General features: G+C 58.2%; 36 protein-coding genes and 1 pseudogene (1 of these 37 running past the window's edge). 28 read left to right on the top strand and 9 right to left on the bottom strand.

The genetic code is table 11. From position 1 onward, the window contains the following. The 12 genes and pseudogenes from gspD to VBE63_RS00130 all read left to right on the top strand — a co-directional run. Positions 1-2,014 carry the 3' portion of a type II secretion system secretin GspD gene (gspD, locus tag VBE63_RS00180; RefSeq protein WP_323680969.1) on the top strand. 164 nt of this gene lie to the left of the window's left edge, so only the last 2,014 of its 2,178 coding nucleotides appear in the window; the start codon falls outside the window, past its left edge; it ends in the stop codon at positions 2,012-2,014. Further along, complete coding sequence (locus VBE63_RS00175; RefSeq protein ID WP_323680968.1) at positions 1,998-2,981, top strand: KpsF/GutQ family sugar-phosphate isomerase; 984 nt, start codon at positions 1,998-2,000, stop codon at positions 2,979-2,981. The genes gspD and VBE63_RS00175 overlap by 17 nt, the downstream gene beginning before the upstream one ends. A gap of 5 nt (positions 2,982-2,986) precedes the next feature. Next, positions 2,987-7,486, top strand: a complete 4,500-nt coding sequence (locus VBE63_RS00170) for a glycosyltransferase (protein WP_323680967.1) — start codon at positions 2,987-2,989, stop codon at positions 7,484-7,486. A gap of 253 nt (positions 7,487-7,739) precedes the next feature. Beyond that, positions 7,740-8,258 (top strand): hypothetical protein, encoded by a 519-nt coding sequence (locus VBE63_RS00165; RefSeq protein WP_323680966.1) that lies wholly within the window; start codon positions 7,740-7,742, stop codon positions 8,256-8,258. 182 nt (positions 8,259-8,440) lie between these two features. Further along, the gene (locus VBE63_RS00160) at positions 8,441-10,021 is read left to right on the top strand and encodes a hypothetical protein (protein ID WP_323680965.1); all 1,581 of its coding nucleotides are present in this window, start codon (positions 8,441-8,443) and stop codon (positions 10,019-10,021) included. A 141-nt stretch (positions 10,022-10,162) separates the two neighbouring features. Further along, on the top strand, positions 10,163-11,152 hold the full coding sequence (locus VBE63_RS00155) for a hypothetical protein (protein ID WP_323680964.1): 990 nt from the start codon (positions 10,163-10,165) through the stop codon (positions 11,150-11,152). Beyond that, positions 11,131-12,084: a peptidylprolyl isomerase gene (locus VBE63_RS00150; protein ID WP_323680963.1), complete on the top strand. Its 954-nt coding sequence runs from the start codon at positions 11,131-11,133 to the stop codon at positions 12,082-12,084. The genes VBE63_RS00155 and VBE63_RS00150 overlap by 22 nt, the downstream gene beginning before the upstream one ends. A 7-nt stretch (positions 12,085-12,091) precedes the next feature. After that, positions 12,092-12,784 carry a hypothetical protein gene (locus tag VBE63_RS00145; RefSeq protein WP_323680962.1) on the top strand — a complete coding sequence of 231 codons (693 nt, stop codon included), beginning with the start codon at positions 12,092-12,094 and terminating at the stop codon, positions 12,782-12,784. Positions 12,785-12,799: 15 nt separating this feature from the next. Then, positions 12,800-13,450: a sulfotransferase family 2 domain-containing protein gene (locus VBE63_RS00140; protein ID WP_323680961.1), complete on the top strand. Its 651-nt coding sequence runs from the start codon at positions 12,800-12,802 to the stop codon at positions 13,448-13,450. 812 nt (positions 13,451-14,262) lie between these two features. After that, complete coding sequence (locus VBE63_RS00135; RefSeq protein WP_323680960.1) at positions 14,263-15,360, top strand: acyltransferase; 1,098 nt, start codon at positions 14,263-14,265, stop codon at positions 15,358-15,360. Positions 15,361-15,506: 146 nt separating this feature from the next. Next, positions 15,507-15,878, top strand: a pseudogene (locus tag VBE63_RS31290) (FG-GAP repeat domain-containing protein); the annotation flags it as partial. 57 nt (positions 15,879-15,935) lie between these two features. Further along, on the top strand, positions 15,936-17,441 hold the full coding sequence (locus tag VBE63_RS00130) for a CRTAC1 family protein (RefSeq protein ID WP_323680959.1): 1,506 nt from the start codon (positions 15,936-15,938) through the stop codon (positions 17,439-17,441). A gap of 51 nt (positions 17,442-17,492) precedes the next feature. Here VBE63_RS00130 and VBE63_RS00125 read toward each other — a convergent pair whose 3' ends face one another. Continuing rightward, positions 17,493-18,458 (bottom strand): class I SAM-dependent methyltransferase, encoded by a 966-nt coding sequence (locus VBE63_RS00125; protein ID WP_323680958.1) that lies wholly within the window; start codon positions 18,456-18,458, stop codon positions 17,493-17,495. Further along, complete coding sequence (locus tag VBE63_RS00120) at positions 18,448-19,662, bottom strand: GT99 family glycosyltransferase N-terminal domain-containing protein (protein ID WP_323680957.1); 1,215 nt, start codon at positions 19,660-19,662, stop codon at positions 18,448-18,450. Before VBE63_RS00120 ends, VBE63_RS00125 begins: the two co-directional genes overlap by 11 nt. A gap of 36 nt (positions 19,663-19,698) precedes the next feature. On the opposite strand from VBE63_RS00120, the gene VBE63_RS00115 reads away from it, so the two are divergent. The 4 genes from VBE63_RS00115 (at position 19,699) to VBE63_RS00100 (ending at position 23,921) form a co-directional block, all read left to right on the top strand. After that, positions 19,699-20,538: an ABC transporter permease gene (locus VBE63_RS00115; protein ID WP_323680956.1), complete on the top strand. Its 840-nt coding sequence runs from the start codon at positions 19,699-19,701 to the stop codon at positions 20,536-20,538. A 75-nt stretch (positions 20,539-20,613) separates the two neighbouring features. Further along, positions 20,614-21,387 carry an ABC transporter ATP-binding protein gene (locus tag VBE63_RS00110; RefSeq protein ID WP_323680955.1) on the top strand — a complete coding sequence of 258 codons (774 nt, stop codon included), beginning with the start codon at positions 20,614-20,616 and terminating at the stop codon, positions 21,385-21,387. A gap of 18 nt (positions 21,388-21,405) precedes the next feature. After that, complete coding sequence (wecB, locus tag VBE63_RS00105) at positions 21,406-22,533, top strand: non-hydrolyzing UDP-N-acetylglucosamine 2-epimerase (protein ID WP_323680954.1); 1,128 nt, start codon at positions 21,406-21,408, stop codon at positions 22,531-22,533. A 65-nt stretch (positions 22,534-22,598) separates the two neighbouring features. After that, positions 22,599-23,921: a glycosyltransferase gene (locus VBE63_RS00100; protein WP_323680953.1), complete on the top strand. Its 1,323-nt coding sequence runs from the start codon at positions 22,599-22,601 to the stop codon at positions 23,919-23,921. A gap of 56 nt (positions 23,922-23,977) precedes the next feature. Here VBE63_RS00100 and VBE63_RS00095 read toward each other — a convergent pair whose 3' ends face one another. From VBE63_RS00095 to VBE63_RS00075, 5 genes are all read right to left on the bottom strand, one after another. Then, positions 23,978-25,417, bottom strand: coding sequence for a hypothetical protein (locus VBE63_RS00095; RefSeq protein WP_323680952.1), 1,440 nt, complete (start codon positions 25,415-25,417; stop codon positions 23,978-23,980). A gap of 196 nt (positions 25,418-25,613) precedes the next feature. Next, the gene (locus tag VBE63_RS00090) at positions 25,614-29,447 is read right to left on the bottom strand and encodes a glycosyltransferase (RefSeq protein WP_323680951.1); all 3,834 of its coding nucleotides are present in this window, start codon (positions 29,445-29,447) and stop codon (positions 25,614-25,616) included. Positions 29,448-29,526: 79 nt separating this feature from the next. After that, the gene (locus VBE63_RS00085) at positions 29,527-31,836 is read right to left on the bottom strand and encodes a class I SAM-dependent methyltransferase (RefSeq protein WP_323680950.1); all 2,310 of its coding nucleotides are present in this window, start codon (positions 31,834-31,836) and stop codon (positions 29,527-29,529) included. Between the two features lie 4 nt (positions 31,837-31,840). After that, on the bottom strand, positions 31,841-33,244 hold the full coding sequence (locus tag VBE63_RS00080; protein ID WP_323680949.1) for an ABC transporter ATP-binding protein: 1,404 nt from the start codon (positions 33,242-33,244) through the stop codon (positions 31,841-31,843). Further along, the gene (locus VBE63_RS00075) at positions 33,234-34,115 is read right to left on the bottom strand and encodes an ABC transporter permease (RefSeq protein WP_323680948.1); all 882 of its coding nucleotides are present in this window, start codon (positions 34,113-34,115) and stop codon (positions 33,234-33,236) included. The genes VBE63_RS00080 and VBE63_RS00075 overlap by 11 nt, the downstream gene beginning before the upstream one ends. Before the next feature lie 131 nt (positions 34,116-34,246). Between VBE63_RS00075 and VBE63_RS00070 the strand changes: the two genes are divergently transcribed. Genes VBE63_RS00070 through VBE63_RS00060 form a run of 3 tightly spaced genes read left to right on the top strand, consistent with a single transcriptional unit; the run spans position 34,247 to position 38,357 of the window. Next, positions 34,247-36,406, top strand: coding sequence for a glycosyltransferase (locus VBE63_RS00070; protein ID WP_323680947.1), 2,160 nt, complete (start codon positions 34,247-34,249; stop codon positions 36,404-36,406). Then, complete coding sequence (locus VBE63_RS00065; RefSeq protein WP_323680946.1) at positions 36,403-37,317, top strand: glycosyltransferase family 2 protein; 915 nt, start codon at positions 36,403-36,405, stop codon at positions 37,315-37,317. The genes VBE63_RS00070 and VBE63_RS00065 overlap by 4 nt, the downstream gene beginning before the upstream one ends. Further along, positions 37,314-38,357 carry an NAD-dependent epimerase/dehydratase family protein gene (locus VBE63_RS00060; RefSeq protein WP_323680945.1) on the top strand — a complete coding sequence of 348 codons (1,044 nt, stop codon included), beginning with the start codon at positions 37,314-37,316 and terminating at the stop codon, positions 38,355-38,357. Before VBE63_RS00065 ends, VBE63_RS00060 begins: the two co-directional genes overlap by 4 nt. A 28-nt stretch (positions 38,358-38,385) precedes the next feature. Here VBE63_RS00060 and VBE63_RS00055 read toward each other — a convergent pair whose 3' ends face one another. Both VBE63_RS00055 and VBE63_RS00050 read right to left on the bottom strand, forming a co-directional pair. Then, on the bottom strand, positions 38,386-39,366 hold the full coding sequence (locus VBE63_RS00055) for a GDP-mannose 4,6-dehydratase (protein WP_323681031.1): 981 nt from the start codon (positions 39,364-39,366) through the stop codon (positions 38,386-38,388). Between the two features lie 22 nt (positions 39,367-39,388). Next, entirely contained in the window at positions 39,389-40,444 is a 1,056-nt protein-coding gene (locus VBE63_RS00050) for an acyltransferase (RefSeq protein WP_323680944.1), read from the bottom strand. Positions 40,445-40,521: 77 nt separating this feature from the next. Here VBE63_RS00050 and VBE63_RS00045 point away from each other — a divergent pair, with 77 nt between their 5' ends. The 9 genes from VBE63_RS00045 to VBE63_RS00005 all read left to right on the top strand — a co-directional run bounded on the left by VBE63_RS00045 (position 40,522) and on the right by VBE63_RS00005 (position 57,618). Next, the gene (locus tag VBE63_RS00045; protein WP_323680943.1) at positions 40,522-41,316 is read left to right on the top strand and encodes an ABC transporter permease; all 795 of its coding nucleotides are present in this window, start codon (positions 40,522-40,524) and stop codon (positions 41,314-41,316) included. Next, positions 41,313-42,524, top strand: a complete 1,212-nt coding sequence (locus tag VBE63_RS00040) for an ABC transporter ATP-binding protein (RefSeq protein WP_323680942.1) — start codon at positions 41,313-41,315, stop codon at positions 42,522-42,524. Before VBE63_RS00045 ends, VBE63_RS00040 begins: the two co-directional genes overlap by 4 nt. A gap of 83 nt (positions 42,525-42,607) precedes the next feature. After that, a complete protein-coding gene (locus VBE63_RS00035) occupies positions 42,608-44,560 on the top strand; it encodes a class I SAM-dependent methyltransferase (protein WP_323680941.1) in 1,953 nt (650 codons plus the stop codon). Then, positions 44,557-47,022 carry a glycosyltransferase gene (locus VBE63_RS00030; protein WP_323680940.1) on the top strand — a complete coding sequence of 822 codons (2,466 nt, stop codon included), beginning with the start codon at positions 44,557-44,559 and terminating at the stop codon, positions 47,020-47,022. The genes VBE63_RS00035 and VBE63_RS00030 overlap by 4 nt, the downstream gene beginning before the upstream one ends. A gap of 184 nt (positions 47,023-47,206) precedes the next feature. Continuing rightward, entirely contained in the window at positions 47,207-52,357 is a 5,151-nt protein-coding gene (locus tag VBE63_RS00025; RefSeq protein WP_323680939.1) for a DUF4214 domain-containing protein, read from the top strand. A gap of 189 nt (positions 52,358-52,546) precedes the next feature. Further along, entirely contained in the window at positions 52,547-55,516 is a 2,970-nt protein-coding gene (locus VBE63_RS00020; RefSeq protein ID WP_323680938.1) for a hypothetical protein, read from the top strand. Positions 55,517-55,632: 116 nt separating this feature from the next. Next, the gene (locus VBE63_RS00015) at positions 55,633-56,460 is read left to right on the top strand and encodes a SapC family protein (RefSeq protein ID WP_323680937.1); all 828 of its coding nucleotides are present in this window, start codon (positions 55,633-55,635) and stop codon (positions 56,458-56,460) included. Between the two features lie 49 nt (positions 56,461-56,509). Continuing rightward, the gene (locus tag VBE63_RS00010; RefSeq protein WP_323680936.1) at positions 56,510-56,695 is read left to right on the top strand and encodes a hypothetical protein; all 186 of its coding nucleotides are present in this window, start codon (positions 56,510-56,512) and stop codon (positions 56,693-56,695) included. Between the two features lie 122 nt (positions 56,696-56,817). After that, positions 56,818-57,618: a hypothetical protein gene (locus VBE63_RS00005; protein ID WP_323680935.1), complete on the top strand. Its 801-nt coding sequence runs from the start codon at positions 56,818-56,820 to the stop codon at positions 57,616-57,618. Positions 57,619-57,671 lie beyond the last annotated feature (53 nt).

Below are 57,671 nucleotides of genomic sequence, written 5' to 3'. Positions count from 1 at the left end.
CCGTGCAACCGAAGACCGCGGCCCGGTTCGCGTCGGCGGCGGTATTGCGCTCGGCGACGAGGCGCCAGCCCGCCTTCAAGACGCCATTCAGGCAGGGACAGGGACCTTCGTGAGGCCGGTCGCAGCGCCCCGCACGCCCGGTCAGGAGATCGATGGACCGGATGTCTCCCTGAACTTCGATAACACCGACATCCGAGAGGTCGTCAAGATCATCCTCGGCGATGTGCTCGAGGTCAGCTACAGCCTAGACCCCGCCGTGCAAGGGACGGCCTCCTTGACCACGGCTCGACCGCTCAGCCGCGATTTGCTGCTGCCGACACTCGAGACGCTGCTGCGGATGAACAACGCCGCCCTCGTCGATCGGAATGGTCGTTTTGAAGTGGTGCCGGTCAATAACGCGGTCCGTGGGCGCGTCGTCCCGCAGCTCGGCAGCTCCTCGCGCGCGCTGCCCGAAGGCTATAGCGTTCAGGTGGTCCCGCTGCAATTCGTTGGCGCGGCGGAAATGACCAACATCCTTGAGCCACTGGCGCCTGAAGGCAGCATCGTGCGCATCGATACATTGAGAAACCTGATCGTGCTGGCGGGTAGTGGGCCAGACATGTCGAGCATGCTCGACACCATCCAGATGTTCGATGTCGATTGGATGGCCGGCCTCTCGGTCGGCTTCTTCACTCTGGAATACGCGAAGGTGAACGATGTCGTCACCCAGCTTGAAACCCTGCTGGCGGACGAGTCCGTGAACTCGGCGCAGGGGCTGTTTCGCTTTCTGCCCATTGACAGCGCGAATGCACTGATCGTCGTCTCGCCCCAGCAGCAGTATCTGGCGCGCATCGAAGACTGGATCGCCCGACTGGACCTGGCGGAAGCCTCAGGGACCTCTGCCCAGCGACTCTATGTGTACCGGGTGCGTTATGGCAATGCGGAGAATCTCGCCGATATTCTGACCACCCTCTTCTCAGAGGGGTCGGGGGGCTCCAGCAGCCAGCGCAGCATCGGCGGTATTGCGCCGGGACGGGATCAAGCGTCGATTGGCGGCGATGGCGGCAGCGGCGGCACAGGGGCGGCGTCGCGCAGCGCGCGAGCAAGCGCGAGCTCGAGCACAGTGACCCTCTCTTCCGATGTGAACATTGTTGCCGACGTGGTGAACAACTCACTGCTGGTGCGCTCCAGCCCACGCGACTACAAAAAGATTCTCGATGCCCTGAAACAGCTGGATATCGTCCCGCTACAAGTCCTGGTCGAAGCCACGATCGTCGAGATTCAGCTCACCGGGAGCCTCAAGTATGGCGTGCAATGGCGGTTCAAAGGCCCTGCCGTTGAAGGCTATCAGAGCCGCTCATCCCTGACGCAGGGACAGACAGAGTTTCCAGTGCCGGCCTTTCCTGGATTCAACTGGTCCGTGGTGCTGAAGCCAAGCACCATCAAGGCCACCTTATCGGCATTGGCCGAGGATAACCTGGTCAATGTGCTTTCCTCGCCATCCGTGATGGTGATGGACAACCAAGAAGCGAGGATGCAGGTGGGCGACGAGGTGCCGATCCCGACCGTGCAGCAACAGGGCACCGCGGTCACCGACCGCATCGTCAACCAGATCGAATACAAAAAGACCGGCGTCTTGCTGTCGGTCACCCCGCGTGTCACCCCTGGCGGTCTCGTTCAGCTCGAGATCGAACAAGAGGTCAGCTCCGTCATCCGTGACGATGCCTCCGTCGCCACCAACAATGCGCCATCGTTCCGCACCCGCAATATCACCAGCAACGTCGCCGTTCGCTCCGGTCAGGCCGTGGTGCTCGGGGGCTTGATCCAAGACGAGAGCTCCGGCGGCAAGTCTGGCATTCCCGGCTTTTACCGCGCGCCGATCTTTGGTGCATTGTTCGGTCAAACTAGCCGCGACTCAAGGCGCACCGAGCTCGTCGTGATCCTCACTCCCCGCGTCATCACTTCCGATGCCGATATCGACTCGGTGACCAAAGATTTCCGCCGCAAGGTCCGCAATCTTGATCCGCGACTCTAAGCCTTTGCCGCCCGAGGCGAATACGGCGGTATGCAGCGATCACGCGGCGGTTGCGCGCGAGGTCTTCCGCATCGAGGCCGAGGCTATCGCCGCGCTTGAGGCGAATCTCGATGGCCGTTTCAACAAGGCCGTTGAGGCTATGCTGGCCACAGCTGGCCGCGTCATCGTCTGTGGCATGGGCAAATCCGGCATCATCGGCAAGAAGATCGCCTCCACCCTGGCCAGCACCGGCACCCCCTCGTTCTTCATGCACCCTGGCGAGGCCTTTCATGGTGATCTCGGCATGGTGACCGCTGAGGATCTCTTCGTCGCCATCTCCAATTCAGGAGAAACCGAGGAACTGGTCAAGCTGCTGCCATTCTTGCGCGAGAACGACAACACTGTCATTGCGCTCACAGGCAATCCAGATTCGACACTGGCCAAGCACAGCAACCTGCATCTGCTAGTTCGCGTCGAGCGCGAAGCCTGCCCACTGCAACTCGCGCCAACCGCGTCCACGACGGCAACCTTGGCGATGGGTGATGCCCTTGCCGTCGCCTTGATGAAGGCGCGGGATTTCCAGGCACATCATTTTGCCCGTTTCCATCCTGGTGGTAGTCTTGGCCGCCGGTTATTGCAACGCGTGCGGGATGAGATGCGCTGTGACAATCTGCCCTTTATCAGCCCGGAGGCAAGTGCGGATCAGGTGCTCGCCACAGTTACCGACAGCGGCCTTGGTGTCGCACTGGTGAGCCAAAAGGATGGCCAAGTCGTTGGCGTCGTCACCGACGGCGACCTACGCCGTGCGGTTCAGAAGCACCGTCAGGCTTTCTTCAGCCGCACTGCTGCGGACCTGATGACGATCAATCCCGTCACCATAAGAGTCGATAGCAACATGCACATGGCTATCGAGTTGATGGCTGAGCATCAGATAACACTGCTTGTCGTTGTTGACGGTGAGCGAGTGGTCGGTGTCGTACAAAAATAAGGCTTATGGAACCGATCGTTGATGTCATCATCCCGGTCTACCGGGGGGCTGAGGAAACCCGCGCCTGCATCGAATCAGTGTTGCGCTGCCCACAACGCACGCCGCATCAGGTCATCGTCATCGATGATGCATCCCCGGACGCCGAGCTGCGAGAATATCTTGACACCCTAGTCGATGATTCCCGCATCGAACTGATTCGCCAGCCTGAGAATCAGGGCTTCGTGGCCACCGCCAACCTCGGCATCTGGCTTCACCCTGAACGTGATGTGGTCTTGCTGAACAGCGACACCGAGGTCGCCAATGATTGGCTCGATCGATTGCATGCCTGCGCCACCACCGACTACCGCATCGCCACCGTCACGCCTTTCTCCAACAATGCGACCCTTTGCAGCTATCCGCGCATTGGCGAGGAAAATGCGCTGCCGTCTGATCTAGACACCGCAGCCTTGGACGACCTGTTCCGTCGCCATAATGCCGGCGACATCGTCGATTTGCCCACTGGCGTCGGTTTCTGTCTCTACATGACTCGCGCTGGCATCGAAGGGCTCGGGGGCTTCGATGAGGACAGCTTCGGCGCCGGTTACGGCGAAGAAGTTGACTACTGCATGCGCGGGCGCATCGCTGGATGGCGCAATTTGCTCTGCGCCGAAGTCTTTGTCCGGCATCATGGCGGCGTGTCGTTCCAAGAAACCAGTGCCGCCCGGCGAGAAGTGGCACAGCGCTTCATCGATAAACGTTTTCCGGACTATCCCCAGCTCGTCACCAATTTCTTTAACCGCGACCCGCCCCGCCCCTTCCGCCGCGCCGTGGATCTGGCTCGGCTCTGTGGTTCTGTCCGCCCGCGGCTGCTGTTCATCAGCCATAACTGGGGCGGAGGTGTCGATCACCATATTCAACAGCTTGCCACAGCGCTGGCCGATCAGGCTGAGGTCCTGTTACTGCAGCCGCAGCGCGGGGATATGGCGGTACTGCGCTGGCTGCGCAGCGGCGAAGAACTGGCCATGTATTTGCCGCTGCGGCCCGACACCGCCGATCCCTGGTTGGAACTGTTGTCTGGGCTCGGGCTAAGCCATCTACACTATCATCACGTCCAAGGCTTCCCGCCCTGGATACTCGAGCTTGCCGATGTGCTTGGGCTGCCCTACGACGTGACCCTGCACGACTATCTGCCAGTCTGTCCTCAACTGCACTTCGTCCAGGCCTCGGGTGCTTATTGCGGCGAGCCGACCAACCCGGCGGTTTGTCAGCGCTGCCTCGCCGAACGTCCGCACCACTGGGGTCTCGATATCGGCGAATGGCGCCATCGGTTTCTCGATTGGCTCGCCAACGCCACTCGAGTGATTGCGCCATCCGCCGATGTCAGCGCTCGCATTAGCCGTTACCGGTCTGATCTAGCACTGGTCACTTGGCCGCATCCCGAGATCGACGACACAGGCTCCTATGCGCTAGTGCAGCGTAGCCTGAAGCGCCGCAAGGTACTGCTGCTCGGCAGCCTATCCGATGCCAAAGGCCTTGGCCTGGTCTCCTCAGCTGCGATCGAGGCCGCGCGGCAAGGCATGCTGTTGGATTTACGTGTCATTGGCTCGATACGCCGCAGGGTTCCCCTCTGGCCTGAAGCCAATCTGAGCGTTCATGGCGAATATGCCGAGGCGGACCTGCCCGCGATCCTTGAGCGCGAACGCCCGGATGCCTTCCTGTTCGCCTCCGTGATTCCGGAAACCTTCTCTTACACGCTGTCGCTGGCCATGCGCACCGGCCTGCCTATCCTGGCGCTTGATATCGGCGCCATCGGCGAGCGATTGCGCGACTATCCCGCAGCAAAGCTGTTGCCATCGACGATCGATGGGTTGGCAATGGCCGAAGAACTGGATCGCGTGCCGTGCGCCTATGCGCCCAGGATTGCCGATAAGCCGGCAATGGCCTCCAGCCCAGGCATGCCGGCGACCGAGTATATCCGTCGCTATCTAGCACCGATTTCGTCGATTGGAGCAGTGGGGCCAATCAAGCCAGCCGCAAGCCAGTTCTATCCGCAGCGCGGTAAAGCCGCCGAGGCTTCGCCGCCGGGGCCGCTACTTTATGAGCATGGCGTGATCTGTGGTATAGCTGAAGCGCGCGCGCAACTAGAGCGGCATCTAATCGAGTCAGAGCGGTGTCTGGTCGAGCAAGAGCGTTACCGAGGATATGTCCATGATCTCCAACAACAGCTGAAAGCACGCGACACCGAGGTCACTGAGCTGAAACACGGTCTAAGCAATTTTGACCGTGCTCATCGGCGCCATGTGCAGCACCTCGAGACCAAGGTGAAAGCGCTACAAGCACGCAACGATGAATTGCAGCAGAGCACCTTCTGGCGCATAACGGGTCCGCTGCGCTGGGCCGTGCAGCGTAGCCGTACCACGACCTCAACAGTCCGCTCGTTGCACAAACGACTGCCCCGTGGGCTGGCGCTGGCGCGCCGAGTGCTCGCGGAACAGGGTTGGCGCGGACTGGCTGCCGAGATTCGCCGCCGCCAACGTCAGCGAGTCCGCTTCGATGTACAGCTCAATGTTGATTATCAGGTGGATGACGATATCCGCCCGCTGCTGCTGCCTGTGGTCGACGACCCCGAGGTCAGCATCATCATCCCAACCTATGCTCAGCACGAGCTCGCCTACACCTGCCTGAAGAGCCTGGCCGAGCACCTGCCTGGGTTCGGCATCGAGGTGCTGCTGATCGACGACCATGCCCCGGAGCCGGCTGCCGATGCTTTGGCTTCGATCGAAGGCCTGACCCTGATCCGCAATCCCGAAAATCTCGGTTTCTTGCGCAGCTGCAACCGGGCCGCCGAGCAGGCAAGGGGTCGCTATCTATTGCTCCTGAATAACGACACCTTGCTGCTCGAAGGCTGTCTCGACGCCCTGCTCCGCACCTTCGCCGAACACGAGCAGGTCGGCGCCGTCGGCGCACGGCTGATCTATCCCGATGGCCATCTGCAAGAGGCCGGGGGGATCGTCTGGAAGGATGGCTCGGCCTGGAACTGGGGGCGTGGCGAGCATCCCGAAGATCCGCGTTTCAACTACGTACGCGAGGTCGACTATTGCTCTGCAGCCTGCCTCATGGTGCCAACGGCCTTGTTTCGGGAGCTTGGCGGCTTCGACGAACGCTACGCGCCCGCCTATTACGAGGACACCGATCTTTGCCTGGCACTGCGCGATCGCGGCTACTCCGTGCTTTATCAGCCGGCGGCGACCGTCGTTCACTTCGAGGGTGCTTCGCACGGTACCGATGAATCCGCTGGCCTCAAGGCTTATCAGGTCCGCAACCGTGACCTTTTCCGCCAAAAATGGGCCATCCGACTGCAGCACCATCTGGACAACGGCGTTTGCCCGGAACGCGAGCGCGACCGTGTCGATGGGCCCCGTGTGCTCTGGATCGAGGCCTGCATGCTGACGCCGGATCAAGATTCCGGCTCGCTACGAACCTGGAGGCTGCTGCAGTTAATCCGAGCGCTCGGCTGCAAGGTCACCTTCATGGCGGATAACCTGCAAGCTACAGCACCCTATGCCGATCAGCTCCGCCAAGCCGGTATTGAGGTCCAGTCAGCGCCCCACACCAGCTCTGTCAGCCAGTATCTGGACACTGAAGGTGCGCATCAGGATGTGATTGTCCTCTGTCGGCACTACATCGCCATCCGGTATATTGATCAGGTGCGCCGGGTGGCGCCGCAGGCACGCTTGATCTTCGATACCATCGATCTCCACTATCTGCGTTTGCGGCGCCAAGCCGAGCTGGATCAGAATCCGAGTACGCGCGCCGCTGCGGATTTGGCCTATCGCGAGGAATTGAGCATCGCTGAGCGCAGCGACATGACCTTGGTCGTCAGTGGTATCGAAGCAGGTGAGCTCGCCCGCGAGCTGCCGGGCGTCCGCGTCGAGATCCTGAGTAATGTGCATGATCCGCTCGATGAAGTGGCCCCGGCTGCGGGAAGGCAACATATTCTGTTCGTCGGCGGGTTTCAGCATCCGCCTAACATCGACGCCGTGGAGTTCTACGCTCGGGAGATTTGGCCAGTCTTCCGCGAAGACCATCCTAATGTGCGGACCTACATTGTCGGCAGCCGAATGCCTATGGAACTGCGCCGTCTCGGGGAAGCCGCCGGTCTGGATATGCTCGGTTATGTTGCAGATTTGCAACCGCTGCTCGCTGGTTGCCGTCTGTCAGTGACGCCCCTACGCTATGGCGCGGGAGTCAAGGGCAAGGTCAACCAGAGCCTAGCCGCCGGGCTGCCTCTGGTTGCCACGGCGATAGCCATCGAGGGCATGGCCCTTGAGCATGAGCGGGATGTTCTAGTGGCCGAGGAGCCGGCAAAGTTGGTGGCTGCAATGTCTCGCCTGTACGCTGATGATAGGCTGTGGCATCGACTGTCCGAGAACGGCCGCCAGCGCATTCGCGAACAATTTTCCTCTGAGGTCGCCAGGGCCGGACTCCGGCGAATCTTACAAACCGAAGCGTTGGAATCAAAGTGATGCAGTATTTATGCAACAGGCGTTAGCACTCAACAAATGCGCTCTAAGCGTTTGCAAAGCCAGTGATCTAGGGCTTAAAACAAGCCGATCCAGATGATGGCGACAGGGTTGCCATCTCGGAATCGTCGCAAAAAAAATAAAGTTGCAGAACAGGAACAGCCTTGCTAGATTCTGTCCATATCGTCGAAGCGACTCCTAACAGGGCGATGACGCCCAACGGGCATTGCTCTACCGCCGAACTCAACTAGCTCTCATGAGTATTCGCTTCAAGCAATCTTCTATCATCCTGCTCCTAGCCGCGTTATTGTTCTTGGCGATCCTGTCGAACCGTTCGTGGGTTGACAAGGGTGATCCCGTGCCGGCCGCCATGGCGGACTCTGATGAAGCAGCGCCACCAGCCGGGCAGGGCGCCGAATCCGATCCCATCCAGGCGGATGACCGGTTATCCGAGCAGCACTTGTCCGATCGTGTCGAGGCGCGCTGGGCAGCCCTCGCCGAGGGGGACTTTGCCAAAGCCTACGAGTACGAGACCCCAGGCTACCGTGACACAGTGACCCCTCAACAATATCCATCCCAATTCGGTCGTGCCGTTCGATGGATCGGCGCCGAAGTCCTGCACTTGGATGTGTCGGAGACTGGAGACCGGGCGGAAGTCAAAGTGTTGCTAGAGTACGAGGCTCGCACGCCCGTTGGCGACACCTACACCAACCGCCGGCCCCTGAACGAGCGATGGATCGCATCCGAAGGAGACTGGTGGTATGTACGTGACTGATATCGCTTTAACGCGATCGATTGGTGGGCCTGGCTACGGTTCGGCTGTACGCCATCACAGCCTTAGAGTATATTTGGGGCACGCTTGGTCGCGTGTGTCGATCTGCTTTCCGTTCCGGCCAGACGACGCATCACCGGCTTTAGTTCCCCACGTTTCCTAAACCCTCACAAGGGAGATCTGAAATGAAGTTTAACTTTGCACGACAGAAAACAGCAGTCGCCGTTGCGGCCGCCCTGTCAGTAGGCGCAGCAGCGCCGGTGTTTGCGGTCAGTCACTCAGACACAGGCCTCGGTGAGGTTGCCCTCGTACCCTACTACACGGTGCGCGATAGCTACGACACTAACATCAGCGTCGTCAACACTTCTAATCGTTACGTCGTCGCCTTCAAGATTCGCTTCCGCGAGGGGTCGAACAGTCGTGACGCGCGTGACTTCAACGTCTTCCTGTCGCCGAATGATGTCTGGACAGCCACAGTTTCTATGGGTGAAGACGGGGTCCCATTCATCCAAACTGCAGATACGAGTTGCACGGCACCTTGGATCGCAAATAACCGGGATCAGGGTTTTGTTGTCGTCGGGCAAACTGCGGATGGTCGCGATATCAAGCAGCTCGATATGACGAATATCGCGTATGCAGGGGGGTCAGTATTTCCACCAGATAGCGGTTCGTCTTCAATAGAGCGTGCTCAAGAAGGCCACATTGAGATCATCGAAATGGGGGTCGCCTCGCCTAACCCAAACGATAGCGAACTCGGCAGTCTTGCTGTTCACGGCCCCACGCACAACTGCGCCTATTTGGCTGGAGTCTATGATCCTGTTAGGAATCCAATCACTGTAATGGGTTCAGGTCCAATGCAGTGCAATGATACTGGTGTGCCGATTGGCTCAACTGCATCTGGAGATCTAGCCTTCCAAGCGGAATTCTGCGAGCCTCTGAATGTCCTTAAGGTATCCGCTAGTCTGATCAAGGTTGATGAAGGAGTTGCCGGAGGGATGCCGGTCACGATGCTATCTAATTTCTTTAATCCTGCTGGCATCGAGGATCCGAACAACCCAGACATGCAGGATCTCATGAATGAGCCAATGTCTGTGAACCCTAATCTGAGAGCCGCATTCCCGGCAATTTCAGTGCAGGTAGCTAATGGTTTGCCGGTATTGGCAGACTTTACTATGGGTAGCCCTCGAGATGGCGCGAATGCGGTCAGCAGTCTCTTTTCTGCGACTGATGTCATCAATGAGTATGCGGTTGGTGGTGCGGCGGATGCACAGACTGCCTGGGTTGTGACCTTCCCAACCAAGCATGTTTATGTTGATCTAGGTGAAGATCCGTCCGCGCCAATAGCCCCATTCCAAGCACCTTACAGTAGTGGCGTTTCCTGCGTGACGGTTAATTTTGACTATTACGATCGGGAAGAACAGTCGCCCTCAGTTGCGCCAGGGCAGGTTCTACCTTCACCTCCGCCAGTGACGCCTATCCCGACAAATTCGATCTGTGATGAGGCTCAGGTGATCAACTTCGGCTCAAGAGATATTTTTGGATCTCAGCACAACTATGTTGTTGATCGCGAGGATGGATTCGACTCTGGCTGGATGCGCCTTGGGTTCCCTGGTGCTGGACAGATCACGGATGTAAACGGCTTGATCTTCAGAGGGCTACCTACGATCGGCTTCTCGCTCAAGACATTGGATAACGGAACTATCGGTAACGCATTGCGCACCTATGGTATGACCGCTGAACACGCATATCAGCGGACTATTGAATGAGGGTAAGGAGGGTCTAAATGCCTGTGTTCGGTAGCGAATCTTACCGCTAAGAACGCTGTCTAAAGTCTCCAAGGAAGGAGACAACAAAATTGAGAGCTTTTTACTCCTATGCCTTATGTTTTTTCATAATACATTTTTAGATTGCATATCTTAACATTTATGAACGTAGCAAGTGCGCATCCAGCTTATTCTCTTTGTCTCGCCTTAGGCATGGTTATTCTGGCAACAGCAGAAACTGCTAATGCTCAGCAGGCAGAGTTGCGGGATAATAGAGGTTTGGTCGCAACATGTAATTTTTCTTCTTTTACAGCATCTACAAATTTAACAAGCGTCGTTATTAGATGCAGCGATAGTGCAATAATTCATAGAAGCGATAACGGCGATAACGGCGATAACGGCGATAACGGCGATAACGGCGATAACGGCGATAACGGCGATAACGGCGATAACGGCAGCGGGACTGGCTGTGATAGATTTTTCGGTGGGGCCGGCTGTTTTGGTCAGACTTGGGATGGCGACTGGTATACTCTTGATGAAGAAATGTCATCAAGTATACATGAGACTCTGTTCATCCCGTCTAGAGAAAACTATACGACAGTAATTGTATCGCCACCAGGAAATGATAATGAAAGCCATTGGGGATGTGGCCCTGAACAAATGCCGGCAGTAGACATTAAATCGCAATGCGATTGGTCTAAGTCACTTTTTGGAAATGTAACTTATATGTCACGACTCCGTACCTCGGATGGTAGGCCTGTTAGATCTAATATAAGAATAAGCACCATAGAAATGCTAGATGAGCTTGGATCCTATATCTTTGGTATCTCTGACCGTCCAGACGATGCGCTAGATATCAATATGGCTCCAAGGGATCCCTACTGTTACAATCTTACACCTTCATCGGGTGCGTCTTTTTCTGGGCCATTTAACTTTCCTGGATTCGAATCCCTACCTAGGTGCCGGTACTTAAATACGGCTGCCGCCGCAGGAAGCTATTCTCAGCTATATCTTAAGTTTAAGGCTGTTGGAACAGGTACGAATCCTCAAGGTAATCCGGTCAATGCGGATGATTGTGGAAACACGATAAAATGTCGGATGTATATAAATGCATGGGGTTCAAGATCTCAGTGATGCTTAAGCGAGCATCGACAGCGCTTGCCCTCCTGGTTTTGCTTACAATGTTCCGAGCCGCAGATAGTTCGGAGCAGAGCAGAGTTTTGATTAAAAGTAACAAAATCAGTGTTTCTATTACTCAGGAAGATATCGACCTCGAACTGCAGACCCTCAACCAAGTGCAGCGCACTCGCACGCTCGCAAGCGCTTCTGCTATCACTAATCTAATCAATGAGTTGTACCGCCGCAGGGTACTTGCAGATTTGGCCAAGCACGAAAACCTTGACCAAACCGATACAGTCCGTCTCAAGCTTCAGCGCGCGAATGATTCCGTGCTTTCGGATGCAGCAATTGATTTTCATCGACGTGGGCTAATTGCTTCGATGCCGGATTTCAATAAACAGGCTAGAGAGCACTATCAAGCTGATCCAGAGAGATTCCTTAAACCAGCAAGCGTACAGGTTCGGCATATACTTTTCGAAAGCAAAACACCGGAAACCGTCGAAGCAGCCCTCAACAAAGCAGCTAAACTACAAGAAGAGCTTGAGGCAGGACACGGCTTCGCGGATGCTGCGAAAGAGCATTCTGATGATCCTGTTAGCGCTCGTGAAGGTGGATTACTTGATCCTTTTTCCATAGGTCAAATGGTCCCGGCATTTGAACAAACAGCCTTTGCTCTTGAGACTCCAGGGGAAATTAGCGAGCCTGTGGTGACCCAATACGGTGTCCACTTGATTCAATTGGTCAAGAAGATTCCAGCGCACCAAAAGTCATTTGATGAAGTCAAGCCGGGGCTAATCTCTTCCTTACAACAGGAATGGCTAAAGCAATCCATGCAACGCTGGCTCGATGAGGTCTCAGGGCCAGACTCCGCGACTGTCGATATCGAAGCACTCGAGAGTACCTTGCAGCAATTGACTGGAGAGAACGCTAGTCCGGCTCAGCATTGAGCAGCTGATGATTGCATTTCTGCACATGCTGAAAGCTGGCGGGACGACATTGAGACGTCTGCTTGAAGATGTTTATCAAGAAGGCTTGGTCACGGATTATGATGATATTCCGATGTCCAACCGCCCTCAGCATGTTCTACAGCGACGCCGACGTTACCAGACTCTTCATTCTCAGGGATTGAATCCCAGTCCTCAAATCGTGTTTGGGCATTTCGTACTATCTAAGTATCGAGGGCTAGAACAGTGTTTGCAGTTTGCAACCATGTTTCGCGATCCCGTTCCGCGTGTGGTTTCTCATTATTTTCATTATCTTAGAAATATCGGTCTTGAACGAAACGAGATCTTGCCCGTAGGCATCACGTTGGAAGAATTCGCGCGGCTGCCTAAATATCGTGATATGTACCTTTTTTTACTCGGCGGACTAGGGATCGATGAGTTAGATTACGTCGGCATTACCGAGGAATTCGAAGCGAGCGTAGCATTGTATTTTAAGATCTTTCCGCACGAATTAGCAGAAGAGGTTGTCAAAAGGGCTACTGACTTGCGCCTTAATCAAGCCAGTGAATATGTTGATGCAACAGACTATCTGCACGAGCAAGGTTTATTCAATAATATACACCGGTCGCAACGCTTGAACGAGAAGATGTATTCTAGGGCCAAAGCTCGTTTCAATACATTATGTCGAAAACATGGCGTTTGATATCACAGGGCATTTATGATTATCAATCATAGCCTCAAATTTATCTTTCTCCATGTACCAAAAACAGCAGGAACCTCAGTCACATCCTGGCTCAGTGAACACACTGGCTGGAACGATATTGAGCTAGGCGGAACTCATTATGGCGAACAGATTCAAGCCATTTATGGGCAACGGTTTAAGCTGCACAAGCACTCCCCTGCCAACCAAGTCAAATCAATTGTCGGTTCGGACATATGGAATAGCTACTACAAATTTGCTATTGTCCGGCATCCGCTCGACCGTTTAGTATCGGCCTTTCACTTCTATCAGGCATGGGAGCATCCTAGTGTTGCTCCAGCAAAGGAGTGTAAGAACATCAATGAGTTTCTGAACTCCGCCTATTTTGACAAAGACCGCCGTAACTGTACCCGTTCGACGGGTTCCCAGGCCAAGTTCCTCGAAAGCCCGCAAAATGAGCCCTTAGATAAGATTTGTCGCTTTGAAATGCTCGAGGATGATATAGCTGAGGTTGCTGACTTTCTAAGAATCAATTTGCCGCAATTGCCGCATAAAAATAAAACTGCTCATGATACCTTTCAAGCATACTTCACCCCGGAGATGCGTGCACTTGCTGAAGGGATCTATTTTTCTGATTTCCTCGCATTTGGCTATCAGCTATCAGCTTGAGGGCTAACGTTCATTTGTTTGAGCCAATACTCAGAAACGTCAAGGCGCAACGCCCCTCAATATCCGATCACCAACAATGCCGCCTCGCAAGACCTGCGCCAATGGTTCATTGCCCGGAGTATCATGATGGGAACGCGCAAGGAGTCTTTGTCACGCACCTATCCATTGCTTGCCAGCGTGATCGAAATCTGTCGCTGACGTAGGCATCTCCCTTGGCCCTCTCTGGCCGCCGTCATGACTGAACGACGCGCCGGCCGGCCCCGGCATTGCTGGGCTCCTATGGCGGGTGTCTGAAGGACCACTACTCATCTAGCATGGCTTGCGAGGACTGCACGCACGTTATCAAGCTCGATTTCGAATACGCGCCTGGTGTTGTGGGGATCTTGTTCACTTAAATACCTGCCAAAAATAAACCCTGTAGGCTGACCTCGAATGGCGCCGAGCCCGGCTTGTGCAAAAAACTGCGCAGCTTCTGTCAAGCAACTTGGCAATTGAAAAGACGCGATCGAATAAGCCGAGGAGTCGACCTCGTCTGATTATGTAGCTAGGGTTTTGAAACAACAAAGAGTCCTCTTGGCACTAAAATTAAAGGAATACTTATAGCTTTTTCGCATTGTTCTCTGTGTAGTGTAAACAATGATCACATTGGCGCAATCTGGTATTTTGTCATCATTATAATACTTCGCTGCCAGTTCAAAATACTTAAACCTTTCGCTATCCTATGAGTTGAGCCACTACCGAGAGAGAGATGGAGTGATGAATGCTTCTCTCGCCTTATCGTTTCGGCAGTGGCGCCGTTTTGGAGCGTCGCCATGATCGAAGGTCAGCGAAACAGCGGACTGGATTTGTTTCGATTTGCTGCAATCGGCTTGGTGCTGATGTCGCATAGTCGCCACATATTCGAATGGTACGATATTCCTGGTTGGAATTGGTGGTGGCTTTCAGTAGGAGGGTATCTTGGCGTCGAGATTTTCTTTGTACTTAGCGGGTTCTTGATTGGCCGAATACTCTTTCGTGATGTTTTTTTCACTTTAAAGCCCGCGTGGAACAGTCTCTGGAGATTCTTCATTAGGCGTTGGTTCAGAACCTTGCCAATGTACTATCTCGTCCTCTTGGTGACTTTTTTCATTAGCATCTGGCAGGGCGGAGCGCAACATGCATCCTGGTTGCACTTGTTTTTCTTACAAAACTTTAATCGGGAAGCTCTGACCTTTTTCCCCGTCTCCTGGAGTCTTAGTGTAGAAGAGTGGTTTTATCTTCTAATTCCCTTGTCTATTTGGTGCATATTGCAAACAGGCGCCAGTCTCGGCTTGCGTAAACCCCCTTGGGGTTGGTTGATTCCAGCTATGATTATTCTAACTGTGTTGGTTCGAGCTTACACGGTCAGCATCTTTCCTGATCTAACCTGGGGCGACGTACGGAAAACCATTTTTCTGCGCTTCGATTCACTTCTGCTGGGGGTTTTCGGCGCTTACGTCAACCTCTATCATTCTCGCATATTTCTTGCTATAGCAGAATTAAAATTTCTCCTGCCGTCCTTGTTCGGCATAAGTGGTCTTATCGCGTATTACTACATCCTGGGTCAGAGTGGTCTCGATAGCAGCTTTTTTGCTAAGGCATTCATGTTCAATTTAACGTCATGCTTTTTGCTACCCCCTCTTGCCTATTGCACCCTGCGATGTGAGTTTCGCTCGTTGGGTGTGACTTATGGAAGCGTGCTTTCTTACGGAATATACCTTATCCATTTTCAATTCCTGCGGCACTTTATCCAATTATCAAACGAACACCACAAAATTTTAGTTTCTATCGGGTTATGGTTAGTTTTTCTCTCCATAACTGTTTTCGTATCTTTTCTTTTGTACCGGTTCTATGAATACCCGGTTATGCGAATCAGAGACAGATTTTCTTGACTGCAGGCTTTGTGCCGTTCAAATCAAGCTTAACTCATTTGGCTACGGTCAGAAGATGCGCAAGTCAAATGTAAAAGCACTATGCAGACAACTTTTGCTCTTATGGCTATCGACGATCTTAACACGTCAGTCGCCAAGGGTTCTGAATGACCATGACTCTGTTTCCTCCTTATCAAAAAACCTGGCTTCTTGCATCTGTCTTATTGATCGGCATTACGCTCGCTCTCCTCACTAATCATCCTCCCAAGCAAGATTCAAGTAGCACCTCCGTTTGGTTCCAAGAGGTCAGCGCAGAAAGGTATATTCCGGTTTATTACGGCCAAAGCTATGGCGCAGCCTGGGGCGATGCGAATGGCGATGGGCGCCCCGATCTCTGGGCGAGCGGCCATAGCCCTCAACGCCTGTTAATCAACTTGGGGGATGGGCAACTCGTCGATCATACAGAAGCGCAGGTCTCTCCTATCCGTTATTCGGATCGACATGCTGCCGCCTGGGCCGATTTCGACAATGATGGCGATGAAGATCTTATCCAGGTCTCCGGTGCCGGTCGAGGCGAAGCCGAGGATCCCAACGCGTTGTATCTGAATGACGACGGCATGCTGAGAGATAGTGCAGCTCAGTTTGGTGTCGACGCTGGGCGTATGCGCACGCGCTCACCCTTGTGGCTCGATCTGGACGCCGACGGTTGGTTGGACCTGATCATCACTGCGGCTGCCCGACCGGACACACCGCCGTCATTATTCCGTTGGGATCCAGCGCAAGCGCAGTATCTCCAACAGCCTTTGGCATTCCTGCGCGCTTCGGAAGTTGCCAATCTGAGCCAGTTGGGGCAGCCAGGCATCCAGCATCTGATTACCGGCCCCCCGCATGCGCTTTTCGTTCACGAGGTGCGCGAGGGTGAACTGGTCGATGTTGGTGCCGAATTGGCTCTGACCGACCTTCCTGGTCATTCGGTCGCTGACCTGCTGATTGCCGATCTCGATAATGATCTTGCCCTTGATCTGGTCTATGTGCGTGGGTTTATTGCGCCGAGCGTTGCGCAACCCGAACCAGATCAACTCTCTGCCCGTTTACAGGCCGATATGGGCCGCAATGCCTTGCTTCGTTTTCACGGCCCGACCCAGCTCAGTGTTCAACCCTATCCACTCGGTCGCTACTGGTGGGGACAGGGCCAAGTCTTTATTGGTGAGGCCGGCGCATCGCCGCCTAAGATGCCTGCTCAGTTGTCCGCGCAAGACCCCGCAGTCGCAGGCCTGGCCACCGGCGAGGCCGGTCTGTTCTTAGGCTATGACAGCGCTACCAACGAATGGCGCGTAGAGCTGCGAGCAACGCGCTGGAACTCAGTCAACCTAGAGCTTCAAGGCGACGCGCCGATTCAGGATCTGAAGGTCGAGGGCTTCGACCCCAAGCTGCGTGCCCTGCCGCAATTCGTGCAGTGGAATAGCAGCGATGGATTCGAGCCGGCGCGCGCCCTAAACATCGAAGGCGATAACTGCCTCGCCGGCGCGAGCGGCGATTTCGATAATGATATGGATATCGACCTGTATCTGGTCTGCAGCGACTATCTAGGGAATCGCACCAATATTCTGCTCGAAAATCTCGGCAATCGCCGCTTTCGGCACATCCTCGCAGCCGGAGGCGCGGCTGGTAGCGACATCGGTCTGGGTGAATCCGTTGCGGTCGCTGATTATGATCTCGACGGCTTCCTCGATCTGTTCGTGCGCAACGGCCATGAGCTTCCACCTTTTGCGAATGGGCCGGACCAGCTGTTTCGCAATCTAGGCAACGCCAACCATTGGGTGCAGATGGACCTCGTTGGTATACAGTCGAATCGCAACGGCATCGGCGCCCGGGTGGTCGTCACCGCCGGTGGCGTCAGCCAGGTTCGCATCGTGGATAACGGCAGCCATGGGCGAGTGCAAGACTTTCGCCGCCTGCACGTCGGCCTGGGGCCACATCAGCGCATCGAGAATGTGCGCATCGAATGGCCATCCGGCACCGTGACCGAACATCGAAACCTGCACGCCGACCGCGTTTGGCAGTTTGTCGAAAACGGCGCGGCAAGCGCGTTGTCGTTCTAAATCGGTCGGAGGTCTGCGCGTGCTGATTTCGTGCGCGCGCTCGTGCGCGTGCTACTTACGCGCCACGAACAAGAGCTGCTCCGGCCCCAAATAGCCGTATTCACGCGACCAGAGCGCGACCACATAGGCGTCGCGAAAACCGACCGCGCGGCAGGTGTCGAGTAGATCCCAGCCGAAATGATAGAAGCACAGGCAGCCGGCATCGCTCAAAGGATCGCCATGGTATTCCGGCGTTAACAGGTGCTTGATCTCGCCCTTGGTATCGACACGGGCCCTGATCGTGGTCTCGGCATGAGCAGAGATAAACGGCGCGGAAAACAACAGCACGCCATCGGCCCGCAGCACCCGATGCAATTCAGCGAGAGCCTGCCGATAATCCGGCACATGTTCGAGCACATCGAATGACAGGATGTATTGGAAGCTGTCAGCCGCGAATGAGAGCGCGGTCAGGGTCTCGTTGCGGACAGCGTCCTTGCGCTGTGTTCCGAATGGAATCGTTTTGCCGAGATATTCACTACCGCTGACATTGGCATACAGCTTGGCCAACCACCGATACAGCGGCGTCACCTGCTCGGTGATGTAGATCGGATCATCCGATCGCGGGCGACAATGCTGGCGAAAGACATGGATGGCGGCACGCATCCGGTTATTGAGTCCACAGGGACAAACGAGACGTTCACGCCAGTTCGGTTGTCCGCTCGCCCTCGCGTTCGGCGTGCCCTGGTAATCGACCCGCAAGTCGACAAACTGTTCGCAGGGATCGCAATAGCCATGAACATGAAAACAGTCGCCAGCCTGCTTAAGGGCCTCGGTCACACGCTGACGTTCGGCGATCATATCGGCATTCCGGGACCGATACAGCGCGTAGCTTGCTTGATCGCGAAACTCCAATAAGGTTGGCTCTGGCGGACGGTGAGGCGCGGTCGTGCGGGATCGGTTCTTGATCCCACCCGCCAGGCGCGGCATCCACCGGCGGAAGCGCCCAAAGGTCCTGGCGATAGCAGCTTTACTCTTCATCGGTTGGGTATGCACTGCGCAGCGACGGGTGGAGACTGCTCCATGTGGATGTTGGCAAGACAGTCATGGTTTGCAAATGGCGCGCGCGAATCGCCGCTTCCGATGGTCGCCTCAGTCGCCAACGCAGATACTCGGCATCGAACAGCAGGTCATAGGGTACGAAATAATTCAGCAATAAGAATTCCAGCTCGGCCAAGGTCGCCAGGCGCGCATCGTCAAGGCCGTGGCCGGCGAGGTGGCGGGCTGGCGAATCGCCAAGGATGCTCACCGGCCGTTCCATCAGCATCGCCTCGACAGCAACGCTGGAGTTCAGCGTTAGCAGCCGCTCACAGCGATTGACGAAGGCCGCCGAATCCGGTGAATCATCGAGGCGAAAATCACCGCTTGGAGACAGATGCGCGCCCGGATGAGGGCGAATCAAAAGGTCTTCGCGTTCATACTCCTCCCGCGCATACTGGATCAACAGCCACATATCGAAGCCGTTACCATAGGCCAAGACGTTGGAGTCGTCCTCGACCTGCAGCGGGATGCCCAGCCGTGCATCGACAGCCTCCGGTATGTGGTCTGGAAGCGGATAAAGCCGCAAGGCGGCACGCAGCGACGGGATATCAGCAAAGGCATTCGCCAAGGGCGCACTCGCCTGCCAGCGCGCGGCCGCCTCGGTGTGACCGTTGACGCCGATGAAATCCAAGTAGCCAAGCGGTCGGTACCAGGGTGTGCGCAAGGGGCCGAGCTCGCCATGCAACAACGGCAGGCCAAGGCGTGTGGCCGCCTCACTCAGGCTGGCATAATTGCACCAGGTCAGCAGTGCCTCGCAAGGCGCATGACGGCTCAGCCTCTCGACCTGCTCGCAGATCAGCTCCACGAGTTCATCATCGACCTCGGTGATCAGATGACGCCAGACCAGGGTGTCGGAAAGTAACCGGGCCTTGAGTCGCTGATAGAGCTGATCTGGGATCAGGCCCCTGGCGAAGCCATCGGCTTCGGCATGGGTTGGAACACGAAACCCAAGCTCGGGATTCACCGGCGCATGGCAGTCGAAGCGGCCCATGCGCCGATAGCGCTCGGGATCGACGAAATAGTCATCGCTGGCGATGAAGGCCACCTGATCCGCGCCGAGATCGCCCATCTGCTTGAAGGCCACCCAGAGAAAAGGCGCACGCAGCCCGCGCAGCGGAAACGGATAGAGGAAGGAAATGAACATGGCTAGAATACGGGGTTGGCATCCGCGGGAGCATTCGTGAAGACACAACAGCATTGGCTTGTCGCCCAGTTCCGACAAGGCTTCAGCGCGCACAATCGCGAGCGCGCCGTTCGGGATCTGCGAGAGGGCTTCCGCCAAGTCGAGCTTTGGGGCCTGCTCGGCCTCCATGATATTCGCCAGCGCTACCGTCGTTCCAAGATCGGCCCGTTCTGGATCACGCTCTCGATGGGGATCTTCATCGGTGCGCTGGGGCTTGTCTATGGCAAGCTGTTCGGCCGCGCGCTCGATTCCTATCTGACCTACCTGGCCGCTGGTTTCCTGGTCTGGAGCTTCATGTCCTCGACCATCCTCGATGGCACGCGAGTCTTTTTGCGCTCGGGTGGCATGATCAAGCAGCTCACGGCGCCGTTATCAGTGTATCTGTTGCGGATGGTCTGGGAAAATCTGATCATCTTCTTCCACAATATCTGGATCTTCATCGGCCTCGCTATCTGGTTCGGGATCGGATTCGGCTGGGTAACGCTACTGGCCGTACCGGGCTTGCTGCTACTGCTCATCAACGGGCTCTGGGTCGGTCTGTTGCTCGGTGTGCTGAGCGCGCGTTTTCGCGACATCCCGCTGATGCTGCAAAGCAGCATGCAGCTGATCTTCTTCCTGACCCCAATCATCTGGGAGCCGGGTATGCTACCAGGGCGCCCGCTGCTACTCTCTGGCAATCCGTTCTATCATTTTCTCGAGCTGGTGCGCGCGCCGCTCCTCGGCCAACTGCCGAGTTTGGAAAACCTGCTCGTCGCGTTGGCGGTGACCCTGGTCGGCTGGGCGGTGGCCTTCGCCTTTTTCGTGGTCTACCGTTGGCGCATCCCCTACTGGGTCTAGTGGGGTAACAGGTGTTTATGAGCCAATGTGCAGTGACGAAGGCAACCCGAGTCGCCGTTATCGAGAGGTCAGACAGTGGCATTCATTGAACTGAGCGACGTCACGGTGCTATTCCCGATTTATGATGCCGCGGGCGGCTCCTTGAAGAGCGCCCTCTTCGGTAGCGCTGCCGGCAGCAGAACCGGTGGCGAGGTTGTCGCTGAAGGTCGCAGGCGTGCGGTCACGGGTATTCGCGCCCTAGACCAGGTGAATCTGCGCCTTGAGCACGGCGACCGCCTAGCTTTGATCGGCCACAATGGCGCCGGCAAGAGCACCTTGCTGCGCGTGCTGGCTGGGATCTACGAGCCGGTTACCGGTTCCGTGCAGATCGAGGGTACGCCGGTGCCCATGTTCAATATTACCCTCGGCATGGATATCGACAGTACCGGTTACGAGAACATCGTCCTGCGCGGACTGTATCTCGGTCTGACGCGTCGCGAGATCGACACCAAGGTTGACGAGATTGCCGACTTTTCTGGCCTAGGTTCATTTCTTGACCTTCCAATGCGCACCTACTCGACCGGTATGCGCATGCGCCTTGCTTTCTCGGTCTGTACCGCGATCCGCCCAGACATCCTGCTTGTCGACGAAGGTCTGGGTACCGGCGATGCCGCCTTCATCGAAAAGGCGGAGGCGCGTATCAGCCGCTTCTCAGAGGAGGCCTCGATCCTCGTGCTTGCGGCCCATAATCCGCCACTGCTGCGCAAGATGTGCAACCGCGCGGTATTGCTTCAGCATGGTCATGTCATCGATCAGGGCTCGGTCGAAGGCATGCTGAAGGCCTATCGCGCGCTGCAGACTGCGGCCTGAGGTGGACCTGACATGGACATGATGAAGTCTCAGAAGGTAAAGATCCTCGCCGCGGTAGGCACTCGGCCGGAGGCGATCAAGATGGCGCCGGTGATCCAGGGGCTTCAGCAACAGCCCTGGGCTGAATGCCGAGTCTTGGCCACCGCCCAGCACCGAGAGATGCTCGATCAGGTGCTTGCGCTGTTCGCGATCCAGCCCGATGCGGATCTGGACATCATGCAGGCGAACCAGGATCTTGTCAGCCTGACAGCCCGCTTGCTTCCGGCGATCGCGGCGACACTCGATGCCGAGACGCCCGATCTGGTGCTGGCGCAAGGCGACACGACGACGGTCTTGACCATGGCATTGGCGGCCTTCTACAAACGCATCCCCTTTGGTCATGTCGAGGCCGGTTTGCGTACTGGCGATCTTGCCTATCCGTTTCCAGAGGAGATGAACCGTGTGCTGTCAGGCCACCTCGCCCGCTGGCATTTTGCGCCGACGGATTCCGCAAGACGCAACCTATTGCGCGAGGGAATCTCGGACAACGCGGTGCATGTGACCGGCAACACCGTCATTGATGCCCTGCTTGGCGTGGTGGATCAGGCGCCTGAGCCGCCGGTTGAACTTGGGCCAGAGGATCGACTGATCTTAGTCACTGCCCATCGGCGCGAGAATTTTGGTGAGCCGTTTCGAGCAATCTGTGGCGCCTTGCGAAGGATCGCCGACGCTTATCCGGATGTGCAAATCCTCTATCCAGTGCATCCCAATCCGAATGTTCGCGAGGTGGCCGAGATGCTGCTGCGAGGACATCGGCGCATCACCCTCTGCGAGCCCTTGGGCTATTTGCCGTTCGTCGGCGCCATGCGCCGGGCACATTTTATCTTGACGGATTCCGGTGGTGTACAGGAAGAAGCCCCTGCACTTGGCAAACCGGTGCTGGTCCTGCGCCATGAGACCGAGCGCCCGGAGGCCATCGATGCGGGTGTGGTTCGACTGGTCGGGCCGGTACAGGATCGGATCATTGAGGCATCCTGCAAGCTCCTCGATGATCCCGCAGCCTATGCGGCGATGGCGCGCGGCCTGTCACCTTATGGCGATGGTCATGCCGCCTCGCGTATCATTCAGGTTCTAGGCGCGCACTTCGGAGTACAAGTAGCGCTCTAGCCCTTTGAAATGGCCCCATCGGTTGGCCGCAAAGCCATCATGGTCCAGTTGTTCCGCGCTGCTCGATGGTGGAAAGATTTGATTCGCTGAACCGATTGGCTGAACCGCGCAGTGCACGCTTGATCCATTACCTGCAACGACTCTACCGAAGGCTTCCGCTCAAGGCGAAGACGCGGGCCATGATCCGGTCGCGAGCGCGTCTGATGCGTCGCTTGATGATCCCTTGGTGGCGGCCAGGTCAGGCCCAGTGCATGGCCTCGACCCCCCCTGTTGCTGCGCTCCCAGGTCATCCCGATCGCATCTTCTTTGCGGTGATCGACTGGCATTTTCGCATGCAGCGCCCACAGCATCTGGCACTCCAGTCAGCAGCTTTAGGCTATCGCGCCTTTTACGTTTCCAATGAGTTCTTAGATGATGTTACCCCGGGCTTCTGCGTTGAACGCCTGGACACCTCAGGACGATTGTTCCAGATTCGTCTCAAGGTACGGGGGGCTGATGCGATCTATTTTGGTTGCCCTTCCGCGCCGGCGCGTGAGCAGTTGCGGCAAGGCCTCGAACAGTTGCGCGACTGGGCAGACATGGCTGCAGCGGTGTCCATTATTCAGCATCCCTTTTGGACCGATATTGTGCGTTATGGCGGGAATGAGCCGGTCGTCTACGATTGCATGGATTACCATGAGGGGTTTGAAACCTTTGCTGACGAACTCCGTTGGGCGGAGCGGCGGCTGATGCAAAAGGCCGATCTGACGATCGTCACCTCCTCTTGGCTTGAAACATTCGTCAGCCAGCACGCTCGCCAGGTCGCACTGATCCGCAACGGGGTCGATGATGGGCAGTTCGCAATGCCACCGCGCGAGCACTTCATGGATGCGCAAGGCCGTCGCGTCATTGGCTATTACGGTGCGCTAGGCGCCTGGTTCGACGCGGACTTGGTCCGCGCCGTCGCACACCGCTTCAGTGATTGTCTGGTGATCCTCGTCGGCGGCGATCAGGCACAGATTGGTCGTGCCTTGCGCGGCTGCCAAAATGTCAAGCTGACGGGCGAGGTGCCCTATACCGATCTGCCTTATTACCTCTACGGATTTGATGTCTGCCTATTACCCTTTCGGATGATGCCGCTGACCCTGGCGACAAATCCGGTGAAGATGTACGAGTATCTTGCTTCGGGTAAGCCGGTGGTCTCGGTGGATCTTCCGGAAGCCCGCGCCTGTGCCGAACAACTAGGGGTGGCAGCGGATACCCAGGCCTTTTGTGACTTGATCGCAAAAGCGCTCGCGAGCGGCACTGAGGGTGCTGCCGCTCGGCGCAAGTTCGCATCCCAGCAGACTTGGGCAAATCGTGCGTTAGCGTTTAATCAGGCCATCGATCGCTTAGGCGCCATCGCATGAAAGGCGATGGCGAAGGGAGCGAGCGGCGACCAGCCAGGCAGACGACCACTGGCAGCCTACTGAGCGTAAGGGTTAGGCCGGCTGATGAAATCCTGATAGGCGTCAGAGCCAGCGGTACTAGGTGGCTGCTGGGTTGAAGTGAGGGTAAAGTTGTATTGTGAGGTCAGGGCGTTAGCCGGTACCTCGATGGTGCCGCCATAGGTGACGCACCGACATCCGACGGTACACTGGGGAGCGTCGCCGCCGCCGGAACCGTCAAGGCACAGGGGATAGGATGGCGCTCCGGTCTCTGGGTTGGTCGTCGGTCTGCCCGGATTCAGGATATCGATATCGCACTGATAGCCGCTGTCACAGCCGCACTGACCGCCATCGGGGATACCATTATTATCCAAGTCAATCTGGTACCCGGTACAAGGTGCCGTCAACAGCCGTTTGTGCGACACGCGCAGATAATAGTTACCGCCTTGATTGAGCCCCATCACATACATGTCTGGAGTTCCGGTATCGCTGTTGAAAGCCATCAAGGGTGGCGTATAGATGCCAGCGGATGTCATAAAGGCTGAGGTCTCGTCGTAGACCTCAAACAGCCAGTTGCCTTGAGTGCATTGTTCCCGATTGCAGACCGAGAGCGTGATGATCTCATTGCCCGCTGTCGGATAGAGATACCAGTCAACGTCAACCCCCTGCGAGTATTCGAAGCCATCGCCATCTGGATCGCGGACCTCAGTGCCAGGCTGGAAGCTTAGGTTGATCAGACCATACATGGTGACGCCGGTAACCAGGCGGTTCCATTCCGCCGGGGTATTGTTGGGCTCGACCTCGGTATCGAAGAAGCCAACGATGAAATTCTGGGTGTCCAAGGGCGAGTCTTGGAGGATGGCAGCCAGGTTGTAGGGATCTTGATTGAGCGTACTGGGCTTGAGACTAATGTAGTAGGTTCCAACCAGACCGAGCGTTGTGCGATAGGTGATATCGCCGGAGGCTGAAATGCTCGCTGAGACGGAGCCGGTATCGAATTGCGCGATCACATTGCCTGCTGCATCGCGTATCGAGACCTTCCATCCGGCGACCGTCCCGCCCGGTACCGAGAAGTTTAAGATCAGGGTTTGATTCGGCTGATCCGTGACGACATAAAACCAGTCTTCGTCGTCGATACCATAGCTTTGGCCCCAAAAGCGGGTATCCAGCACCAGCCGATCAGCGCTCACCATGTTGTCATTAGGCTCGGTTTCGCCGTACTGCGGTGCGGTCAAGCAGGCGCCGAGTGTGATTCCACAGCCGCCGGGGTCCCTTTGACAACTGCCGATGGCATCAGCCACACCGCTGTCATAGCCGAGGTTGTAGCCCTCCGCGAGGCCTTGCGAGCGCCCATCATCAAAGGTTGGATCACTCGGGCCACTAGGAGGCATCGGACTCAGGGAGGACTGCGCATTGGCTAACGCCGACCAGAGTCCCAGACCAAGACAGGAGGCGCGCAGGACGAAAGGATGGGACATGGGCTGTCACTCCGATGCTAAACCTGAACAAGCGTAGCGCGTTGGCGTGGAGGTGACCGAGACCTCAGGATACCAGTATGCAACCGCTCAGTGCATTGTCGATTGGCGAGCAAGCGCCAAGTTTGAGCTAGCGCAGCTAGCCTTTTAATGATCCGAGGAAATTCTAGACTGCGAGCGGCAGCTTTGTTGAGACTTGCTAGGTCACAGGTGGGACGCTGGACTCGGTGGAGTCTGGGGATCGCAGCCGTTCAGGCCAAGACTGTGATGGCGTCGCCTCGGGATTGCCGCTGGAATCTTGTCCTGAAAGCCTCTGCTCGATCAGTTCAAGGTAGGCCTGATAGGTCTTTCGCTTGTCGAACGCTTTGAGCAGATCCTCAGGCAAGTTGGGTGGCTGAGGGTGCTGGTAGGTCCGCAGGAGCGCATCGGCGAGATCCTTGATGAAGGTGCGCGTATTGCTGAGCTCCCAGATTCGCCCCTGGTAATCGAAAATGTCGACAGCGGGCTCGATGACATCGAATCCGGGGCGCCCATCGAAATGATGCGCAAAGCCGACCCTTGCCGTCACAATGGGAAGATTTGCGCAAATCGCCTCTAGCAAGGTGAGGGGGCCACCTTCAAAGAACGCGGCGATGATCAGGGCGTCTGCCATGGCGTAGTAGTCGCTCGCCGAGGGTGCGCTTCCGGCATAGCGCACGCGGTCTTCGAGTCCCTTCTTTTGAATCAGCGCGCGTATGGCCTGCAGCAGTTCGGGCTCGTAGCTAGGCCCCAGAATCACCAGCTTTGCCTTTGGCATCATTGATGCTTGGATAGCAAAGGCCTCGACTGCGGCAATGTGGTTCTTTTGGTGATTGATGGCGCCGACACTGAGAAAAACGAAGTCGTCGGCCTTGATGCCCAGGTTGCCGCGGAGCCGTTCACGGGATGGAGGCTGTGCATCCCCAAGAAAAGGCGCGATGTCAATGCCGTTGGGGATGACGCTGCACTTCTCCGGCGGTAGCCCGAGTCGCTCGACGCAGTACCGTCTTGCAACGTCAGAGACAGCGATGAAGCGACAGGTCGAGGATGCCGAGTCGACAAGGGCTGACCGCTCGGCCTCAGACAACCAGATATAGAGATTATGGATGACCTGGATGACGGGAATGCCTCGGTTTGCACAGTTGGCCGCTCCAAACACCGAATAGTGGGTCAAGGCCAGCCGCGGCGCGAGCTGAGCAAGCAGGCGCTCATAACAGCTCAAGTCCTGCGGCAGTCTGACAACTGGGATGCCCAATGCTTGCGCGCGCTCGACACCGGCGCCAACGGTTCCCAGGACCAGCAAAACGACCTGATAGTCGTGTTCGGTCAGCACCTGGCAGAGGTCGAGGACGACGTTCTCCAAACCACCTGATTCAAAATTCTCCACCTGCATCAGGACATCGCAGGCGGGTGGTAGCGGTGGCAGCTCAGTGAGCTCAGTTGGGCTCAGAGTAGGCGTCTGCCGTGCGGGGTTCTTCGGGGCAAGACGTTCTCGCAGCCGTCGCAGCATTCGTCCGCGTTGACTCTGGACTGGGAAGGCTCGGCGTAGCCAATCACTGCCATAGGTCTTCAGTCGTGCTGGCATTTGAATGGAGCCAGAGCGGGTCAAGCGCGCGCTAATGACCTGTGCCCCCCTGTCTCTAGCCTGCTTGAGGCGTTCGTAGACGGCCTGATTATCCCGCGCCATCGCATCGCGCTCCTGCTCGCTCGGGATCAGGCCAGCGACGAAATCCTGTAGCCGAACGAAGCGCATACCCAGGGCCTTGAAGTCACCAATGTTTTCGCTATCTAGGATCGGCACGATGCCTTTTCCCAGGTACTCGACGACTTTTGTCGGGCAAGCGACATGATTGACCACATGATCCTCGCGCAGCAAAAAGCCGAAGTGGCACTGCTCGTAGATCTGCAGCAGTTCCGCGTGGGGTTTGCGGTCGACCTCAACGCGGTCAGCGATGGATTCAGGGAGCTGTGCGCGAAGCTGTGCCGGGTCGGTGCAATAGAAGCGATGTTGGCAGTGCTCAATCGTGCGCTCGATGGCGTCGAGCATCTTGGGCACCTGCTGCCATTTGTGAAGACCGCCAGCGTAGACGACGACCGGCTTTCCATCCTGGTAGGGACGTGGTCCAGTGGCCACTGCCAGCTCTGGAAACATGGGGAAGGACACGACCTGGGCGCGAAGTTGATCACGGTATTTCTGCCGGAGATACTGCTCCATCGCCTCGGTGACGACGATGACCAGGTGGCTGCGGCGGACCGCGCTGCGCTCTTCGCGCTCGAACAGCAAGGCGCTATAGAAATCGTTGTGCAGCCGAAATTCTTCCGGGACCACGCCATGGATATCGGTGACCCGGCGCAGCCAAGGCAAATGGAGCAGCAGGCCGAACCGGCTGTCGCGCATGCGCAAGACGCTGTGGAAATAGACACGGCCGCAACGCAACGCGCAAAAGACAGCGAGTAGCCGGACAAAGATCCTCCGCAGAGGGCCACCGAGGACGCGCAACACCAAGACCTGCTCAGCAGGCCGATCGAACCAGCGGTCACGACCCACAAGCTCCGTTGTTTCGACGTACACGCGCCAGTGACCAACCAGCAGTGAATCGATGATCTGGATACGTTGAAAATAGCCGTCGCTCTGCCGTTCTGGGTAGGGGTAACCGCCGAAGAAGACGACGCCCCGGAGCTGCCGGATAAAGACCCATCCTTTGCCTAAGAGCCAAGTCAGCTTGTTGAAGGCGCTAGGCGGTTGAGCAACAGGATGGATTGCGGAGTGTGGCCTAGCCATAGCGGCTTGCAGTTGCGCGTGTATGCGTTGATTGCAGTCAGCAAGGTCGCGAATGGATTGAGCCAGAGCGCGAATCTCTTGCTGCAAATCGGTTTGTGATCTCGTAACGGCATTGGCTTCGGCTTCGGCATCAGTATCGATGCTCGTGAGTAGACGCCGAACCTCCTGGCTGATCCGTTGCCAGCGCTTGGTGATACTGGGCTGGTCTCGCAAAGACTGGATCTGCATGCGCAGCGCCTCCGGCGGTGCGGAGGATTGACTCTTCAAGAGTGCATCGAGATTGACAAGCTCCGAGGCATAGAGCTGTGCGAGGGCGGTCAATTGCCGATCATAGCGCTGGTGGTAATCCAGCAGCGATTGGCCGCGATCGCTGATCCCGGAACCCTCGAGCATGTCCATGGCGTAGGAGATCCAAGGGCTTTCCGGATGACGTTCGAGCTTGATCCCGTGCTTATCTTCCAAATAGGCGATATTACGGCCTGCCCGCTCGCTAAAATACTCATGCGGGAGTTGGCCGAAGGATGCAGATCCCCAATGGTGGATGAAGACGTCTCGCGCAAGATGGATGGGGACGCCCGCCGCACGCGCCCGCAAGCAGTAATCGTTGTCTTCGTAACCGCCAGGAAAGAACTGCTCATCGAGCAGCCCGAGTCGTTCAATGATCCTGCGCCTGAGCAAGACCATGAAGAAGGTGACATCCGCCTCGACCAGATGACCATGCCAGGTCTGGTAACGCCAGTCAGCAAAAGCCTGAATAGTCTCAATGGCCTGATTCAAGAGTTCGCCGGATCGGCCATCAATGACCTGGTCAAGCGAGAGATCGTAGGGTACGGGTATCGATTGAGTGCTATCCGCCTTGTTGGTCACCGCGCTCAGAAAATCCACCTGCTTTTCGCAGAGGCGATCAAGCCAATGGTCAGTCACGATGACATCCGCGTTGAGCAGGCAGATATGCGTAATATCCTCCTGTTCGAGAAAATAACGAATGCCAAGATTGTTGCCGCCAGAGAATCCTAGATTGTTTTCCTGCGGCATGAATGACCAAGGATCAGCGGCGAGCACTGCATAAGTATTGAAGGCTTGCTCGATCGCATGGCGCTCGGGTAGAGCCGATGCATTATCAATCAAGACCAATGCATAAGGGACATGGTTGCGGGCAAGATGCAGGCTCGCAAGTGTTGCCTTGACGGCCTTAGCAGCGTTGTAAGAGACGACGACAATTCCAACCTTCATACCTATTCCATCTGTTGATCTGGCTGCTTGAAATCTTGCGAGCGATGTGAATGCGAGCGATGTGAACGATTAAGCAGAGTCAAGCCTTCTTTTGGCCTTGTCCTCGACGTCTCAGCAGCCGGAAAGGATTGCGCCTGATCGCAGTCAACTCAGCGGCCAACTCAGCTGAGCGCAAACCCAGTGTTTGCGCCAGGTCGCTTTGAATCATGACCTGTTCAGCAATCTTTTTAGCGTTGGCGTGTTGTGCGCGGACCTCGGCTGCAAGCCGCTCATTATTGAGATTCAAATCCTGAACCTCACGGACGAGGTGAGCCTTTTCGGCTTCCAGCGTGCTGATACGCTCCAGCAAGCTCAGCTCAGAGGCTTTGCTAGGCGCTTGGTCTACGGAATAACTCAGGCAGCGCTCGAAGAAGCCGCGGGCCTCACGCGCTAATAACGCCGGGCGATTAAAGGCTTTTTCAATCGCCGCGATGAGATAGGCCGCACGCGAGCCCTTGTCGAGGAGTTGTGCGCTCTCTGCAAGACCAAACGGCAGCGGGTGTTCAGGGTCACCGGTAATGTTAAGCCATGAGCCAGTGATAAGTCGTTGAGCCTCGCTAATGCTGCGCCGTAACAGCGCGAGCGCTCGGGCATCATCTTGCTCCGCCAAGGCCATGATCGACAGACGAAACAAGGCATCCAGGGTTTTATTGCCCAAGAGCGGGCTGTAGTCACAGACATCTAGATTAGCGCATCGCTCAAAAAAATGACGAGCAGTGTTCATGTCATCGTAAGCAAGTGCTAACTCACCACCGGCATAAAGCAATGACACCTGCCAGCGAAGCTGATGCGGAGTCGGCGATTGAAGCGCAGAATAATCCTCGATCGAGGTCCTCAGCGCTGTATAGCGAGCCGTTGATCGCCTGTCCTCGGCCAATGCCGCGTAGACCTCACCACAAAGCGCAGCTCCGGCATCAACGGATTGTCTAGGCGCCGTTTCGAGGACCGCCTTGCGCATTGACGCAAGATTCGAGGCTGAGACATTGCGCATGCCAATCGCAACCATTGCACGCACAAGCCAAGGGTTATCATAGTCCCGAGCAAAGGCAGAGACATTGAAGTTCGCATCCGAAGGCAGTGTCCAAGCCGTTTCCTGATACGGAATGGACTCCCCACCCGTCGGAGCCTTCATGCAGAGCAAAAGAATCCATTCCGCATCATGTGGAAGTGGAGCAGCCGGGTCGATGACATCCCATTGGCGTGGAGCATGATGTAACCGCTGAGCCCCACCTGCCGTTTGCATCATGCCTTGCTCCAGTAAAAACCGAGCGCCGCACTCCTGCCGAAGGCGATCCCAAGTGTAGACATGATGGTGGTAGGGGTTCGGATCTTCGCCCGTCTCATCCGCCCAATTGTTGGGCGCGGACAGCATCAGGCGTCCGCTCGGCTTGAGGATGCGCAGAAGCTCATCGAGATAGGCATCTGGATCAACAAGATGCTCAATGGTTTCAAAGCTGGCGATAAAGTCGACGCTATTGTCTGCGAGCTCGGTCAGGGCTTGAGCATCGCCGACCCTGAAGCTGACATGTCCTTCGACGCCATAGTCATGCTGCGCCTTGGCGACCGAGGATGCACAGTTATCGATACCGATGACGCGCAAGGCTTGGGAATGATGCCAAAGAATATGACTGCCATAGCCAAGGCCGCAGGCCACATCGAGCACCGTATCACCAGGGCGAATATGCGCGGTTGCTTCGTGGTACCGAATACAGTGAGCATCGCTTCGTCGTCCGCTCTCGAGGAGCATGTCCCGGTGTAATAAATCCTCTTCCTGCTTTGTTCCGGCTACTGGATCTTCGCGAAGACGCAGAGGCCGTTTTTCCAAGGGAATGAGGATCGGGCTACCAGGTTGCTCCAGCTGATGATAGCCATTGAGCCGATAATAAAGCGGGTGGCGTCTAAATCCCGCGCTGATCAAGTACTGTTCCCACCAAATGCGGGTTTGGCTAAGATTGTTAGCGGAATCATTGATCGCAGACGCGTGAGTCCAAATAGCGACAAGCAAACCGCGTTGGCAACGATCCTGCAAAGTGTTGATGGCAGCACTGAGCGCCTGTGGTGACAGTTGCTCCAAGTAACCGTTAACGACAATCGCCTGAAAGGGGTCAGCGAGACTCAGAGAGTGCAAGTCCCCATGACGCCCTTGTGCTGGAAGACCTTGATGTCGTAACTGGTCCGCAATCCGTTCCGCACCCTGACCCAAGGCCAATATCTGGCCATATCCAAACAACTCGACGGCTGCGGCTGCAAGCGCTTGCGCCATACCCTGTTCGTTGGCTGCGCCGCAAGTGGCCTTCCGTTCGCTCACCTGCTCAGGTTCGGCCTTGCCGGCTTCAGTGTCATGATTCATGTGATTACCAGATAGCCTTCATCCGCATATCAACGGCGCCACCAAAAAAATACTCATCTGTTTTCATCAGCACTTGGAAAAAGGCAGCTTCGTCGACCCAGTGCAACATACGCTGTTGCGTATAATCGGGCCTTCCTTCATAAGAGACAGAGGCTTGCACCTCATATAAGTTGGTGCCCAATGGACAATGCATGCAGTCGAGTGTGACTTCAAACTGTTCTCCCGCGCAGACAGAGCGATGCCAGAATGTTGGTGTCCCTGCCTGCGTCCTGATGACCTCCATATCCTGGTTTAGTGTTCCCCAGGAATAGATCTTTAGCCCTTCTTTGTTCCGTATGCGAATAGCAACGTTGAGTTTATCGGTGGCAATGGTTGATTCACATAGGACACGGATTCGTAGCCGCTCGCCAGGATAGAAAACGGTACAGGTCTCGTTTTCAGCGTTGAGTGTTTCAACACCAATCACATGAACACCTCCGTCACCAAAGGATAAACCCTGGCTACGGCTCACAACAGCTTCGTTTCGAGCAGTTTGCGCTGTTGTCCCTGTGCCTTCTGGCTTAGACTCAGATGAGTGTTGATTTTGTGCTTTAGGGTTTGGCCGCTGGGTTTTGGTCGCTAACGATGAGAAGTAGGCTGACTCGTCATCGTGTAATTGCTTTCGGTAGGCTAATAGCACCTTCGCTGAGCTATCGACAATGACAGAACGGCCCGTCTGCAGCAGCAGTGCGCGTCGAGTCAGCGATCGGATCGACTCTTGATCATGGGAGACAAATAACAAGGTTAGACCTCGAGCTAACAGCTGCTCTAGCCTCTGAAAACAGCGCTTCTGAAATAAGGCATCGCCGACTGCCAAGGCCTCGTCAACGATAAGGATGTCAGGCTCGACTTGCACTTGGACGGCAAACGCAAGGCGCACAAGCATTCCGCTGGAATACGTCTTGACAGGCTGGTCTAAATAAGTCCCAATATCAGCAAATGCAGCGATATCATCAAAACGTGCGTCGATCTCCTCACGCTCAAGCCCTAGAATTGAACCGTTGAGGTAAACATTTTCACGACCGCTAAATTCAGGATTAAACCCTGAGCCAAGCTCAAGCAGCGCGGCAATACGCCCACGCGTGGCGACACGGCCGGTGGTTGGAGTGAGCGTGCCTGCAATGATCTGAAGCAAGGTGCTCTTGCCGCAGCCATTGCGACCGACGATGCCAAATGATTCGCCGCGTTCAACGCTAAACGAGATGTCTTGGAGTGCCCAGATCTCCTGATAGAGCGCCTGCGGATGGCATCGCTGCAGCAGCGTCAGTCTTGGTAAGAGAAATTGCTTCAGACGGTCTGTCGGCGATGCATAGATTTGATAACGCTTACCGACGTTCTCGACAATAATCGCGGCAGCATTAGAGGACATCGGCAAACCCCTTGCGGGTTTTTTGAAACCAAGCGAACCCAAGTGCCGTGATCATCATCGCCATCGTTAGATGTATACTCCAGGCCAGCCAAGCAATGGGCTCCCCCCACATCAAGATAGCGCGCGCAGTCTCGACTGCAAAGGTCAGGGGGCTGAGCTCAACAATCCTTCGCATTGGCCCTGATAGCATCTCAAGTGGATAAAAGATCGGCGACAGGAACATCATCGCGGCAGTGACGGGTGTGACAACTTGGCTCACATCGCGCAGATAGACCCCAAGCGATGAGAGCAGCCAGGTCAAACCCAGGAGCAGGAAGCAGAGCGGTAGTATCGCGATCGGCAGCCAAACGATCGTGATCGGTGGCAAACCGATCAAGATGAGGTAGAAAAAAAGCCACACCAACAAACTGATAAAGAAATGGAAGAGCGCTGACAGCACATTGACTTGCGCAAAAATCTCAAGCGGGAAAATCACGCGCTTGACGAGATTTGTGTTCGACACGATGATCGTCGGTGCTTTATTAACCGTCTCAGAAAAAAGATTGAACATCAGAAGCCCGGCGAACAATATTAATGCAAATTCACCTGTGCTCTCGCCCATTTTTGGCCATCTTGCGCGAAAAATGACGCCGAAGAAGAAGGTATAGACCATCAACATCAGCGCAGGCGTAAAAAACGACCAGAGTATGCCCAAGGCTGATCCGCGATAGCGCCCGACAACCTCACGTTGTGCGAAACTTTTTATCAATCCGCTATGCGCGATGGTTGAGCGAAGAATCGCCCTTGGCGAAGGGTCCTCGTTGCGCTGTTGTTTGCTGGTTGACCACTCTAGCCTCTGTAAATCAGGCTGCTTTGTAACTTCGGTTATCATGTGAGCAAGGCTTGGCGTTGAGCTGGGTGCATGATGTCATGTGCTGGGCTAAGGGCTAAGGGCTAAGGGCTAAGGGCTAAGGGCTAAGGGCTAAGGGAGGCAGGAACCGCTTGAGGAAAAAGAGAAAATTTATGCGCTCTCTAAAGATGCCGCGATCTCTGATACCGCCAAGCCTAGGCCGTACGCTGGGTTTGTTGCCGCGTATCGCGCGGGTCTTGCAGTCCGAGGGTGCTGCTGTACTCGCGCGCAAGGTTCGTCGCCGGCTGGCCGCGGTGCCGCTGAAGGTTCCGCAGCGGCCAACAGTGTATCGCTTACCACATCCATATCCACCGCTCAAGCTTGCTGCGGCGCCGCAACCCAGGGTCAGCATCGTTGTTCCCCTGAACAACGCGGCCGATGATACCTATCATTGTTTGTTCAGTATTCAGAGGGCGCCTTCAGCGGTCAGTTTTGAGGTCATCGTCGTCGATGATGGCTCGAGTGTGGAAATGACGGCCCTTCTGAAGCAAGCGCCTCATCTTGTTCGTCTTGATGCTGTGGCCAAAACCAATTGGGTTGACGACCTTAACCTGGGGGCAGGCGTTGCAAAGGCGGAATACCTCGTGTTTGTCAATAGCGAGGCACAGGTGCAAGCAGGCTGGCTTGATGCATTGGTGGCTGCGTTTGACAAGGGCGTTACTGTGGGGCTTGTTGGTGGCCAAATCCTGTCTCCAGACGGAAGACTGCAGGAGGCGGGCCGGAGTATCCGCCAAGATGGCTCAATCGATCGCCATGGCTTTCGCGATTTATCCTACCGTCCAGAGTACAGTTACCTGAGAGCGGTCGATTGCGTCTCTGATACCCTCCTCGCCATTCGTCAAGACCTCTTCGTGCGACTGAATGGCTTTGATCAGCGTTTCAGGTCAGCAGACTATGCTAGCGCAGATCTTGCCTTTCGGGCGAGGCAGTTAGGCTTCCGTATCCTTTACCAGCCGGAATGCGTTGTTGTCCGCAACAACAATTCCATCGATAGCGACAGCGAGACGGCAGAAGCTCAATCGGCGACAGAAGCGCAGGGGGACAGATCAGACCAGGCTGACCAGGCGCGGTTCCTCAAACGCTGGAATGCCGAGTTCCCAAGACATGAAGCTCCGGTTATCGACATAGATCATCACCAGGCGTCTAGACAGATCCAGCCTGTCCTGATTATTGATAGCTATCTGTTGATGCCGGATCGCGAATCGGGCTCGCAAAGGATGGTCAACATGATCGAGATCATGCAGCAGTTCGGCTGCAAGGTGACCTTTGCGGCTTCTAATCTTGAGGCCCCACAGCCGTATGTTCGAAATCTGCAACAGAAGGGCGTCGAGGTGCTTTATCGCCCCTGCGTTAAATCAATCAGACGTCATCTCGCAGAATGCGGTGGGCGATACGAAATGATTGTTCTGAGTCGCGCAGATACCGCCTCCCGCTCTATGGCCGACGTGCGGCGATATGCTCCCCAAGCGCGCTGTGTATTTGATACCGTCGATCTACATTTTTTGCGTGAACAACGCTATTCTGACCTCATGAACAATCAGCACGCGCGGAATATTGCAGCTAATCGGCGCCGCGAGGAGTTAAGCTTAATAGAGCAGGCTGATACGACACTTGTCGTCAGCAGTATCGAGCGTGACCTCCTCAAAGAACTCAAGCCAAGCGCAGATATTCGCTTGCTCTCGAATATCCACCAAGTCGAGTCTGATATTCCAGGCGATGCTGATCGATCAGGGGTGATCTTTATCGGTGCATTCGCTCATCCCCCGAATATCGATGCGGTATTATGGTTCTGCCAGGATATTTGGCCCCTGGTGGTCGCTAAGCATGCAACACTCACACTCTCTGTGATTGGAGCAGAACCTCCAAGGAAGATTCGCGCTCTTGCAAGTGAGCGTGTTCACATTCTTGGCCAGGTCGAACAGATCGCGCCTTACTTCAGGGGCGCTAAACTGTCAGTGGCGCCCTTGCGTTATGGAGCTGGGGTTAAGGGTAAGATCAACCAAAGTCTTGCCAATGGTCTTCCGGTTGTGGCAACCACGATGGCTGCTGAAGGGATGTTCCTTGAAGATGGCGCCTCTGCCCTGCTTGCCGATTCTCCGGAGGCATTTGCGCATGCCATCTCGCGTCTCATTGAGGATCAGAACTTATGGCGGATCTTATCTGCAGGTGGACTTGAAGTGACGCGGCGCCACTTTAGCTTTGAGGCGGCGCGGTCCATGCTGGCAACTCTGTTAAGGGTTGAAGATTTGGATACCAAAAACGGGTTGACATGACTGTGCTGACTTCTGTCGTCGTTGTTAATTATAATGCCGGACCACTACTTGCGGACTGTATTGAAGCAGTCTTGGCGTCGACGGTTGCCGTGGAGGTTATTGTCAGTGACAATGGATCAACTGACGACAGCCTAGCGTTGCTCAGTTTACGCTGTGGCAATCATCCCGGTGTTCAAGTCATTCGTCATGGAAAGAACCTGGGCTTCTCGGAAAGCAACAACCGAGCGCTTGCCAAGACCGATTCGACATCCGAATTTGTGTTGTTTCTGAATCCTGATTGCATTGTCGAAGCAGCGACTCTAGAAGGCGTCTTGAAGGTGCTCACCAAGCACCAAGACGGCGGCATGGCTGGATGTGTCATCCGGAATCCTGACGGATCTGAGCAGCATGCTAGTCGGCGTCGGATACCGACTCCCTGGAGCGCATTCGTCGGTGTGCTGCGGTTAGACAAACTCTTAGCTGGCCTTCCAGGGATTAAAGGTCTCAGCGAGATCGATAAACCCTTACCATCGACAGCCATCAAGGTTGAAGCGATCTCTGGATCATTCATGATGGTTCGCCGCAAGGCGTTAAACGACGTCGGGCTTCTTGATAGCAGCTACTTCCTGCACTGCGAGGATCTTGATTGGTTCGTGCGATTTGTCCAGGCCGGCTGGTCTTTGTACTTTGTGCCCTTCGTCTGGGTCACGCATTACAAAGGCGCCTGTAGCCATCGCCGACCTTTTTTCGTCGAGTGGCATAAACATCGAGGCATGGCGCGTTTCTTCTTGCGGTTCCAAGCCCCATCGTTCTCTTTTCCGATACGAATGCTTGTACTGCTGGGCATTTGGCTGCATTTTTTAGCGACGAGTGTGGGTATTCTGTTAGGGCGAATAGGGTTTCGGCGGCGCGTTCGCGCAGGTCAAGCATGATAGAAGAACGAGAGGATTGTTGGCTCAGAGGCCGAGTGGCGCTGATCACTGGCGTGACTGGCGGAATCGGGTCTGTGCTCGCGACAAGGCTGCTTGGGGTTGGTGCCCAGGTACGCGGTCTCACACGGACGCCGGCGCAGGCAAAGTCACTGTTCGGCAACTTGGCGATCGATCTCTGCTATGGGGATCTGCTCAAGCCCGACACACTCACATCAGCCCTCGATGGGGTTGCGGCCGTCTTTCATCTCGCGAGCTATGTGCCACCCCTCTCTTGTGTCGATCGGTATAACGCGCCAGGTCACTGGGCTGTCACGGCGACTGGCACGCAAGCGCTGATCAACGCCATGGCCTCTGCGACCACCGAGCGTCTCGTCTATCTGAGCAGCGTCAAGGCCATGGGCGATACCAGCGGAGCTGCAGCCCCTGCCGACGAAGCAGAGCGCTGCGAACCCCAAACCCTCTACGGGAGGGCAAAGTTGGAGGCGGAGCGCATTGTCTTGGCCGCAGGAGAAGCGCAAGGCCGACAGACCACAGTGCTGCGCATCCCGATGGTGTATGGCATCGATGATACCGGCAACATTCCGCGCATGGTCAGAGCCATTGCCCGTCGACGATTTCCACCTTGGCCGAATCGGCCCAACCGGCGATCAGCGATCCATGTGAACGATGTTGTCAGCGCGCTCCTTTTGTGCCTGAGCTCTACGCAAGCCAATGGAAAGACCTACCTAGCAACCGATGGCAACAGTTACTCAACGCGGTGGATTTACGAAGAGGCCACGCGAGCTTGTGGACGGCAGCCGCCTCCATGGGGCGTTCCGGTATGGCTGCTAGGCGCTGCAGCAGTCTTGGGTACCGGTATCGAAAAGCTCACGCGGCGGGGTATCGGGTTAAATCTGGAGACCCTAGAAAAGCTCAGGTCAGACGCCTGGTATGATGCAAAACGAATCAGCACTGACCTAGGCTTCGCCGCCTCCCATGATCTAGCCGCAGAGATTTCGCGTTTGGTCGCTCGCCTCGAGGATCGTGAAGCATTGGATTGATGCGATGCTAGCCTCTATTCACGGCAAATCAAGCATTCAGCGCTTCCAGCTCGGCCTGGGTCATCTCATGGATCAGCGCCTCAAAACTCACCTCGGGCTCCCAGCCCAACCGAGCGCGCGCCTTAGAAGCATCGCCAACCAGATTGAAGGATTCAGACGGGCGCAGCATGCCCGGATCCGTCTCGACATAGGCTCGCCAGTCAAGGCCAACGGCATGAAACGCCTGCTCCAACACATCCTGAACACTGTGCAGCTGACCCGTGGCAAACACATAATCATCGGCGCTGTCGTGCTGCAGCGACAGCCACATACCGCGCACCGTATCGCGCGCATGCCCCCAGTCGCGCTGGGCAGAGGTATCGCCCAACATTAGCTTGTCTTGCTGCCCGGCTTTGATCGCCGCTGCCGCCCGACAAATCTTGCGCGTCACAAAGCCCTCGCCGCGTCGCGGAGACTCATGATTGTAGAGGATGCCATTGACCGCAAAGAGCCCATGCGCCTGCCGATACACCTTCACCATCTGGGTCGCAAAGGCCTTCGCACAGCCATAGGGATTCACCGGATTGACCGGCGTCGACTCATCTTGAGGCGCCTGCTGCGGGCGCCCAAAGAGCTCTGACGAGGTCGCGTGAAAGAAGCGCGGCGCATCGGGCAGATCGCGCAGGATCTCGAGCAAGCGCAAGGTCCCCATGGCGGTGAATTCACAGGTCGTCTCCGGGATCTCGAAGCTCAGGCCAACGTGGCTCTGCCCGGCAAGGTGATAGACCTCCTGTGGTTTGACCCGGCTCAGCACCCGGCGCAAGGTCGTCGGATCATCGAGATCCGCGTAGTGCAAGAACAGGCGTTGGTTATAGATCTCACGATCATGATAGAGATGCGCCAGCCGACTGCGCTCGAGCGTGCTCGTGCGCCGAACGGCGCCGTGCACCTCGTATCCCTTGGCTAACAGCAGCTCGCTCAGATAAGAGCCGTCCTGTCCTGTAATACCCGTAATAAACGCGATCGACATACGCATGAACCTATTCTGTATCCTAACGCCGCTTGATTGACAAAGTTTGATGGACGAAGTCAACGCCACCGCCACCGCCACCGCGCAACGAGTCAAATCCTCGTAATGCGAGACGGCGCCGCTCGAAAAGCCGCTGCACCTGGCTCAGCAGCAGGCTCAAGCCCAGCACCGCCGCCAGGCTCGCGGGCCAAAACAGCGGGTCATCGACCTCCAGCCACTGCCCCACCCAGAGAAAGACCAGAAAATGCGCGATGAACACCGGATACGCCAGATCCCCCAATAGGCGGTCGAATCCCAAGCGCCGCGGTCGCTTCGCACCCAAGACCAACACCAAGACCGGCACAAACACCAACGCACCAAGCCACTGCTCCTGCGCATAGCCCCGCCCCAGCAGCCCATAGGCCGGTGCCACAACCAAGAACAGGGCCGCCACGGCCGCCCAAAGTAACAGCACCAGCGCGCCTGCGCTGCGCGCCAACAGCAGGCCGAAAATGAAAAACACCAACACCCCTGGCAGATACCGATAGCCGAAGGCATCGGCACCAAAGACCGGCGTATCATAAGCGACTGCCGCCGCCTGCACCCCCAGGCTCAGCAGGCCCAGCACCAGCAGCCAGCCCGGACGCAGCCCAACCAGCAGCGGCACCAGCAGATAAAAATGCAGCTCCGCCGCTAGCGACCAAGCCGGCGGAATCAGCGGATGCGGTAGCAGCGCAGGGATCTCCAACGGGGGGAACACATAGTTAGCCGGCAACAACAGCGTGTTCAGCAGCACGCTCAACAGCCCAGGCTCCTGCGCCAGCAGAGGCAGCCATGGCGGCACCTCCAGCAGCCACAGGCTCACCAGGCTCAGCCCCAGCACCAGCCAATACAACGGCATCAGTCGCAGCAGCCGATCCCGATAAAATCCGCGTATCGGGCGCACCCCATGCGCGCGGAAACGCAGGTAGCTCTTCTGCATCAGATAACCGCTGATGATATAGAAGCACACCACCGCCATCACCCCGACATTGAAGCGCAAGCGAGCGCCGGGAAAGTGCGATAGCATCACCGCCAACGCCAGGCTAAGCCGGATCATTCCAAGCATGTCGAAACAGAAACCTGTCGCCGTGATCGATGATTAAACGCGCCGTACACAGCTCAGTCGCCCTCACCATGCGCTCTTTCGCGCGCGATGCCTGGCGCTACCGCAATTTCATCCTCAGCAGCATCCTGGCCGATGTGCGCCAGCGCTTCGCGCGCAGCCGTATCGGTGGTGCCTGGGTCATCATCCATCCGCTCGCCCAGGTGGCCCTCTTCGCACTCATCCTCTCCAAGATCCTCTCGGCCAAGCTGCCCGGCATCGACAGCCAATTTGCCTATGCGATCTATCTCAGCGCCGGCATCCTCGCCTGGAGCCTGTTCGCCGAGCTGCTCAACAGCGGAGCGACGCTGTTCATCAGCAATGGTGAGCTGCTAAAGAAGATCGCCTTCCCGCGCATCTGCTTGCCCATCATCATGGCCGGCACCGCCCTCGTCAATCATGTCAGCCTGCTGCTCGCCATCCTCATCATCTTCACCCTGCTTGGGCATCTGCCGACTCGCTTGCTGCTGTGGATGCCGTTATTAATCGTCCTCATGACCGGCCTCGGCCTCGGGCTTGGCTTAGTGCTTGGCGTGCTGAACGTCTTCATGCGCGATGTTGGGCAAGTCTTGCAGCTGTTGCTGCAATTCGGCTTTTGGCTCACGCCCATCGTGTACATGCCCGAGATTCTGCCAGACTCGGTGCGCCCCTGGCTGCTGCTCAACCCGGTGCAACCCCTCGTGCGTAGCTACCAAGACGTGCTCTCCTTCCAGCAGCCGCCCGCGCTTGGCGCCCTACTTGCGAGCGCGCTGCTCGCTGGCCTGATGCTGGTGCTCGCGCTATGGCTCTTCCGTCGCGCCGAAGCCGAATTGGTCGACCAGCTATGAACGTGATCGAAGTGCAAGGCCTCGGCAAGGCCTATCGGCGCTACGCCTCGGGCTATCAGCGCCTGCTGAGCTGGTTCGGCGCCAAGGTGCAGCCGGTGGCCGAAGACTGGGTACTCCGCGACATCGACTTCAACCTTGCCCAAGGCGAAACGCTCGGCATCATCGGTCGCAACGGCGCCGGCAAGAGCACCCTACTCAAGCTCATCGTCGGCACCCAGCGCCCCAGCACCGGGCAAGTTCGGCTCCAGGGCAGCATCAGCGCCATCCTCGAGCTCGGCATGGGCTTCAATCCCGAGCGTAGCGGCCTGGATAATGCCCGCCACGCTCTCGGCCTCATGGGGCACGACAGCGCCGCTAGCGCATGCCTGTTACCCGCGATCGAGGCCTTCGCCGAGATTGGTGAGCACTTTACCCAACCCATGCGCACTTACTCCAGCGGCATGCAGATGCGCGTGGCCTTTGCCGTCGCCTCCGCGCAAGCGCCAGACCTGCTGGTGGTCGACGAGGCCCTGGCCGTTGGCGACGCCTACTTCCAATACAAATGTTTCCAGCGCATGCGCCAGCTGCGCGAGGGCGGCACCGCCATCCTCTTCGTCTCGCACGACAGCGGCAGCGTGCTCAGCCTCTGTGACCGGGCCCTGCTGCTCGACGCCGGGCGCCTTATCAGCCAAGGCGACCCGCGCAGCGTGCTCGATCACTACAACAGCCTGCTCGCCGGCCAGGAAACCCAGCGTGCCGACCATCAGGCGAGCCAAGGCGTCTCACGCTATGGCAACGGCCGCGCCCGTCTCGATTCTGTCACCATTGGCACTGAGGCCGGCCCTCAAGACACCTTCCTGGTCAACCAGCCCTGCTGCATCCGGGTCAACGTCCAGGCCCATGAATGCCTGCCTGAGCTCACCATTGGCTTCAGCATCCGCGACCGCTTCGGCCAAGTCATCCACGGCACCAACACCCACCACCTGCGCTTCCCCTTGCGCGAGCTGCCCGCCGGCACGCAGCACCGGGTTCAATTCAACATCGCCCGGCTCGCCCTCGGCCCCGGCGACTACCATATCAGCGTCGCCCTGCACACCGGCGTCGAGCACAGTACCGAAAACTTTGACTGGTGGGACGCAGCAGCCACCTTCACCGTCATTGCCTTATCCGAACACACATTTGGTGGTATAGTCGCGCTCGATGTTGAAGCCCAGCGGCTTGTGCCCTAGTAGGCGCAGGTGCACTCGCTCAGGAAGAACGCCACGCTTGCATGCCCCCAGTCGAATCTCCTGATGCGTCCGCGGTCACGTCCGTGTCGCAACCCCCAATCGCGTCGTCGCCGCCACAACAGCCAGCGAGACCCCAACGGCTGGACTGGATAGGACCGCCCAGCCCCTGCGCGCCCGAAGACCTGCTCGGCCCCGCCTTCGCGCTTCGCCTGCAGTGTTTTCCAGACTGGAGCCGCTATCTCGATCACCTGGCCAGCCGCCCCTTCGCCACTGCCCTGATCCTAGCCGCTCCACCGCCGCCCGAGGCCCATGCCTTCCTCGACTGGTTTGCCCAGCGCGGTGTGCTGCTTGGCACCACCAGCCCGGTGCTGCGCGCCGAGCCGCCGGAAGCCGCCTGGCTCAGGTTGGTACGCCTGCTCGTCACCGACGCAGAACCGGTCGGCGCGCTAGCGTTGCCTCGCGGCAGCTACCTGGCCTGCATCGGCGGTGGCGTCGCGCCCCGGCTGCCAGAACAGTGCCACGCCGAGGCCTATGCTGATCTCAGCCCCGTCTTACGGCAGCACAGACTGCGAGTCAGCGCCCAGCAGACCATCGACCACCTCAGCGCGCCTCCTGTCATGTCGGATTCGTCTCGCCACCCTCTCGCACAGCAAGGGGCCGTTTCGGCGCCCCCCCTGCCGGCTGCCACCCCAAGCGTCAGCATTGCGATACCGCGCCCCAGTCCGCGCCGACGTGTCGGCCGGCTGCTGCGCTCGCTCGCCGCCAGGCCCGGGATTGGGCCGATTCTGCGCTGGGGCTGGGCCTTCCTCAGGAGTGGCGATACCCGGCAACTGGTCGCCGTGCTCGAGCGGCAACAAAACCATCACCAGCACGAATACCAAGCCCTGCTCGAGCGCTTACAGCAGCAAACCGCGCAACTACAGCGGCTGCAGACCGATCAGCAACAGCACCAGCAAGCCCTGAGCGAGCGCCAGCAACAGCAGGCTGAGCAACTGCAACAGCAGCAGGCGGCGCAACAGCAGCAGGTTATGCAGCTAGAGCAGCTTCAAGCCGAGCAACAACAGCATCAGCACAGCCTGAGCGAGCAACTGCGCCAGCAGGGCGAGCAACTGCACCAGCACAGCGAGCAACTGCACCAGCAGGGCGAGCAACAGCGCCAGCAGGGCGAGCAACTGCACCAGCAGGGTGAGCAACTGCGCCAGCAAGCCGCGTATCTGCAAGACCAGCGAGCCGATCTACAGGCCTATCACCAGCACGCCAACGAACAGATCGCCCCGCTGCGCGACGCGCTCAGCCAACTGCACCTCCCCAGCGGCCAACTGCCGGCACTGCATGTCCAGCCCATGGCAGACCTACTGCGCAACGCGCGCGAGGGCATTGCCCGCGAGAACAACCCAGCCCTGTTCGCAGAGATTGATGAAGCCAACCTGCGACAGCTCTACCTCGGCGAGCTCGCAGGACCCGAGCGTCATGCCAACCTACGCGCGCAATACCAGGCCTATCGCCCCCACCTGCTGCCCGCCCAGGGGCCGGTGCTTGATGTCGGCTGCGGCATGGGCGACTGGCTCAGCTACCTCGCCGAGCAAGGCGAGCGCGCGCTCGGCATCGACAACAACCCCTACGAGGTCGAACGCTGCCGCCAACGCGGCCTGCTCGCCGAATGCGCCGATGGCCTCGACTGGCTCGCCACCCAGTCCAACACCTACGCCCTGATCACGCTCATGCAGGTCATCGAGCACATCCCGCGCGCTCAGCTCGACCCCCTGCTCGCGGCCCTCGCCAAGGCCCTCCGCCCCGGCGGTCGGCTGCTGCTGGAAACCCTCAATCCCGCGCATCCACTGGCACTCAGCCTGTTCTACAATGACCCCACCCACCAGCGCCCGTTGCCGGTGGAATACCTGAGCTTCCTAGCCCAGATGGCTGGCCTCGTCCCAGAACAGGTGCTCTATACCTACCCGGTTGAAGTCGTGGCGAGCGCGCAATCATTGCAGAGTCCCCATTACATCAACTACGGCCTCCTGCTGCGAAAGCCTTGAACACACTCGCCATCGACCTGCAGGCCTGCCAATCGCCAGGTTCCGCGCAGCGCGGCATTGGCCGCTACGTGTGGAACCTGTGCGAGGCCCTCTGGCCCTTATTGCGCCCACGCACAGCGCTCGTGCTGCTGGCCAGTGGCCAATACCCGCTGCCGCGCCGCGGCTGGGTGCACCAGGCGCTTGAGCAAGACGGTGCCGAGCTGCGCCTGCTGCAAGACCTTGAGCCCGGCGACACGCGCGCCGCGCGCCAGCGCAACGCCCTGCGCTACGGCGCCATGCTCGAGGGCTGCGACGCCGTCTTCATTGCCAGCCCGTTCGAGGAAGACCCCGGCGTCGCCGTGCCTGACAGCCGCGACGCCCTCGCCGGCCGGCGCTTGATCACCCTCCTCTTCGACCTCATTCCCTATCGCTTTGCCGAGCGCTACCTGGCTGACCCGGCCACCTCATTGCGCTATCACGCCCGGCTGCAGCTGCTGCGCGAGTCCGACCAGGTACTCGCCATCTCCGAGGCCAGCCGCCAGGATGCCATCAACTGGCTTGATCTCGTCCCCGCGCGCGTGCATACCATTTTTGGTGCCGTCAGCCCCGAGTTTCATCCGCTGACCGCCACCGAGACCGACGACGCCGACCGCACCCAAGCCGAGCATGGGCTCAGCCGACCTTTCCTCCTTTACACCGGCGGCGACGACTGGCGCAAAAACCTCGACGGTCTCATCGCCGCCTATGCCGCAATCGCCCCGGAGCTGCGCCAACGTCATCAGCTCGCCATCGTCTGTCGCCTCACCCCGGCGGCGCGCACGCGCTACCAAGCCGAAGTCCGCCGTGCCGGCCTCGGCGACGACGAGGTACGATTGACCGGCTACATCTCCGACGCCCAACTGCGCCACCTCTGCGCGCGCTGCCAGGCGCTGGTCTTTCCATCGCACTACGAAGGCTTTGGCCTGCCCATCGCCGAGGCCATGGTCTGTGGTCGCCCAGCCATCGCCGCCGACAACTCCAGCCTCATCGAACTCGTCACTGACCCCGCTGCCCGCTTCGACGCTAGCGACAGCGCCGCCATGGCACGCGTCATGACGCGCCTGCTCACCGACCACGCCTGGCGCGAGGCGCTCACCGCCCAGGCCCAGGCCCGCGCCCCGGAGCTGCGCTGGTCGGCAGTGGCCGAGCGCGCCCATGCCGTGCTCGCGCCCGCATTGGCCACCGCCAGCGCACAGCAGCACTTGCCCGGCAGGCACCGGCGCCGCGCGCCCAAACCGCGCCTGGTCTTCTTCGCGCCCATCCCGCCCCAGGCCAGCGGCATCGCCGACTACAGCGCCCACCTCGCGCTGCAGCTCGCGCGCCACTTCCGCATCACCTGGGTCATCGACGGCCAGATCCGTGACATCCCGCCGCGGCTGGCGCACGTCTGTGAGCTGGTGCCGGCTGAAGCCTTCCAGCCCCAGGCCGACGCCCGCGTGCTCTACCAGCTCGGCAACTCCGAATTCCACCTCTACCAACTGCCCTGGCTGGCGCGCTACCCCGGCACCGTCACCCTGCACGAGATCCAGCTCGATGGCCTTGCCTGGCTGGCGCAGGAACAGCTACCAGGGGGTATCGCGGGACTGCTGCGCCCTGAGGCCGCGGCCCGCCTCAATGCCGTGCTCAAGCGTGCCCCCCAGCCCGCGCTGCGCAGCGCCCTGCTGGCGGACGCCCTGCTCTGGCACATCGCCACCCATAGCCAGCGTTGCGTGGTCCATTCTCGCCATGCTCAGGACTTGCTGCGACAGGCCCTGTCGCAGAACCCGCCGCCGCTGCTCTACCTTCCGCACGGCGCCCGCAGCCCGAAAGCACCGGCCAGCGCCGACGAGCGCGCCCAGCTGCGCGCGCGCTGGACGCTGCCCGAAGACGCCTTCATCATCGGCACCTATGGCATCCTGGCCCCCTCCAAAGGCATTGGCCTGTTGGTTGACGCCCTCGTGACGCTGCCTGCCGACGCACGCCAGGGGCTACTGCTGCTCTTCGCCGGCGCCGCGCTCGACCAGGCCTGGCTCAAACGTCAATGCAACCGCCTGCGAGATGCCGGCATTGCCTACAAACACAGCGGCGCCCTGCCCGATGAAGCCTTCGATCAACAGATGCGCCTCGCCGATCTCGGCGTCTCGCTGCGCCTGCACAGCCGCGGCGAATCCAGCGGCGCGCTGCTGCAGCAGCTCAGCAACGGCCTACCGACGCTGGTGAACAGCATCGGCAGCTTCGCCGAGTTTCCGGGCGCAGCGCTCGCCCAAGTGCCGGTCAACAACGCCCAGGCCCTCGCCGCCGAGCTGATGCGGTTACGTGCCGACCCCCAAGCGCGTACCCGACTAGCTGACGCAGCAGCGCGACTGTTGCGCTCGCGCAACTGGGCGCGCATCGCCAGGCTCTACGCGCGACGTGGTATGGAAGCCGAGCGACAAACGCCTTTCAGTGTAAGGGTGCACACTTGAGCGCCACCTTTAACGTCTTTTTGAAAGCCTCTGTTGGTATAAATGACGCGGCTTGTTTTTTCGTGACACACGCGCTAAGCTCCCGACTGCCGCCCCTACGCAACAAGCTGGAACTTGTCACCTTCAGCCTGTTATCCTTGCACCGTTACTGAATTTCGACCCCCTCCCGATTTAGGAGATCAGCATGGCCACAACACCAGAACTCATTACCTCCCTCTACGTCTCGATGTTCAACCGCGCCCCAGATCAGGACGGGTTCAACTTTTGGTTGAACCAGGCCCAGCTCTCGGGCTTGAACGACTTTGAACTGATGGACCAGATGGCGGCCGGTTTCTCCCAGCATCCCGCGTTCGATGCCATCTACGGCGACGTCGACAACGCCGGCTTTGTTGAAGCGTTGTACCTGAACATTGGCGGCAACCCAGGTGATGCCGATGGTCAGCAGTTCTGGGTTGACAGGCTGAACGCCGGCGAGGCGCGCTCCGTGGTCGTCGCCGAGTTCACCTACGGCGTGCTCACCGCCGACATCACTGCAGAAAACTTCCCCGGCCTCTCCGCGGAAGAGCTGGCCGCCGCCCAGCTGCGTCAAGATCAACTACAGAACCGCGTCGACGTCTCCCAGTTCTATGTCGTGCAGATGGGCGCGCAGTCGAATCTGAGCCCGGGCACCGACCCGATGGATCTCGACTCGCTGATGCAGGATCTCGGCTACGTCTCCAGCATCGCGATCCTCAACGACTTGGGCGCTGACACGGCCGTGCGCGACGAGCGCCTGGACTTCCTGGCCACCAACCCAACGCCAACCGAGGTCATCGAGACCTTCGATCCGGGCATCCTGCCGCCGGGACCGACGCCAGAGCCGGGCGACACCATCATGCTCACGCCCGATGCTGACCGTGGCGCAGACTTTGTGGGCACCGCAGACGAAGACACCTTCGACGCCCCGATCAGCACCATCCAGTTCCTCAATGGCAACACCCTCAACACCGGGGACGTGCTGGACGGCAATGGCGGCAACAACACCCTGCAAGCCGAGCTGATCAACGACGGCTTCGTCACCGGCATTGGCGCCGTGCGTCCAACCACCACGCGCATCCAGGATGTCAAAATCACGGCCTTGCAGACGACGGGATTCAATACCGTCACCCTGGATGCCGCAGACATGGTCGATATCAACAATATCGGCTCGTTCCGCAGCAACGCCTCGCTGACCATCCAAGATCTCACCACCCTGACCAACCAGGGCATCGCGCGCAACACCGACGCGATCACCATCTGGATGGATCACACCCAGAACGTCAATACAGGCAGCGGCCCCTCGGACCTGAGTGTCTACTTTGACGAGAACTACCTGCTCGCCGGCCGAGCCGCCGAGGGCCGCGTGTTCTTCTGGCTGCTCGATCAGGACGCCGATCTCGTGGGCGATCCGCTGCTGACCAACAACAATGTTGACGGCATTCGCTTCTCGATCGCCGGTGGGCCGGAAATCGCGCTCTTCGATCCAGCAGCACTGGAGGCCGACACGCACCCTCAGTTCGTCGCTGCGCTGCAGCCGGCGCTGCGGGAACTCATTAGCAACGGAACGCTCCCGGCAGGCACAACCCTGACGCTCGATACAGAGAACACGCGCACCACCTTCTTGGACAATGGTCAGCGTTCCTCCGAGGTTCCATCCATCGTACTCACCACCGGTGATGGATCTCCGGTCGAGCCGGTTGGTTTTCGCTTTAACGAGGACGAAACGGGCGACTTCAACATCTGGGCCCGTTCAGGGTCGGACTTCGAGGTCGAAGACCAACTGGTCACCAGCAACATCGAACTCCACAAGGTCGGTCGCGGCAGTGAAGGCGGTGATCTCATCGTTGGCGGCAAGTCCGGCAGCCAGTTCTCCGATGGCGTCGAAGTCTTCAACGTCCGCGTCCATGGCGACGACAGCAAGCCGAGCAACCTGGCAACGCTGCGGACCACCAATAACGATCTGGAGCAGATCCATATCTCGACCCATCCGGACTATGTGGATGGTGACAGCCACGCCAGTCTGACGGTGCGCGGCACTCCCGCCACCCTCATCAACCCAGCGGTTAGTCCCTTCGGTCAGCCCAGCCTGGAGATGGTTAACGCCAACGAGTTCCTCGGCGATCTGAGCCTGGGTTCGCGTGTTGCCGTTCAAAACCTCACCACCCTGAACGCCACCGGTGGCGGTGATGTCGATTTTACTGGCGACATTGTCAATCTGGGCAATCCTTCATACCAAGACTACAGCTACATCAACGACAAGCACTACAGCTACACCACTGGCAGTGGCGATGACGTTGTTACCGTGCGCGTGGACCCAGAGGTCTCCGCCTCTAGCCAGTCTTCGCTCACCGTGCGTACCGGCGGCGGAGATGACGTGGTTGATGTCCAACATTCGCTCGCCCCAAGCGTCTCGCAGCCGTCCAACCACTTCAACCTGATGAACATCGACATCGATGCCAGCAGTGGTGACAACGTGGTGAACGTCGCCGGCTATGGCGCAACCGATGTCACCACCGGCGCTGGCAACGACCTCATCAGCACCGATTGGGACTGGCTCGACCAAGCGCCAGCAACCGCGGTGACGGTGGCAACGCAACTGCAAAACGGTGGCGCCACCGCCTCCTGGCTGGTCAATGCCGTCACCAGCGCCTCGGGGCCGGTCGGCAATGGCAACACGCAATACAAGATGTTCCAGACCACGGTCGTGGTCGAATATCAGGGTATTCGTTCCGGCCCTGTCCAGATCGACTATACCGACTACGTCACCTCGGCCGAAAGCATCAACCAAGCCGTCATGCAGGCCATTGAAGACGACCCGCGCCTGTCCAAGCTGCTAGATGTCAGCGAGGTGCGTGATTATGGGCTGATGATCGAGTCGCAAGTCGCGCGGGCGCTCAATCCTGGCGACCTCAACATCGACTTCATCGCGCCCAAGTATGCCGAGGAGATCAACGGCAGCAACTTCACCAACAACCGCTACAACACCGACGACATCCGCTTCGACAGCCGCGGCCAGGTGACCGAGACCGACCTCGAAGCGGCTTGGCAGGCCTGGTACCCCAACTCCGAAGGCATTGGCCAAGGCAGTGGCACCGGTATCTATGCGGGTGTCGCCAACGCACAAGCCATGTTCAACGCGATGTGGAATTCGGTTGAAGACAACAACCTGGACCTGCTCGATGGCCAGCTGCCGCCTTATCAGGTCGCGAACGTCAGAACCGGCATCAACAGCAACACCCTGACCCAGAACGTCATCGACGCCGGGGCGGGAACGGACGTGATTGCCCTGAGCAGCAACACCGGTGGCAGCTTCGATACCGTAGTGCTCAATGACAATTTCGGCCACAACGTCATCATGAACTTCAACACCGGTGCCGTCGCTGGCGTCGCCGACGCGTTGGATTTCCGAGGCTATCTTGACCCCATCGCCGATGGCCGCGGTGCGTCCGTCAATAACGATCGCACCCTCGACCGCGTGCAGCAGCAGGCGCAGTACAGTTTCAGTGGGCTGGTCAACAACGCCGTCGACCACAACAGCGTGGTGGCAGTCAATCTCTCGGCTGTCTGGACTGAGCTGACCGCGAATGCCGACGACCGCCCGCTGCGCTTCGAGGACGTAACCGCCGCCATGGTGCAGCGCGCCCTGCAGGAGCAGGGTCAAAACCTGGTCAACACCGGCACGGTCAACAACAACGACCAGATGGAAGGCAGCCAGTTCGTGATCATGCTGATCAAGGATCGCGAGATCATCCTGAACGGCCAGGACAACCGCTCGCAGTTGGCCCCTCTGAGTCTCAACGACGATAACGCCAAGATCTTCTCCGGCACCATCAGCGATTGGGATGCGGATGACAACGAGTGGACCTACAGCCTGACCGAGCGGGGCACCCTGGAGTTTGGTCGCATGTTCAGCAGCTTGACCAGCATCACCGCTGCCAGCATCACCGGCACCGCAGCCGCCGACGCCAAGGAGGTGGCGGTTGCCGAGTACCTGCGTGATGTCGCCGATGCCCAAGATCCAGTCGGGGCATTGACTGTTGCCGAGGCACAAGCCGCGCTCGACGGTGAGGATCCGCCGGCTACCTGGCAGATTCGGGACACCGCCGAGAACATCCTCGCGGCAAGCCAGATGCTCGTCATCACCGGCGCCAACCTGGTCTCGCTGAGCCAAGCAACCACCGTTGCCTTGGCTGGCCAGATGCGCGGCCTGGACAACTTCAGTGACCTCTATGACCTAGAGGATAGCTGGAGCAACCTCGGCGACGAAGACAACAGCGCGATCGTTGATGAGGCGAGGACGCTGACCCTGAACGCCCCCCCGGAAGGCACCGATCTGGGCGAACTGACCCCGTACCAGATCACTGTCATCGAACGCGCCCAGAACGGGGCTCAGTTCGAGTGGCAGCCGGAGCAGCCAGACGTCAATGTGTTCACCGTGCAGGAGGCGATAGACGCGGTAGAGCTGCCCGCTGAGTACAGCATCGAAGACACCGCTGAGAACATCCTCGGCAACGTCGGAACGGTTGATGATGTGGTCACCGCAGCGGCTGCAGTCGAATTGTTCGACACGGAGCTGGTGACGGTCCAGGAAGCCCGTGACCTGCTTGCGTTGAGGGATCAGGATGTGAACTTCGTCGGTCAGTACAGCCTCGAGGATGAATGGGCTGTGCTCTCCGCTCCGGCCAACGCCGACATCGTTGATGGAGCAGAGGCGCGTCAACCGTTGACCCTGACCGATGCCGTGGGTTCGACCATTGCATACACACCAAGCCAGCAAGGGCTTGTCGATCGTGTGGAGCTTGCGCAGCCTGGTGTCTTCAACTTTGAGGAACTCGAAGAACCGGTGGATACGCGCGTCACCGAGGTGATGGACGGTGTCTGGGTGGATGGCACCATTGACTTCGATCCAGAAGATGCGGATCAAATCCGTCTGGATAACGACGTCGACTACGTCACCTTCGATGTCAACGTCGAGCCACTTGGCCCGGGTGAAGGCAGCATGTACGCGGTGACTGGCCTGATCACCAACTTCACGGCTGGAGCGATGGGTGCGGTTGGCGATATTCTGAATCTGGAAGACCTGGATCTCGGAGGAGGGATTCAGCTCACCATTGACCCGGTCAGCTCCGGATTCACGCCAGACGAAGCAACCCCGGATGTCGGTGATTTGGACATCTTCTTGAAGCTCGGTGCGAACGATGTTCCATTCGCCCTCTTTTCGTTGGCAGACGTCGATGCCGCCGCGCTGGGCTTGGATACCACGGACGGGGCGAGCTTGGTCAACTCCTTGGAAGCGGCTGAGTGGTTGGTGCTCTAATCCGCGTCCGGGGCGCTAACGGCCTCTGATACACCAAGGTCCGCCCACTGGCGGCCTTGGTGTTCGCGATTGCGGATGCAACCTTCCCTCCTCCGGCTCTCAACTTGACTAACGATCATTCCGAATTCGATGACGCCAGGCTAGCGCGACCACGCTTCCACAACTCTGTCAATGCTCTTGGAGACCATCATGGCGACTGAAAACGCGACCCTTTTTGTCAACACATTCATGCAGGCCTTGGCCGACGGCTATCACGGCGCTCCGGTTGTTCTGAATCCACAGTTACAAGCGGTGTTTGCGCGTGTGCTGAGCCGTCAGGTCAGCTTTGATGAGAACGACCAGGCGGAGACGACTCCGGCCTTCAACAACTTAGCGCCCATCTTTACCTTTATCCTAAGTCCAGTCGGGGAACGTCCCCTCGCCCCGACCGGGGCGAATGGGTATACCCCGGCTCAGCTCGATGCGGCCAGAGACGAGGCCCAGGCTGCAGTCGCCCCGCCCGGCGTGACCCTCACGCTCACTCCAGGTACCGACTTCGTCGGCCCTGAAGAGCCGGCTGATCCCTCGGCCTTTGACGGAGAAATCTTCCTCAGCACCGATGAGAACAACACCATTGAGGGCGAAGTGTCCGCAAGCTCCGCCGACCGCACACTGAACACGACCGACCAGATCGACGGCGGTGGTGGCGAAAACACCCTCGATGTCACCATGAACGCCTCCTTCGCCGGCTTCAACGGTGACGGCGGTCTGACCAATGTCCAGACGGTCAACCTCACCAACTCCGGTTCGTCGGTCCGCAACTTCAACGCCACCGGCGTCGAGGGCGTGCAGACCTACAACCTGAGCGGTCCGCTGAGCCTCAGCGAGCTGGCCAGCCTGGCCCCCATGATCAACCTCGCTGATCGCGCCAGCGGGACCGCCACCCTGACCTTCCAGGCAGGGGTAACCACGCCGGGTGGTAGTACCCTCAACCTTGGCTTCGAGAACCTGGGGTCGAGCAACAATGACGTGACCGTGACGGCGGACGATGCAAACGACAGCATCGAAAACCTCACCGCGATGGTGACCGGCGACAACTGGGTAGCGTTGGATAATAACGGCTACGAAACCATCACCACCTCGGGCGAGGGCAATCTGGCGCTGGACGCCACGGCGTTAGTGGGTAATGTGGTGTCCAGTGTCGACGCCAGCGCCCAGACCGGAAACTTCGGGCTCATGATTGATAGCGGTTCCTTAGTCAGTGCCGCCGAGATCAGGGGCGGAACCGAGGGCGCCAATTCGCTCACCTTGGATGGCGTCAGCGCGACCACAACCACCTATCAGATGAGCGGCATCCAGACGCTACGTCTTCAGGGCAATAGCGACGCGCTGGTCTTCTCGGGCATCAACGTCACCGGGCTGACCAATATCGAGTTGGCGGACGATTTTGTAGGTGCCGCCGTGGCGAACAACCTCGGCAACGTCAACCTTGGTGTCACCCTCGAAGGTGAAAATACCAATGGCGGCTCCCTAGCGGTCGGCAACAGCGCTGAGACCAGGGCGTCGGTCGAGGCAGACGCCGGTGCCACCGAGCTGCAAGACAACAACACCGGCATTACCGCCGATCAGGCCGCAGCGCTGACGCTCGAAGTCTCCGAGATGTCGAGCTATCAAGGCGCTGTCAGCGCTGACAACGCGACCTCGTTCGAGATCATCGCCGACGGTCAGGTTACCTTATCTACCGTCGCTCTAGGCACGAATGCCTTGGACGCGGTGATGACGTTCAACCATGCAACTGAGGACAGTGACCTCAACCTGACCGCAGCCGATTTGGACTCGCTGACTGTAGCAACCGAGTCAGATCTGAATCTAACAGGGAGCACCTTGACGGCCCTCACCGATCTTGAGGTCACCACTGACGGAACCTTCACCGGGGTCGATCTGGCCGCCGCGCAGAACATCACCCTGGACGGCTCTGGTCAGGTCGTGCTCGGCAACTTGGGCGGTGGAGCCAAGACCACTGGTCTCACCTTTGCCGCCGATGGACTGACCGGCACAACGGCGGTTCCCTCGGCCTTGAACGTGGGCACGATTACGGACAACAAGAGCGCCAATACCAGCATCACGCTGACCGATATCACCGGTGATGTGACGCTAGGCGCCATCGAAACCCGTGACCTCACCTTGAATGCTGCGGTCGACGCAGGGACGCTCACAATAGGTGTGATTACCAATGCCCGCCACGTAAATGTCACTGCGTCCGTGACTGGAGATGAGACCGAAGCACTGACGATCGGCGCGATGGCAAGCGCGGATGGTGATCTACGCGATGTCAGCGTCGATCTGAGCGGAACCTCGCTGCGCGATGGCACGGACTTCGGCACGGTGACCGTCAGCCCAATCGGAGCGACCAACGCAGCCCGCAACGTCACCATCGACGTCAGCGCTGTCGAAGGTGACGTGACCACGCTTGCTGCGGACGCCACCGACGACGTCACCATCGATGCCTCTGGACTCGTTCAGGCGACCGGCACGGGGCTAACGATCACAGTAGGTGCTAATACGTCCTCGGAAACGGCGACGATCACCGGTGCGAACGGCAGCGAAAACACCATCGATGTCACCGTCACGGACGAGGCGACAGTCAACGGCGGCGGTCAGTCTGATACCATCACGGTAACGGGTGATGCAGCAGATGGCAGCACGGCGACCTTCAACATCGATCTGGTGGGTGGCGCGAGCGGTAACACGATCACCTTCGATACTATAACGAACGGTAAGGTCCGCGGCCTCATCGACGGCTTCGTCGTCGGTCGTGACACGCAAACGACGGCTGATTTCACTTGGGATGACGTCAGTACACGTCTCACCAATGATGGCGGCACTGATCTGACCGACGCTCGGACTGAGATCGTGAGCTGGCTCTCGAGCGCGGGTGTCACTGCGTCGGGTACGCAGATCACCAATGTCTTTGAATTGTCTACCGACAATGGCGCTACCGTCGAAGGCTATCTGTTCCAGTTTGGAGGCAGCACACACATCATCACCGATGCGAATAGCATATTTGGTAATGCAGATGGTGCTGACGACGCCTTTGGCGATGGTGACTACTTCCTCACCCTCACTGGCGTAACCGGCATCACGGACCAGAGCACCGCCGAGAGCGTGTTCGGCATCTGACCCTCATCGGCAGGCCAACGCGCGGCCTGTCACGCAACCCGCGTAAGCCTTGCCCCTCGGGGCAAGGCTTTTTTCGTGCAGGCATCCATCCTGCACCTGCCAGAGGAGCCCCTAGCATGTCTGACAGCCCATCCCACTGGGTGCCGCTCAACGCCGACACCCACGCCCAGCTCGCCGTGCGCCATGCGCGCGACTACCGCTTCGCCGCCGAGCGCCAACGGGTGCCGATCAGCGCCAGCGAACTGGCGCGCGCCGCTCAGCTGGCCCCGATCGCCTTCGTGGCCGACAACGCACAGTGGAGCGCCGCCCTGCTGCTCGGGCTCGACGCCCGCCAGAACCTCTTCGTCGATCCCGCCTCAGGGCGCTGGCTGGCCGACTACATCCCCGCCGACCTCCGCGCTCATCCCTTCAGCCTGCGCGCCGCCAAGGCCGAGCAAGCCACCCTTTACGTACTGGAGGCCGATCCGCACCTGGTCGACGCCCGCACCACCGACCCGCAGCAGGCCGCGCGCCTGTTCGACGACCAAGGCCAGCCGACCGCCGCGCTGACCAGTCTGCTCGACTTCTTCAAGGCCCAGTACGGCAGCAAGCAGCAGCTGCAGCGCCAGCTTGCCGCCCTCGACGAGCGTGGCCTGCTGGTGCCCTGGGAACTGCGCGTCGAGCGCGTCGGCCAAGCCCCGGCCGTGCGCCTGACCGGGCTCCACAAGGTCGATGAGGCCACCGTCAACGCCCTTGACGACAGCGCCTACCTGGAGCTTCGCGCCCTCGGCGTGCTGCCTCTGCTCCATGCGCACTGGCTCTCGCTCGGCCTGGTGCGCCGCCTGCGCCAGCTCGACTTGCTGCGCACCACGCCTGATCCGTCCACCGCGCCCGCGCTGGAGCCCTTCTTGGAGAACGACGACAGCGGCTTGATCTTTGATTTTGGCGATACGCCCAAGCATTGAGACATGGCCTGGAACGGCGGTAAGAGAAAACAAATGAGGCCTGGCTCAAATGATTGATCAACAGTCAGGCATAGGTGTCGCAGTGGGACGTAGCACAGGCGACAATAAGCTCTATGTGTTCAATTTTTCTGACACGAAAGTTGGTGACGCTAAATCCGGTATGGGCATTGTTGGAACCATGACCCTGGCGACGGTTGGAGCAAGCTTCTTAGATACCGACCTCAACATTTTCTAACAACGGACAACTTTGCTGACTACTTCTTGCGGTCAGCAGGTCAAACCAGTGTTGAATTTAAAGGGGGCTTCGGGTCCATTTTTGCGTGTTTCGATTCAAGGTACTGAGGAGAAAGAAATGCAATGATGGCGTTGGATGATCAAGACCGTTATGTTGCGTTCTGCGATATTCTCGGCTTTTCTTCCCTAGTGCGCGCTAATCAACACTTAAAACTCGTGCGCATTTACCAGAGGGCCTTTACCCAGAGCGCGGAATTGTCACTCAGCTTTGGAGCGACCCGACAGGTGGTCGATCAAAATGACCAAGGGGTTGCGGTGGCCGATTTCAACCAGGCGCGGGTACATTCCTTGTTGGTCTCCGACACGGTGCTGCTCTGGACGGACAACGATTCAATGAAGTCCTTCGTCGATCTGGTGGCGACCACGCGCAATCTGCTGGTGTCCTGTCTCTTTGCCGGTTTACCGCTGCGCGGGGCCATTGCGCATGGGCCGTTCTCGAGTTTTCAATCGGCGCTGGGTGGGGTCCAATCCAATGGAATGCTGACCTTTCTTGGCCGGGGATTGGTCGATGCGCATGCGCTGGAAAAGCAGCAGGCATGGTCGGGGGCGGTGGTTGCGAAAGAATGCGTGGGTCACTACCAGGCTTTGACCCAGAGCTATGCTGGTCAGATACCGGATCTGGCCGATATCGAGTATCTGGTGGCACAACGACTCTTGGCCGAGTATCCGGTGCCGATGAAGGCCGGCTCCAGTTGCGCGCATCTTGCGCTGAACTGGCCTTATGCCAACCGTTGGCGCCCGACTGCCGAATTGGTGCGTAACGCATTCGCACAACATGGTAAGGCTGTCGGAGCCCCTGCTGTCCAATGCAAAATCGAGCAGACGATCAAGTTTTTACAAGCAGTATGCCCGTCCTCACGCTGAAGACCGAAGCCCAGCGTTGGGGTGTATGCGGTGTTGATTTGTTGCAGCCTAGG

This window comes from Lamprobacter sp., from assembly GCF_034860625.1.
Classification (GTDB): domain Bacteria; phylum Pseudomonadota; class Gammaproteobacteria; order Chromatiales; family Chromatiaceae; genus Lamprobacter.
The sequence above is the reverse complement of the archived record's forward strand: the minus strand, read 5'-3'. Positions and strand labels throughout refer to the sequence as shown.

Coding starts and splice junctions, on each gene's coding strand:
- VBE63_RS00170 (WP_323680967.1), top strand. CDS start 2,987: ATGGAACCGATCGTTGATGTCATCATCCCGGTCTACCGGGGGGCTGAG.
- VBE63_RS00165 (WP_323680966.1), top strand. CDS start 7,740: ATGAGTATTCGCTTCAAGCAATCTTCTATCATCCTGCTCCTAGCCGCG.
- VBE63_RS00160 (WP_323680965.1), top strand. CDS start 8,441: ATGAAGTTTAACTTTGCACGACAGAAAACAGCAGTCGCCGTTGCGGCC.
- VBE63_RS00150 (WP_323680963.1), top strand. CDS start 11,131: ATGGGGTTCAAGATCTCAGTGATGCTTAAGCGAGCATCGACAGCGCTT.
- VBE63_RS00145 (WP_323680962.1), top strand. CDS start 12,092: ATGATTGCATTTCTGCACATGCTGAAAGCTGGCGGGACGACATTGAGA.
- VBE63_RS00140 (WP_323680961.1), top strand. CDS start 12,800: ATGATTATCAATCATAGCCTCAAATTTATCTTTCTCCATGTACCAAAA.
- VBE63_RS00135 (WP_323680960.1), top strand. CDS start 14,263: ATGATCGAAGGTCAGCGAAACAGCGGACTGGATTTGTTTCGATTTGCT.
- VBE63_RS00125 (WP_323680958.1), bottom strand. CDS start 18,458: ATGAAGAGTAAAGCTGCTATCGCCAGGACCTTTGGGCGCTTCCGCCGG.
- VBE63_RS00120 (WP_323680957.1), bottom strand. CDS start 19,662: ATGTTCATTTCCTTCCTCTATCCGTTTCCGCTGCGCGGGCTGCGTGCG.
- wecB (WP_323680954.1), top strand. CDS start 21,406: ATGATGAAGTCTCAGAAGGTAAAGATCCTCGCCGCGGTAGGCACTCGG.
- VBE63_RS00100 (WP_323680953.1), top strand. CDS start 22,599: ATGGTGGAAAGATTTGATTCGCTGAACCGATTGGCTGAACCGCGCAGT.
- VBE63_RS00095 (WP_323680952.1), bottom strand. CDS start 25,417: ATGTCCCATCCTTTCGTCCTGCGCGCCTCCTGTCTTGGTCTGGGACTC.
- VBE63_RS00090 (WP_323680951.1), bottom strand. CDS start 29,447: ATGAAGGTTGGAATTGTCGTCGTCTCTTACAACGCTGCTAAGGCCGTC.
- VBE63_RS00085 (WP_323680950.1), bottom strand. CDS start 31,836: ATGAATCATGACACTGAAGCCGGCAAGGCCGAACCTGAGCAGGTGAGC.
- VBE63_RS00080 (WP_323680949.1), bottom strand. CDS start 33,244: ATGTCCTCTAATGCTGCCGCGATTATTGTCGAGAACGTCGGTAAGCGT.
- VBE63_RS00075 (WP_323680948.1), bottom strand. CDS start 34,115: ATGATAACCGAAGTTACAAAGCAGCCTGATTTACAGAGGCTAGAGTGG.
- VBE63_RS00070 (WP_323680947.1), top strand. CDS start 34,247: ATGCGCTCTCTAAAGATGCCGCGATCTCTGATACCGCCAAGCCTAGGC.
- VBE63_RS00065 (WP_323680946.1), top strand. CDS start 36,403: ATGACTGTGCTGACTTCTGTCGTCGTTGTTAATTATAATGCCGGACCA.
- VBE63_RS00060 (WP_323680945.1), top strand. CDS start 37,314: ATGATAGAAGAACGAGAGGATTGTTGGCTCAGAGGCCGAGTGGCGCTG.
- VBE63_RS00055 (WP_323681031.1), bottom strand. CDS start 39,366: ATGTCGATCGCGTTTATTACGGGTATTACAGGACAGGACGGCTCTTAT.
- VBE63_RS00050 (WP_323680944.1), bottom strand. CDS start 40,444: ATGATCCGGCTTAGCCTGGCGTTGGCGGTGATGCTATCGCACTTTCCC.
- VBE63_RS00045 (WP_323680943.1), top strand. CDS start 40,522: ATGCGCTCTTTCGCGCGCGATGCCTGGCGCTACCGCAATTTCATCCTC.
- VBE63_RS00040 (WP_323680942.1), top strand. CDS start 41,313: ATGAACGTGATCGAAGTGCAAGGCCTCGGCAAGGCCTATCGGCGCTAC.
- VBE63_RS00025 (WP_323680939.1), top strand. CDS start 47,207: ATGGCCACAACACCAGAACTCATTACCTCCCTCTACGTCTCGATGTTC.
- VBE63_RS00020 (WP_323680938.1), top strand. CDS start 52,547: ATGGCGACTGAAAACGCGACCCTTTTTGTCAACACATTCATGCAGGCC.
- VBE63_RS00015 (WP_323680937.1), top strand. CDS start 55,633: ATGTCTGACAGCCCATCCCACTGGGTGCCGCTCAACGCCGACACCCAC.
- VBE63_RS00010 (WP_323680936.1), top strand. CDS start 56,510: ATGATTGATCAACAGTCAGGCATAGGTGTCGCAGTGGGACGTAGCACA.
- VBE63_RS00005 (WP_323680935.1), top strand. CDS start 56,818: ATGATGGCGTTGGATGATCAAGACCGTTATGTTGCGTTCTGCGATATT.